General features: G+C 34.7%; 53 protein-coding genes, 1 tRNA gene, 2 pseudogenes and 1 other annotated feature (1 of these 57 running past the window's edge). Of the genes and pseudogenes, 42 read left to right on the top strand and 14 right to left on the bottom strand.

The features are described from left to right. The 5 genes from WAX78_RS04330 to WAX78_RS04310 all read left to right on the top strand — a co-directional run. Positions 1-487, top strand: the final stretch of a protein-coding gene (locus tag WAX78_RS04330) for a hypothetical protein (RefSeq protein ID WP_336481038.1). It extends 1,235 nt beyond the left edge of the window; only the last 487 of its 1,722 coding nucleotides appear in the window; its start codon lies off the left edge, out of view; the stop codon is at positions 485-487. 78 nt (positions 488-565) lie between these two features. Next, positions 566-691, top strand: coding sequence for a hypothetical protein (locus tag WAX78_RS04325; protein WP_336481384.1), 126 nt, complete (start codon positions 566-568; stop codon positions 689-691). 157 nt (positions 692-848) lie between these two features. Beyond that, a complete protein-coding gene (locus WAX78_RS04320) occupies positions 849-1,064 on the top strand; it encodes a hypothetical protein (RefSeq protein ID WP_336481037.1) in 216 nt (71 codons plus the stop codon). Between the two features lie 188 nt (positions 1,065-1,252). Beyond that, entirely contained in the window at positions 1,253-2,719 is a 1,467-nt protein-coding gene (locus tag WAX78_RS04315; RefSeq protein ID WP_336481036.1) for a hypothetical protein, read from the top strand. A 227-nt stretch (positions 2,720-2,946) separates the two neighbouring features. Then, positions 2,947-3,618 (top strand): DUF2971 domain-containing protein, encoded by a 672-nt coding sequence (locus WAX78_RS04310; protein WP_336481035.1) that lies wholly within the window; start codon positions 2,947-2,949, stop codon positions 3,616-3,618. Positions 3,619-3,805: 187 nt separating this feature from the next. Here WAX78_RS04310 and WAX78_RS04305 read toward each other — a convergent pair whose 3' ends face one another. After that, the gene (locus WAX78_RS04305; protein WP_336481034.1) at positions 3,806-4,876 is read right to left on the bottom strand and encodes a GTP pyrophosphokinase; all 1,071 of its coding nucleotides are present in this window, start codon (positions 4,874-4,876) and stop codon (positions 3,806-3,808) included. Between the two features lie 865 nt (positions 4,877-5,741). Here WAX78_RS04305 and gajA point away from each other — a divergent pair. Next, entirely contained in the window at positions 5,742-7,805 is a 2,064-nt protein-coding gene (gene gajA / locus WAX78_RS04300) for a Gabija anti-phage system endonuclease GajA (protein ID WP_336481033.1), read from the top strand. A 2-nt stretch (positions 7,806-7,807) separates the two neighbouring features. Beyond that, positions 7,808-9,871 carry a Gabija anti-phage system protein GajB gene (gajB, locus tag WAX78_RS04295; protein ID WP_336481032.1) on the top strand — a complete coding sequence of 688 codons (2,064 nt, stop codon included), beginning with the start codon at positions 7,808-7,810 and terminating at the stop codon, positions 9,869-9,871. Between the two features lie 386 nt (positions 9,872-10,257). Here the strand turns inward: gajB and WAX78_RS04290 are convergent, their stop codons facing one another. Beyond that, complete coding sequence (locus WAX78_RS04290) at positions 10,258-10,512, bottom strand: hypothetical protein (protein WP_336481030.1); 255 nt, start codon at positions 10,510-10,512, stop codon at positions 10,258-10,260. 804 nt (positions 10,513-11,316) lie between these two features. Between WAX78_RS04290 and WAX78_RS04285 the strand changes: the two genes are divergently transcribed. Together WAX78_RS04285 and WAX78_RS04280 are read left to right on the top strand one after the other, a co-directional pair. Then, a complete protein-coding gene (locus WAX78_RS04285; protein WP_336481029.1) occupies positions 11,317-12,012 on the top strand; it encodes a hypothetical protein in 696 nt (231 codons plus the stop codon). Positions 12,013-12,287: 275 nt separating this feature from the next. Continuing rightward, positions 12,288-12,755, top strand: coding sequence for a hypothetical protein (locus tag WAX78_RS04280; protein WP_336481028.1), 468 nt, complete (start codon positions 12,288-12,290; stop codon positions 12,753-12,755). A gap of 250 nt (positions 12,756-13,005) precedes the next feature. On the opposite strand, the gene WAX78_RS04275 is transcribed toward WAX78_RS04280, so the two are convergent. Continuing rightward, positions 13,006-13,072 (bottom strand) — tRNA-Val (locus WAX78_RS04275). Positions 13,073-13,629: 557 nt separating this feature from the next. On the opposite strand from WAX78_RS04275, the gene WAX78_RS04270 reads away from it, so the two are divergent. Further along, on the top strand, positions 13,630-14,217 hold the full coding sequence (locus tag WAX78_RS04270) for a hypothetical protein (protein WP_336481027.1): 588 nt from the start codon (positions 13,630-13,632) through the stop codon (positions 14,215-14,217). A gap of 33 nt (positions 14,218-14,250) precedes the next feature. Continuing rightward, positions 14,251-14,559, top strand: a complete 309-nt coding sequence (locus tag WAX78_RS04265) for a hypothetical protein (RefSeq protein WP_336481026.1) — start codon at positions 14,251-14,253, stop codon at positions 14,557-14,559. A gap of 386 nt (positions 14,560-14,945) precedes the next feature. On the opposite strand, the gene WAX78_RS04260 is transcribed toward WAX78_RS04265, so the two are convergent. Together WAX78_RS04260 and WAX78_RS04255 are read right to left on the bottom strand one after the other, a co-directional pair. Continuing rightward, entirely contained in the window at positions 14,946-16,007 is a 1,062-nt protein-coding gene (locus WAX78_RS04260; RefSeq protein WP_336481025.1) for a DUF3900 domain-containing protein, read from the bottom strand. 115 nt (positions 16,008-16,122) lie between these two features. Further along, positions 16,123-16,260: pseudogene (locus WAX78_RS04255) on the bottom strand (hypothetical protein); the annotation flags it as partial. A 475-nt stretch (positions 16,261-16,735) separates the two neighbouring features. Here WAX78_RS04255 and WAX78_RS04250 point away from each other — a divergent pair. Beyond that, positions 16,736-17,647: a VanW family protein gene (locus WAX78_RS04250; RefSeq protein WP_336481024.1), complete on the top strand. Its 912-nt coding sequence runs from the start codon at positions 16,736-16,738 to the stop codon at positions 17,645-17,647. 327 nt (positions 17,648-17,974) lie between these two features. Here the strand turns inward: WAX78_RS04250 and WAX78_RS04245 are convergent, their stop codons facing one another. Then, entirely contained in the window at positions 17,975-18,418 is a 444-nt protein-coding gene (locus WAX78_RS04245) for a DinB family protein (protein WP_336481023.1), read from the bottom strand. A gap of 53 nt (positions 18,419-18,471) precedes the next feature. Next, a complete protein-coding gene (locus WAX78_RS04240; protein ID WP_336481022.1) occupies positions 18,472-18,990 on the bottom strand; it encodes a GNAT family N-acetyltransferase in 519 nt (172 codons plus the stop codon). A 113-nt stretch (positions 18,991-19,103) separates the two neighbouring features. On the opposite strand from WAX78_RS04240, the gene WAX78_RS04235 reads away from it, so the two are divergent. Next, complete coding sequence (locus WAX78_RS04235) at positions 19,104-19,409, top strand: hypothetical protein (RefSeq protein WP_336481021.1); 306 nt, start codon at positions 19,104-19,106, stop codon at positions 19,407-19,409. A 192-nt stretch (positions 19,410-19,601) separates the two neighbouring features. Here the strand turns inward: WAX78_RS04235 and WAX78_RS04230 are convergent, their stop codons facing one another. Beyond that, positions 19,602-21,386 carry a sigma 54-interacting transcriptional regulator gene (locus tag WAX78_RS04230; protein WP_336481020.1) on the bottom strand — a complete coding sequence of 595 codons (1,785 nt, stop codon included), beginning with the start codon at positions 21,384-21,386 and terminating at the stop codon, positions 19,602-19,604. 270 nt (positions 21,387-21,656) lie between these two features. Between WAX78_RS04230 and WAX78_RS04225 the strand changes: the two genes are divergently transcribed. The 15 genes and pseudogenes from WAX78_RS04225 to WAX78_RS04155 all read left to right on the top strand — a co-directional run bounded on the left by WAX78_RS04225 (position 21,657) and on the right by WAX78_RS04155 (position 38,066). Then, complete coding sequence (locus tag WAX78_RS04225) at positions 21,657-22,826, top strand: amidohydrolase family protein (protein ID WP_336481019.1); 1,170 nt, start codon at positions 21,657-21,659, stop codon at positions 22,824-22,826. An 18-nt stretch (positions 22,827-22,844) separates the two neighbouring features. Next, positions 22,845-24,209: an APC family permease gene (locus WAX78_RS04220; protein ID WP_336481018.1), complete on the top strand. Its 1,365-nt coding sequence runs from the start codon at positions 22,845-22,847 to the stop codon at positions 24,207-24,209. A gap of 16 nt (positions 24,210-24,225) precedes the next feature. Then, the gene (locus tag WAX78_RS04215) at positions 24,226-25,401 is read left to right on the top strand and encodes a M20 metallopeptidase family protein (protein ID WP_336481017.1); all 1,176 of its coding nucleotides are present in this window, start codon (positions 24,226-24,228) and stop codon (positions 25,399-25,401) included. Continuing rightward, positions 25,395-26,741: a glutamine synthetase family protein gene (locus tag WAX78_RS04210; RefSeq protein ID WP_336481016.1), complete on the top strand. Its 1,347-nt coding sequence runs from the start codon at positions 25,395-25,397 to the stop codon at positions 26,739-26,741. The genes WAX78_RS04215 and WAX78_RS04210 overlap by 7 nt, the downstream gene beginning before the upstream one ends. A 430-nt stretch (positions 26,742-27,171) precedes the next feature. After that, complete coding sequence (locus WAX78_RS04205; RefSeq protein WP_336481361.1) at positions 27,172-27,666, top strand: GNAT family N-acetyltransferase; 495 nt, start codon at positions 27,172-27,174, stop codon at positions 27,664-27,666. 846 nt (positions 27,667-28,512) lie between these two features. Beyond that, the gene (locus WAX78_RS04200) at positions 28,513-28,707 is read left to right on the top strand and encodes an acetyltransferase (RefSeq protein ID WP_413789154.1); all 195 of its coding nucleotides are present in this window, start codon (positions 28,513-28,515) and stop codon (positions 28,705-28,707) included. A gap of 144 nt (positions 28,708-28,851) precedes the next feature. Beyond that, positions 28,852-29,064: pseudogene (locus WAX78_RS04195) on the top strand (hypothetical protein); the annotation flags it as partial. Positions 29,065-29,835: 771 nt separating this feature from the next. After that, on the top strand, positions 29,836-30,408 hold the full coding sequence (locus WAX78_RS04190; protein WP_336481014.1) for a MarR family winged helix-turn-helix transcriptional regulator: 573 nt from the start codon (positions 29,836-29,838) through the stop codon (positions 30,406-30,408). After that, positions 30,401-30,697, top strand: coding sequence for a hypothetical protein (locus tag WAX78_RS04185; protein ID WP_336481013.1), 297 nt, complete (start codon positions 30,401-30,403; stop codon positions 30,695-30,697). Before WAX78_RS04190 ends, WAX78_RS04185 begins: the two co-directional genes overlap by 8 nt. Before the next feature lie 255 nt (positions 30,698-30,952). Next, positions 30,953-32,401: a M36 family metallopeptidase gene (locus WAX78_RS04180; RefSeq protein WP_336481360.1), complete on the top strand. Its 1,449-nt coding sequence runs from the start codon at positions 30,953-30,955 to the stop codon at positions 32,399-32,401. A gap of 516 nt (positions 32,402-32,917) precedes the next feature. Further along, the gene (gene tnpB, locus WAX78_RS04175; protein ID WP_336481012.1) at positions 32,918-34,042 is read left to right on the top strand and encodes an IS200/IS605 family element RNA-guided endonuclease TnpB; all 1,125 of its coding nucleotides are present in this window, start codon (positions 32,918-32,920) and stop codon (positions 34,040-34,042) included. A gap of 226 nt (positions 34,043-34,268) precedes the next feature. Next, positions 34,269-35,465 carry a multidrug effflux MFS transporter gene (locus tag WAX78_RS04170; RefSeq protein ID WP_336481359.1) on the top strand — a complete coding sequence of 399 codons (1,197 nt, stop codon included), beginning with the start codon at positions 34,269-34,271 and terminating at the stop codon, positions 35,463-35,465. A gap of 193 nt (positions 35,466-35,658) precedes the next feature. Further along, entirely contained in the window at positions 35,659-36,360 is a 702-nt protein-coding gene (locus WAX78_RS04165; protein ID WP_336481358.1) for an MgtC/SapB family protein, read from the top strand. Between the two features lie 204 nt (positions 36,361-36,564). Beyond that, positions 36,565-37,824, top strand: a complete 1,260-nt coding sequence (gene ilvA, locus WAX78_RS04160; protein ID WP_336481011.1) for a threonine ammonia-lyase IlvA — start codon at positions 36,565-36,567, stop codon at positions 37,822-37,824. Between the two features lie 14 nt (positions 37,825-37,838). After that, positions 37,839-38,066: a hypothetical protein gene (locus WAX78_RS04155; protein WP_336481010.1), complete on the top strand. Its 228-nt coding sequence runs from the start codon at positions 37,839-37,841 to the stop codon at positions 38,064-38,066. Positions 38,067-38,101: 35 nt separating this feature from the next. On the opposite strand, the gene WAX78_RS04150 is transcribed toward WAX78_RS04155, so the two are convergent. Then, positions 38,102-39,427, bottom strand: coding sequence for an ArsB/NhaD family transporter (locus WAX78_RS04150; protein ID WP_336481009.1), 1,326 nt, complete (start codon positions 39,425-39,427; stop codon positions 38,102-38,104). A gap of 266 nt (positions 39,428-39,693) precedes the next feature. On the opposite strand from WAX78_RS04150, the gene WAX78_RS04145 reads away from it, so the two are divergent. The 8 genes from WAX78_RS04145 (at position 39,694) to WAX78_RS04110 (ending at position 46,503) form a co-directional block, all read left to right on the top strand. Continuing rightward, on the top strand, positions 39,694-40,044 hold the full coding sequence (locus WAX78_RS04145) for a YojF family protein (protein ID WP_154710509.1): 351 nt from the start codon (positions 39,694-39,696) through the stop codon (positions 40,042-40,044). Between the two features lie 12 nt (positions 40,045-40,056). After that, a complete protein-coding gene (bshB2, locus tag WAX78_RS04140; RefSeq protein WP_336481008.1) occupies positions 40,057-40,722 on the top strand; it encodes a bacillithiol biosynthesis deacetylase BshB2 in 666 nt (221 codons plus the stop codon). Positions 40,723-41,261: 539 nt separating this feature from the next. Next, positions 41,262-41,522: a YuzF family protein gene (locus tag WAX78_RS04135; RefSeq protein ID WP_336481007.1), complete on the top strand. Its 261-nt coding sequence runs from the start codon at positions 41,262-41,264 to the stop codon at positions 41,520-41,522. A 77-nt stretch (positions 41,523-41,599) separates the two neighbouring features. Further along, positions 41,600-42,496 (top strand): manganese catalase family protein, encoded by an 897-nt coding sequence (locus WAX78_RS04130; protein WP_336481006.1) that lies wholly within the window; start codon positions 41,600-41,602, stop codon positions 42,494-42,496. 346 nt (positions 42,497-42,842) lie between these two features. After that, positions 42,843-43,394 (top strand): ECF-type riboflavin transporter substrate-binding protein, encoded by a 552-nt coding sequence (locus WAX78_RS04125; protein ID WP_336481005.1) that lies wholly within the window; start codon positions 42,843-42,845, stop codon positions 43,392-43,394. A 10-nt stretch (positions 43,395-43,404) separates the two neighbouring features. Then, positions 43,405-45,099: an energy-coupling factor transporter ATPase gene (locus WAX78_RS04120; protein ID WP_336481004.1), complete on the top strand. Its 1,695-nt coding sequence runs from the start codon at positions 43,405-43,407 to the stop codon at positions 45,097-45,099. Between the two features lie 5 nt (positions 45,100-45,104). Beyond that, positions 45,105-45,923: an energy-coupling factor transporter transmembrane component T family protein gene (locus tag WAX78_RS04115; RefSeq protein ID WP_336481357.1), complete on the top strand. Its 819-nt coding sequence runs from the start codon at positions 45,105-45,107 to the stop codon at positions 45,921-45,923. 145 nt (positions 45,924-46,068) lie between these two features. After that, on the top strand, positions 46,069-46,503 hold the full coding sequence (locus tag WAX78_RS04110) for an NUDIX hydrolase (RefSeq protein WP_336481003.1): 435 nt from the start codon (positions 46,069-46,071) through the stop codon (positions 46,501-46,503). A gap of 183 nt (positions 46,504-46,686) precedes the next feature. Here the strand turns inward: WAX78_RS04110 and WAX78_RS04105 are convergent, their stop codons facing one another. The 3 genes from WAX78_RS04105 to WAX78_RS04095 form a co-directional block, all read right to left on the bottom strand. Then, a complete protein-coding gene (locus WAX78_RS04105) occupies positions 46,687-48,372 on the bottom strand; it encodes a M4 family metallopeptidase (RefSeq protein ID WP_336481002.1) in 1,686 nt (561 codons plus the stop codon). Positions 48,373-48,567: 195 nt separating this feature from the next. Then, positions 48,568-49,182, bottom strand: coding sequence for a Type 1 glutamine amidotransferase-like domain-containing protein (locus WAX78_RS04100; protein ID WP_336481001.1), 615 nt, complete (start codon positions 49,180-49,182; stop codon positions 48,568-48,570). A gap of 36 nt (positions 49,183-49,218) precedes the next feature. After that, entirely contained in the window at positions 49,219-49,983 is a 765-nt protein-coding gene (locus tag WAX78_RS04095) for a hypothetical protein (RefSeq protein ID WP_336481000.1), read from the bottom strand. A 252-nt stretch (positions 49,984-50,235) separates the two neighbouring features. Between WAX78_RS04095 and WAX78_RS04090 the strand changes: the two genes are divergently transcribed. Both WAX78_RS04090 and serS read left to right on the top strand, forming a co-directional pair. Beyond that, positions 50,236-50,745 carry a GNAT family N-acetyltransferase gene (locus WAX78_RS04090; protein ID WP_336480999.1) on the top strand — a complete coding sequence of 170 codons (510 nt, stop codon included), beginning with the start codon at positions 50,236-50,238 and terminating at the stop codon, positions 50,743-50,745. A gap of 175 nt (positions 50,746-50,920) precedes the next feature. Next, positions 50,921-51,151: a binding site (T-box leader), on the top strand. Positions 51,152-51,272: 121 nt separating this feature from the next. Further along, the gene (gene serS, locus WAX78_RS04085; protein WP_336480998.1) at positions 51,273-52,547 is read left to right on the top strand and encodes a serine--tRNA ligase; all 1,275 of its coding nucleotides are present in this window, start codon (positions 51,273-51,275) and stop codon (positions 52,545-52,547) included. A gap of 39 nt (positions 52,548-52,586) precedes the next feature. Here the strand turns inward: serS and WAX78_RS04080 are convergent, their stop codons facing one another. Together WAX78_RS04080 and WAX78_RS04075 are read right to left on the bottom strand one after the other, a co-directional pair. Then, positions 52,587-53,051, bottom strand: coding sequence for a DMT family transporter (locus WAX78_RS04080; RefSeq protein WP_336480997.1), 465 nt, complete (start codon positions 53,049-53,051; stop codon positions 52,587-52,589). Between the two features lie 13 nt (positions 53,052-53,064). Then, on the bottom strand, positions 53,065-53,487 hold the full coding sequence (locus WAX78_RS04075; protein WP_336480996.1) for a DMT family transporter: 423 nt from the start codon (positions 53,485-53,487) through the stop codon (positions 53,065-53,067). A 96-nt stretch (positions 53,488-53,583) separates the two neighbouring features. On the opposite strand from WAX78_RS04075, the gene WAX78_RS04070 reads away from it, so the two are divergent. The 4 genes from WAX78_RS04070 to WAX78_RS04055 all read left to right on the top strand — a co-directional run bounded on the left by WAX78_RS04070 (position 53,584) and on the right by WAX78_RS04055 (position 57,595). Next, a complete protein-coding gene (locus WAX78_RS04070; RefSeq protein WP_336481355.1) occupies positions 53,584-54,300 on the top strand; it encodes a cyclic nucleotide-binding domain-containing protein in 717 nt (238 codons plus the stop codon). Between the two features lie 246 nt (positions 54,301-54,546). Further along, positions 54,547-55,038 carry a CDP-diacylglycerol--serine O-phosphatidyltransferase gene (pssA, locus tag WAX78_RS04065; RefSeq protein ID WP_336480995.1) on the top strand — a complete coding sequence of 164 codons (492 nt, stop codon included), beginning with the start codon at positions 54,547-54,549 and terminating at the stop codon, positions 55,036-55,038. Positions 55,039-55,545: 507 nt separating this feature from the next. Next, complete coding sequence (locus WAX78_RS04060; RefSeq protein WP_336481354.1) at positions 55,546-56,910, top strand: FAD-binding oxidoreductase; 1,365 nt, start codon at positions 55,546-55,548, stop codon at positions 56,908-56,910. A 445-nt stretch (positions 56,911-57,355) separates the two neighbouring features. Beyond that, positions 57,356-57,595: a DUF3977 family protein gene (locus tag WAX78_RS04055; protein ID WP_336480994.1), complete on the top strand. Its 240-nt coding sequence runs from the start codon at positions 57,356-57,358 to the stop codon at positions 57,593-57,595. Positions 57,596-57,671: the final 76 nt, after the last annotated feature.

Below are 57,671 nucleotides of genomic sequence, written 5' to 3'. Positions count from 1 at the left end.
GAAAAGAAAAAATAGTATTGAGGTGAGTCAGCTAATATATACGAGTAATGATAAATATTATGATATTAACAAAAAAGTTTCTGCAAGTCAGTTATTGAATATTGTTGAAAGTCTTCAAAGAATGTATTCCCTGGGATCAAAGATTTATATGAAGTGGTCGGATTATTTAAATGTATATGATGCAATTTTATATCTCATGAAAATATGTCCTCAACTAGACTACTATTATATTTGTTCAAAATTAAGTATAGGGAAGATAGAGAATAAAGAGGAATTATGGAAAGCAATAGAACAGTTAAAACAAAACGAAGTTGAAGAAGTAATAAATAGTGGAAAACTAGATATGCTTTTTAGAGTTTTTTTTGCTTTAGTGAAGGACACATTACATGTAATTACAGACGAGGATATAGCAACAGTTATAAGTTTAGTTAAAGAGCATGTTAATATCTATAATACTGTGAAGTTAGTAGAATCACAGTGGAGTTAGTATAGTCATATGAATACCTCCTCCTTACAATGGATTTCAAGGAGGAAGTGTCCATATGACAAACAAGAAGTTTGAAAAATGGTAGTTGAATTATATCGTTCGGGACAACCTGTAAAACAATTAAGCAGCGAGTATGGCGTATCAGAAGTAACAATTTCAGCTTTCTCCAACCCTACTACGAAAATTTTTAAGGTGTATTTCTAAAATTAAAAACAAAAACCTATATTCCCCTTGCGCTTCATGAAAAAAGTGCTGTTTCTCTCTAGTCCTTATTTAAATAAATTAGGAAAGCTAGTAAAAACGTGTTGATTATTGTTATAACGTGTTATCTAGTTTGTATACTATCGTAAAAGAAGGCGGCATGGTATTTTTTGAAGGAAATAAAACACTTAGACAGCATATCTTTAGAGAAGGTAATCCAAAAGTGATAGGGCTAGCAAAGGAAAAATTTAAACGTGAAAATGAGGGACGTTTATTTTGTGAATTTGATTTTTATGAACAATATGGTTATTTAGTGGATAATTTTATTGAAGAACATCTTTCAGTACCGGTATCAGCGGGAGAAGAGTGGGGGTGAGAAACAAAAATAGAGGATATCGTAATGATATGTTCCAATTGCCAAAGAATGTTGCATAGAAAAAAATTTTGGTTAACAAAAGGGGAGTTAGAAAAATTGGTAATTAGATAATAGCAATAAATATATAGAAATGGTAAATTTTACGATATAATAAATGGATAGATATTTTAAATATTAGGAGGAGGAAAATGACAAGAATTAATGTTTCTCCATATGCTGATGCACTTTGGAAAGGAGTCGGTGGGCACTTCGATTCTTTTTCTGAAATTATTTATGAGTTTATAGATAACATTATCTCGAATTATGATAAAAATAAGTCGATGATTCGAGCTGCTATTATCAATATTGAACCAGTTAATACTACTAACACTATAAGAGTTAAGATAGAAGACTGTGGGAGTGGAATCGAAAATATTGAGGCAGCTTTAAGACTAGGGGATACATCTAATAGACAGACCCCGCTAAATGAACATGGATTTGGATTTAAACATGCCCTTGCATCGGCTAATCCAGAAAACAATAGGTGGATTATATATACGCGTACGGAAGCGGACTTAAGTAATGGACAGTATAAGGTTGTAAAAGCACCTTATGACTTTAGTATTGAGGAAGAGATTGTTAGTATTACGACTAGTCCTTGGCCTGGAAGATTAAATGGTTCGGGAACAATGTTTGAGTTTGAATGTTCACGAGAACTTTTTAATACATTAATTCAGGACCGTAGAGGTAATCCTGGTGTACATAAATGCTTGGAACTCTTAAGTTGGGATTTAGGCTATGTGTACTCTAATATCATAAAAGAAGGTAGAATAGCACTAACTATACTATCTAGTACCGTGAATTATAACTCACCAGTAGCAGCAATAACTCCTGATTGGGTAGGTCTTTATGATCCTAAAGAGGGAAAGATAAAAAAATCATTGGATGGTAATGACGTCGATATCGAGTTTAAATTTGGTGAGATAAAAGCTAATGATATATCATCCAGACATTATCAGAGAAACATGAGTACGTCAGGTTTAGAAGTTAGAATTAATGGAAGACTTCTGGAGAGTAATCTGCTTACTGATGTGTGGGGGGTGGAACAACATAATAAGTATAATCATTTCCTTGCACAAGTAAATATCATTTCAAATAATCCTGATTATTTGCCAAAAACAAGAACTTCTAAAAATGGAATTCGCATAGGAGATAAGAAGTTACTAGATTTATTCAGATGGGTAAAAAGTGTGATGCCGGAACCTCCTGAAAAGCTATCGAAGGAATTTAGTGAAAGAGAACTTGTAAAAAAGCTTAAGGAAGAAAAAGAAAGACATACTAGGGCTGTAGATAAACATATTGACAATGAGTTTGAGGTCTTTAGAATAAGACAAACTCCAGTTAGGGTAGACCTTTATGTTTATGATGGCACGGAAGTAGTTTTGTATGAAGCAAAAAAGGGTTCTGCTGATATGAAGGCTTTTTATCAACTGCTAATGTATTGGGATGGTGCGGTAGATGATGAGATTGAACCTTCTGAAGGGGTTTTATTGGCTGAGAGTTTTGCTGATGGAGTAGTTAACCTAATCGAAGATTTTAATAATAAAACAGATGCTAAAGGTAATCGCTACAAATTTGTTTGTAAAACTTGGACCGAAGAAGGAATTAATTTCTAGACATTAAAAAAGGTGGATTTCCACCTTTTTTAATATTTCTTAAGGTATTAGATGTTATTTTAAGGAAACGAGTACATAGATCTTACAGAGAGTTTATTGTAGAGTGCAGAGGATGTTTTGTATTTGTTGTGGATTTATCACGGAGAATCTTCTCCAAATACAAAAATGGCATGTTGCGAGAGTTATTCCGTTATTCCGGGTGTTAATATTGAGAATGGGGGATCTATATGGCGTACACTCCTACTACATGGAAACAAACTTACAAAGAACGTACAGACTTAACTGGTTTTTTAACACATTTAACTCGTCCACAGCCTGAGAATAATCTCGAGGCAACTGATGTGCTAATAAAAATTTTAAGAGAAGGAACGCTTCAAGGAAGTACAAAAGGGTACATCGTGGGTAATGAGAAGGTAATTTGTTTTCAAGAAGCACCGATTTATTCCATAGCTGAAAATGCAATTAATCATATTGAAGACTATGAAAGGCATGTTCAAAGTACAGTCAATCCTTTCGTGAAATTACGTTACTATCCATGTGGTCTTTCTCTTCCAAAAGAAGTTCTCTATCAACTTGTGGATAGCGTTACTCAGCAGCCTATTCCTAACCTAGGAGTTCGACCAGTTATATATGAAAAAACAGAGATAGCAAAATGTTTTTTACCTGAAAATGAATATTGGCGTATTGTAGACTTTGAATTAACTGGAGGTGCTAATATTACTGATTGGACACATGAAAGGGAGTGGAGAATAAAGACAAACGGTTTGAAATTTTTTTATAATAACACCACAGTATTACTTCGTGACAGTAAACAGTACCAAGAGTTTATGGATAAAATAGAACCAGATATAGTAAAACAATTAGCAGGAATAGTTTGTCTAGATAAGCTTCTATATTAACTAACTCATAATAAACATAAAAAAGCTAACCAAACTGGTTAGCTTTTTACTGGTTTTTCTAAAATTTAGTGCATATTTTTATAAACATTATTTAATTACAAATAAAAAAATGAATTTAAAAAATAGCACTGAGGATGAGTAACTGCGGTTTAATTTGAGATAACAGGTGTTAATTAACCATACACTTTTAAGAGTGTTTGCATAATTTGACGACTTCAGTAGCTATACTATTTCTTTCTTCCTCTGCATCAAGTTCGAATACATTAAGGTAGTTTTCCACTGCTTTTACGGATCCGCTAGTACCTAGAATAGCATATGCTAAATAAAATAAACTGATTCCAGATCTAAGAGTATTCATATTGTTTAGTTCTTGACTCCAAGCTGTTGCTATTTTTAGAATTTGTTTTTTGTGTTGATGAAGTGCCATTTGAACTTCTTCTATCGTATTAAGATTAAGGTATTTTAATCTTTTAACCTCTTTATCAAGATCCTGATAAGTACTTATTTTTGTATTAGTGATATTACACATTTCAAGATCTATTGTATTTATAACGCTTTCCTTATCATCTAACAACTGTTGAATCGTTACTTTATCGATTAATACATCTGCAGGTGTATTTTTTATCTCTTTCTTAACATTTTCATTATATTTTACTAATTCTTCTCTTATCTTAATAAATTCTTGATCGGCTAATTCTAATAAACCAGCTAGCCTTGAAAAATCCCTTTTTACTACGCTAGGTATTGAATTTTTACTTTTATATCCCAAGTCATGTTCTATCTCAGCCCAGGCATGTTGGAGAATAGATCTAATCTGAACTTCAATTTTCAAATCCTTGAACCTCTGGTACTCAGCTAGGGAAATTCTTGTTGTATCTAATTTAATAACATAGTGCAATGATAAATAACCAAATCTATCAGGATCTAGAATGGTTCTTTTGTCTACAGAGTTAACCTCGTCAATCTCAAACTCTTTTTGTATAATTTTAGCTACTTTATCTACGTCATCAGAAAAATATGTAATCACCCTGATCCCAGAAATATCTGTAATATCATTTAAAGTATTGTATTTATTGCCACCTTTTTCAACTTTAGCAGTCAAGCTACTTTCTTCTTTTACTCTTGAATCAATAGAATGACAATTAATTTGATTTTGTTTTAGAATAGTTCTTAGTAACCCTTGTATCTCTTTACAAAACTCTTTATGAAGGTCTTTTTGATTTTTATATTCAGTTAATATCAGATTTTCTGTACTCACTATAATCCCCCTCTAAATCTAATTAATTCTTAATATAAGGATACAATATTATAAAATTGATTCAAATAGCTATCATTTAAAAGTTTGATTTTGTTTGTTTCTTATTGCATTGTTTATTTTGTATTCTCTACACGGTGAAAAACCACCTCCTTTCCAGTTTATAGACTAGAAGAAAGTGGTTCTTCGATTGTATAGCGTGTCTGCCAGCAACCACTATATTTTATTACCGTTTGAATTCTTAACAAATTCAGTAACAGCAAGCGTGTATGATCCCGGGAGAATCAAACTCTGTCAAGATAAGAAACATATATTTTACGTTTCGGGAATGTCGAGCGTAAAGCTAGTTGTATCAAGGGTTTACAGAGTATTCTATGTTTTCTTATGCAAATCCTGTAACGTAGAAAAATGAAATTTCTTGACCGGAATCTTGACCAAATTTCAATAAGTTATGACAAGTCCAAAATTAGTTTTTGATTGATATAAAAAATAATATATTAAGATGGTTATTTGAATTAAATGAAATTTATGTAAAATCTCTTATTTATTTTTTTACTGGTGAAGACTGAAATAGTATTCGCTTATTTTTTTGTTTATTTTACAATTTTTTTGGAGAATTTGTTTAATAGCAGAGAATTTCTAGTATAATTTTGGTAAATAATTCTATGGATTGAGTCGGAATTATGAATTTAATTTACAGATATTTTAGAGTAATATTGGAGCTATTATATTTTTAAGAAAGAATACTTCAAGATTGAGCGAAAGATGGTTTTGAGATAAATTGACTTTTTGTCGGATAGTGAAGCAGTAACGAGTGAGGTAGTGAATAAAATGTTAATAGAATAACAGAAGAATAGGAGAAGACTTTATGTATTTAAAAAGTTTAAAAATCTACAACTTTAGAAAATTCGGAATGGATAACAATAAGATAGAATTTGTTGATGCTAAAAGTTTTCAAGAACAAAGAAGTGAAAAGGAGATAAACATTGCTCCCACAACTACTTTAATTGTAGGAAAGAATAACTGTGGAAAAACAACTATTATTAAAGCGTTAGATAATCTTATTAATAATAAAGACGCTTTTAAAGCAAATGATTTTAATTTTTTATACTTAAAAAAACTACTAGATCAGTATGAACAAGCAATTCTAAAGTTAGATGATGAATCAAAAGAGAGAATTGAAACACCGTATCTTCAATTTAACATAGGTATTGGAATTGAAGATAATAGCAATGATTTAGTTACCAATCTGGTTCGTTTTATGAAATTAGATGATATTAATAATTCTGAATTAGAAATTGGTATAAAAGTAGAACTGGAAAATGAAGAAGTCTTTATTAGAGATGTGAAAAAACTATTAGAGAAAAATCACAATTCAAGTATTCGGTTTAGTGGGTTTTTGGAATTGATAAACAATTCTGTCTTTAAAACGAACTACTATAATGCAGATAATGATAAAATAGATAATTTTAACATAAAAAATTTAATTGAATTGAGACCAATTAAAGCAAATAACATTGAAAGTGAAAAATGTCTTTCAAAAGCTTTTAGTAAAATAATTGAATATCGTTACAAATCCTTATTTGGAGAAGAAGGCAATGACCTTAATTCGAAAATAAGTGATATTAATGAAGAACTTACTAAATTAATTAGTGAAAAACATACACATAGTATAAACGAATCTTTAGGAGAAATTGAATCAAACGAAAAACTTAAAGTACTTTTAAGGGCAGATTTGACCTTTCAAAAGGTGATGAATAATTTAATCAAATATGAATATGTCGAACGTGATATGAACATACCTGAGAATCAATTTGGTTTAGGCTATACAAATTTGATGATGATAATAGCAGATTTAATTGATTATATGGAAAAATACCCAGAAAACTCATTTAACAGTAAAGTTAATGTAATTTCAATTGAAGAGCCTGAAACATTTATGCACCCACAAATGCAGGAGTTATTTATAAAAAATATAAATGAAGCAATTGCTTCTTTATTAAAAAGTAAAAATAAGAACGTAAATAGTCAGTTGGTAATTACAACACACTCGTCACATATACTGAACAGTAAAATACATAGTGGCAATACTTTTAACAATATAAATTACGTTACCATAAAAAATCATCATACTCATGTAGTGAATTTGCATGATGATATAATCATCCCTAAAAGTGAAACCAATACTCATAAAAGAGAGGATGATCTTAAATTTCTAAAAAAGCATGTTAAGTATAAAGTTTCTGAATTGTTCTTTTCAGATGCCATTATTTTTGTTGAAGGTGTGACGGAAGAAACGCTTCTTAAATATTATATTGATAGTAATGATAAGCTCAATAAATACTATATATCAGTTTTCAATATTGATGGAGCTCATGGAATAGTTTATCACGATTTAATTAAAGCCCTAAAAGTACCAGCTTTAATAATTACAGATTTAGATATAAAAAGAGCTGACAAAGAAAAGGAAAGTTTTAAACAAATCTCTGGCTTAAAAGACAGGTTAACAACTAATGAAACAATTAAAAAGTATAATGGTGGTTCTGATAGGCTAGAGGAACTACAACATGAGAAGTTTGAAATCGAGAATGTGTATATTGCATATCAGGGTAAAATTAAAGGATATTATGCAACAAGCTTTGAAGAGGCATTTATCTTAACCAATTACGAAAATGAACTTTTAAATAGTGTACTAGAAAAAATGAAACCTAAGATTTATGAAGACATTACAGGTGAAAATAAAAATTTAAATAATATTAAGGAAAATTCGTATAAGTTTCAAAGAAAGTTATCAAATAATAAAAGCGATTTTGCTAATGAGCTACTCTACAAGTTTATAATTGAAACTGAAGAGACAAGAATTCCTTCCCTGCCACAATATATTGATAGTGGACTTTCATGGTTAACCAAAAAATTAGAAGGGGAGAAATAAGAATGAGTTTATCTAAAATACTTCTATCTAATAGAGAAGAAGAGCAAAAGTCATTAAATGCAATTTTTAATTCTATTGATAAAAGTGAAAGTATCATTTTTAATGCTGGTGCTGGTGCTGGAAAAACATATGCTCTTATTGAAAGTTTGAAATATGTAATAAGAAATTATGAGAAGAACTTAAAAAAACATAATCAACAAATTATTTGTATCACATATACGAATGTTGCAACTAAAGAAGTAAAAGAGAGACTAGGAAACACAGATTTAGTATTAGTGTCTACAATACATGAAAGAATTTGGGAACTTATTAAAGAGTATCAAAAAGAATTAGTTGAGATACATAAAGAAAAATTGGAAGATGAAATTTCAAATTTAAAACAAAAATTAAAAATAGGTAAAGAATACGAGAAATACCAAGAATTAGAAGATGGTTTAAAGGGGAAGTTTGAAAAAATAATGATTGAGAATAAAGAATTATTCTTTCAAAATTATAGTGTTACAGCAGCAGAGTTAAAAAAAGTATTTAAAACAATCTTAAATGATTACTCTGATATACTAAAAAATGTTAGCCATTTTAGAAAACTAGTAAATACTATTTACAAATTAGATAGGTATAGCAAATGCCATGAAAATATAATCTCAAATAAAAAAGGGTATAAATCTGTAGAGTACAATTCGATTTATAATAGCGATCAGCTTCATAAAATGCGAATAAGCCACGATACTTTGTTAGATTATGGTTTGAAAATAATTGAGAAATATGACCTGTTAAAGCAGATAATCATTGATAAATATCCTTTTGTTTTTATTGATGAGTATCAGGATACCGATGAAAAAGTTGTGTTAATAATGAGTTATTTAGAGCAATATGCAAAAAAAATTGGTCATAACATTTTTATAGGTTATTTTGGTGATACTGCTCAAAATATTTATGATGGTGGAGTAGGAAGTAAAATAACAAAAATTCACTCAGGTTTAAACCCAATAAATAAAGTGTTTAATAGAAGATCTACAAAAGAAGTCATTGAGGTTATAAATAAAATTAGAAATGATAACATCCAGCAAATATCAATTTATGATGATTGTGAAGGTGGTAGTGTAAAGTTTTATAAAGGGACTTCAGATAATGTTAAGGACTTGCTAGATAAGTATATACATGAATGGAAAATAACTACGAAAAATCAACTACATTGTCTAGTTTTAACTAATAAGATTGTTGCAGAATATAGTGGTTTTAAAAACATATATGAAGCTTTTAAAGAAACAGATAAATATAAAGGTATTAATTATAATCAACTTAATACGGAGCTTTTTAGTAATGATTTGTCTAAGCTTGGTGAAATCCCTAAGTTATTATTTAATATAGTTAGGTTACAAAATAATCTTTTAAATAAAACGACTTCAGTTATTGATATTTCGCCTAAAGAAAGTTTATTTGATGATATGAGTATAGAAGGTTTGAAAAAGTTAATTAAATCATTAAAAGAACACAAAGGGAAAACATTAGGAGAATATATAGAATCAATATCAACTGTCTATTCTCAAGTTAATGATGAGAATTATAAAAAAATAATAGATTGGACTTTTGGTTTTGAAAATATCACATTCGAACTATTTAAAAATTATCTTATAGGAAAGTTATTCAACAATATATCAGATGATGATATTGATCATGCAAACGTAACTATACAAAAAATACTAGAAGTTGATATTGCTGAGTATGACTTGTGGTATAAATTTATTATAGATAAACAGGAAGAGAAGGTCATTTATCATACCTATCATGGTACAAAGGGTCGCGAATTTGACAATGTTATTATTATTATGGAAAATGCCTTTGGAAGAAATCGAGATTATTTTAATTTCTTTTTTGAAAATTCCTTGCATTCAGATGTATTGGAAGGTGAGGGGGAGCGAAATTTGGAAAAAATAAAGAATTTGTTATATGTTTCTTGCTCTAGAGCTATTAAGAATTTAAGAGTTATATATATTGATGATGTTACCAATTTTGAAATTGGAATTAAGGAAATATTTGGGGAGGTATATCTTTTTGGTAATAATTGAATGAAGATATTTTTCATGAATAAAAAAAGTTGTGTTGATGGGAATCGTCATAAAAAACACTCTTAATCTTTTTACAAAGAAACATCTCACTCGTTAGGTTTAATTATTAAATTTATGTATTATTTTATTATTCAAAATCTTATTTTTGCTATTGGTTAGCCGCTCATAATATTTAATTATGAGCGGTTTTATAACATCTGAGCAAAAGTTTTAAAAATGAAAATCGAGGACTAGGTTTATTATTTAAGAGGATGCCTACATGTAATTTTAGGTGCAGAAAAAATAATTACAGTATTATAAGTAATAGAAATATTTCAGTTTGTTAAGCTTCTCTAAGAAAAATTTGTTCTTTGATATAGAATATAATTGGATTATCTAGTTCATCATTAGTTATTTTGTACAAGTAGACACTCTAGATCAGGTGCATAAGCATAATCATGAAAAGGATGACGAGTTGGTTCTTGAATTTTATAATTAGAGGTTAATGATTTAGTTATCATTTCATTCCCTCTAAATACTGTTTTGTTTTGGTGTTCATTTACTTGATAAACAATTTTTTCGATTAGACCTGTTTTTTTATCAAACTCAATTTGTATTACTTTGTATATTTGACCAAATATTTTTATTTTCGGTTGTTTCATTATGTCCACTCCTCTCAAAATTAGCACATAAAATTCCTATTTCGTCAAACTATTCATTTAGCTATTCCAAAATATTCCCTGCCTCATAGGCTCTACAAGAAGTTTTATATTTGTAGGCTTCTATATCTCAATTTCAATTTTTGTTTGCATATTTTTTGAACTATTTCAGTTTTAATAAGTTAGTCAAAATTTTTAGAGATTATACTGATTAATTAACTCCCAAACACTACACCAATCAAAGAAGCGTTTTTAAATTCCTCCTTCTTTTCCTTTCTGTACAAATTGAATCTAATACAACACTATTAAGGGATTTTTTAAAACATTCCAATTTCAATCTAGAAGAGATAACATTGTAAATTTATTTACACTGCATATTTATGATATTTGGTGTGTTGTAGGTTGTTTTAAAATAAGAAGCAGGGACCATTGTTTTTTGCTTCTATTTAGGATGAATAGATGTGAATATTATTTTCATTATGGAAAACTTAAGGACAATCAAATGTAATATCCTCTTGATTGCTCTTCATAATAGAGTTAGAACAACCACTAACATTAGGAACATATATACAGCCAAATAAAATTCTCTACAAAGAGTATTTGTTAGAGCGATTTTTAGAAGATAAAATGACGAAGGTAAAGAAACAAACTTTAAATACATACAAATGGAAGTAGATTATTGGTAATATAAGGGAATTTGCAATTAAACAATTTTCATTTGTAAATCTCAACTAAGGTGGTTTAAATTAAAATTATAATATAGTTAGATGTATGGATTTTTTATAGAAAGGAGACTGGAAAAAGAGTATGGTTCCTGAACTTGATCCTAAGATAATATATGACTTCAGAAGAAAGGTCCATGAACAGAACGAGTTTGTAAGACTTTATTTTGTTGATTATAAAGCCAAAAATAATATAGAAGGAAAGGATATTTGGAGTAAGATTTGCTCCTGTTTGGACTGGTTAACTGTTTCAGTGGAAGGAATAGAGAAACCTGAAAAGAATTCAAACATGAATCTTGTCTCCCTTAAATTTACTCATTTCTTAGTTACTATTGATATGGTAGTCGAAGCGGTTAATCATTTATGGCTAGCTATAGGACAGGCTACTAATGTCAAACAACCATATATTGACGACCAAAGTATTTTTAACGCAAGAGAATTCAATAGAAATAATACAGACGAGAAGTATTTTAAGGAGATACGCTCTTGGTTTGGTGTTCATGCTGTAAATGGTAATGAGGTTGAACTTAAAGGATTTAGTAAGGGAGTTCGTTTTTTTAGTAGTTGGTCATCTAATAGGTTTAACGAGGAAGAATTTTATATTAGACTTTACTCCAACAATGGAAGAGCTGAAGAAAAATACGGTGGCACCAAAAAGGTTAAAGTTGATGATCTTATGAAATTCGTGGTGCTGCGATATAACACCTTAACAAAGCTTATGGACGAGATTGATTGTCTTTATTTCAAAGAAAAAAAGAGACTGCAAAATACCCCAATATAACATGACCCTGATGACACTGAGCTTAACCAATTGCAACAACTATATCAACAAGCTAAGGAAAGAAAATTAACCGAAGAAAACTATAAATATGCCATACAAGACTACCTATCTTTCTTATCATGTAATCTGAACGAATATAAGGAAACGAATTAGCAACGCTTATATTTGAAACTATTTTAAATAGTGAATGTATTGTTAAAAGAAGTTTAGGAAAATCTCTTATAATTGAATCAAATTTAGAGACAATTGATCAGTTTGAAACAGAATTACAAGAAATGATTAATAAGAAAAAACAGTTTAAGTATGAGCAGTTAGATTACTTTGTTTATACCATTCAAAGAACAGAAAACTCTCTTGAGTTACATCAAGAAATCGCTCAATTTCTAGGTGTGAATAAATGGGAGCTGAATAAAATCTATGCAACGCAAAAAGGTGACTATGTTCGTTCAAAGTCAGAAGTAATTATTGCGAACATGCTGTTTGCTTCGGGTATTGAATATGACTATGAAAAAGAGCTTATTATATCAAATGGCAAAAAAATATATCCTGATTTTACGTTATATAAAAATGATGAAATTTATTACTTAGAACATGTAGGAATGCTACATAATCAGCAATATGCAGAAAGATGGTTAACAAAAAAGAATTTATATGATCACCAATATCCATCACAGTTATTGGTGACATATGAAACACCTAATTTGTCGAATGATATTGAGACTATAACTAATAAATTTAAGTAATGATTTTTTAAATTTTAAACAAGATAAATAATACTCGAAAGTGATAAAGGGGAAAAAAGAAAAAATTGATTTTTTAAGATCCCCTGCTTTTTTGGTATAAAGCATAGGTGGTCAGCCTCTCTGTTATCGTTGACCAAAAAGAGTTATTGACCAAATCTTGACCAGCAAGCAAAAAAATCCAGTTATTAACAATAAGTATTGGTTTGTTACATAACAAAAACCCTTGCGCTGCAAGGGTTTTCTCTTATGATCCCGACTGGATTCGAACCAGCGACCTCCACCCTGTCAAGGTGGCGCTCTCCCTGCTGAGCTACGGGGCAAACGTTGATTTAAAGGCATTTTCATGGATTTATGTAAGTGAAATTCTATTAAAAAAGCAGTGGTTATTGTAAGTTCTGTGACCATTTGTGACCACAAATTTATGTTCTTAACTGGCTGTATAATGGTAAAGGGAATGGGGTGACTCATTCCTTTTTTGTGTAGAGGGGCGATAGTTTTCACAATCAGAGGGGGACTTGCAGAGAGAATAAGCATAGGTTGGTTCAGACACATGGTATGGAAATGTTGAGTGTCCGAGAAGAAATATGAGAGCGTGAAGCCGAAATAGAAATAGAACCTTATGAATTAGGATTCTTGAAAGAGGAAGTTATGAACAATGGTACGAATTAGAATCTTACATTTTGTAAGTTATGGATTAAAAATATGATATATTAATATAGGAAATTTAAGGGGAATCGCGATAAAAGCTTTGAAATCTATGAAATTGAAAAAGAGATGAGCGCTTATGAGTTAGATTTCTTGAAGGAAGAGGTGATGCCATCATAATTTAATTGGGAAAGCAATCCAGAGTAAAGATTGAGGAAGTGAATACGTAATGAGTTTAGTATTAGCCTTTTTAATAGCTTGCTTGCTCGTTTGGATTCTGAAAGGGAACGCCAAGGAGGATGCGAAAGAAGCAAGAAATGAATTGGGACGAAAAATATTGTTGTGGGCATTGTTTTGGGTTGTCGCTATCTTGATACTTATATCAGTGGTGGCTGTACATGATTCTAATGTGCAACAAGTTCAAGAAGATAACTCATCATATTATACTCATAACAACACTCGTGATGATACTTCTGACGACAATGCTAATGACCCTTATGACAACAAGTATGATTGTGAAAAAGATATGAGCGGAGTTTGGGTAGACAATCACTGTATCCGTGAACCAATGCCCAAGGTACAGGATAAAGGAGGGTTTATAGCACTAGAGGCAGGGGAATATGTCGTAGGAGAAGATTTCCCTGCAGGAGACTACCAATTGATTACTGCAGGTCGAGAAGGTAATTTCTTCGCATCCAACCCTAGTGGGGAAACTACTGCAGATATGTTTTTAGAGAGCCATGTATTTAACGACTGGTCTTGCTCTAATGGGGATAAAATCAAGACTCAAGTAGCTGTAAGACTAGTAAGGTACTAGCAGTCGCCAAATCGAGTAATAGGAGGAAGAGTAATGACTAGAAAAATAGGCATATACGTGACTACAGACAAAAACAACCCAAACATAACTAAAAGTATTAGCATTAATTTAGCGCCTAGCAGACGGAGAAGAGGAAGAGTATCGAGAAAAAGAAGCACGATGAGCGATACAGGGGAGACTATATTAGGATTCCTGTCATTGCTCTTCATATGGATTCCTCTACTATTGCTTCTAATATGGACATTCCCTAAATTCTTTGCAATGGTAGGGATTGCTCTTGCTACATGGATTGCATACAAGATTGGTTTAAAAATCTATTCAAGAAGATGGGATGGTAGATAAATGAATGACCAAATGAAAAAGACTATCGTAGCAAAATATTGGGCTAAGGATAGGATGATGAGAACCATACTAAGTAGAGCCTGTAGTATGTGTGTAATACTCCAAATCAAAGTAGGATAAGAGGTAAACGAAAAGTTAAAGTTTGAAATTGAGATGCTATATAATACAAAAGTTTGCTTATGCTATGGTAATTGGAAGACGTATGTATTTCCCTTGTAAATAAAAAAGACTACGAATAATAAATTTATCCATAGTCTTTTATTATTTTTATATTATTGCAAAATAGTATGAGTATCTGAATATCAATGATTAATTGAATGGAAACCTTATAGTACAAACAATAGGGTCGTATTATTTAATTCTTTTTGGTCACAAATGTACTCAAATCACAACTTCCTCGCAATCCGCTCTACAACCTTCTCCAGCTCATCGGGCTTCAAAAACTCAATAGGGGAGAACCCTTTTTCAAACGTAAGCGTATCTGCCTCAATCATCAATACATATTTATCATTAACTTTCGCGATATGAATCTGGTCTCCAAAATCCGCAAGCAATGCCTTCACAGAAATATGGTCTGCTTTTAGCTTTAATTCTATCTCAGGAGTATGCTCCACAATTTGCGCCGTAGCTTCCATTACTTCTTCCGTTGTGAAATGTTCCATAATTTCACGCTTTGGACTCGCTGCCCATACTTCCATTGCTTGGTCAAATTGTTCCCGTTCTTCTGTACCTTCTTCAAATACATCTTCAATTTGGTCGTATACCATATCCATTACTTGTGTTTTCATAATTTCTGGCATGGAACGTTCGTACTCTACGAATTTTAAGAAGTCTTCGAAGTAGCGGGCGTGTGATGCTTGGTGGATTTTTAGTTCGCCAACTTCTACGATGCCTTCTTCTGGCATGTATGGGTATTGAATCGACTTCATGTTTTTCGTTGTGATTGCCATTTCGACGTTTCGGATTAGTGTTGCTTCATCAGAGATAGAAGCGACTTTTGGCTCGAAGTCACATTTCATCACAAAGACGAACGGATCGTCGAAGTATTTGCGAAGCTTTGCTTGAGCAACGAGAAATACACCGCCCCGTACAGCGCTTGTATCAATATATGTATAAACGAGCGGTTCGTTTACATCCTTGAATGTTTCTTTCGTTTCTGCAAAGCGGATGCGGTTAAATAGGTTGTAGTTCGGATTTGAATCTAGTTCATGTCCAACTTCAACGATAAAGCGGCCGATTTTTGTTGGTACTTGTTCGCTTTTGGGATGACGGTCTACTTTTCGTTTTGAGATTTTTAATAATTCACCGTCTAGAAAGTCTTTTAGCGGACTGTCTTCGTATTCTTCTGTATCTAACGTTTGAAAATGTTTATAGCGTTTATCTGCCTGTTCACCTTGTCCGTCTACTTGTACGACGTAAAAGGAGAGAAAATTGATTTCAAAATCCATGATTATCACCTTGTTTCGTTTCGTTAACTCTTTTCAGTATAGAGATGGAGAAAACATTCGTCAATTTAAGAAGGAGAGGAGAGGTCCTTTCTTTCTTAGTTTTTTGTTTTACATGTTAAAATTCATTTTCGTATGCTGTAAATGGAAGGTTTAATTTGTTTTCAACAACGCGTAGACATTGAATTAGTCTATGTAAGCGGCGTGATTGACGTTCTATAACTTGTTGAAGTTGGTTTACTTCTCTAGCGCATTTACACGGCCGCCACTACCTGGAAATAAGGTGGAGGGCTTACTTCTGGGAATAGCGGGATAAATTGGTTGAACCTATCATACTGTATATACGGGAGAGGATGGCCGACATGGTGGAAACCCATTATGACAGGGTACCTTTTCCTTCCGTATGGCTATTATAACGTTTTTCCTTAAAATGAGTCGTTATTCATTAGAAATATACGTACTATTAATATAGTAAAATATTGATGGATAAAAATTGTCTCCAATGCGCCCGTTGGTATATAATGGATAGAAAAGGTGGGTAAAATTTTTAATAAAGTTAAAGATTTTTTTAGTAAATATATGTAGACATTTAAGAAAGAAAAGAGTAATTTAAAGTATGACAGAAATGTAACGATAATGTAATAAAAGTAATATTGGGGAATAATGTGATCATACATAGACTTGTTTGAATTGGAAATAGAAAAAGATAGAGAATAAAAGGAGAGAGTAGATTGTTACATAAGGTTCGAGGATTGATTTTAGGGGCACTATGTATAGGTGTAGTTAGCGGATGTAGTCCGAAGGCTAGCGAGGTTACATTAGTGAGTGGTGCAAGTGGAAATGTTGCACAAGCTAAAGAAGAAGTAAATAAAAGTATAAGTTTAGTAGATGGAAGAAGTGGAAAAGAAGTAAAAAAAATCGATTTAGCAAGTTTAGGCTATTTTGAAGATGAGAAGAAATTTAAAAAGGAAGTTACTAAGGTTGTTAGCGAAATTGGGAAGAACATCGATACAAAGATGGTTCCTTCTCGTATGACAAGTGATGGTAAATGGATAGAAGGAAACCCCTCTTATGAATTAATGGAAAAAGAGTTAATAGATCAATTGACGAATGTAGGGTTGTGGGATTCTTCTTATCAGCTGCCGATTGTGGAGAAAAAGCCTGTAGCAAAACCAGAAGATGGAAGTGGCAGCGGAGCAGTTTTAGGAAGATATGAAACGAATTTAGGAGGGTCTACTGGAGGTAGAATAGAAAATATTCGTTTGTCTGCAAGTACTGTCAATGGAGTTATATTAGGAAAGGGAGATAGATTTTCCTTCAACGCGTTAGTAGGTGATACAACACCTGATAAAGGGTACCAATTAGGAAAAGAGATTGTAGATGGTAAATTAGTAGATGGATATGGCGGTGGTGTATGCCAAACTTCTTCTACGCTGTTTAATGCTGCAGATCAAGCAGGATTAACAATGGTAGAGAGATCAACACATTCCAAACAGGTAGGCTATGTACCTAAAGGCAGAGATGCAACGATTGCATATCCTTATTTAGATTTAGTATTTGAAAATCAAAATGATACCCCAGTTAAGCTTGTGATGTATATAGAAGGTCAGAAATTGGTCGCAGAGATACGTGCTGTAAGATAAAGTGAAACTTCCATTAGTGGGGGGCTTATTGCCCGCGAATAGCGGATTGTAATGAATAACAAAAAAGGTGCTTCTTATGTAAGCACCTTTTTTATTATGTAATTTATTGATGTTTTGTATAGTTTAGATCCCAAATTACACCGAAGCAATCTTTTACTTTTGCGAACTTTGCCCCCCAGAAAGTATCTAGTAGTTCCATAAGTACAGACCCTTTTTCGATTAGTGCACTGTAAATCTTTTAAATTTCATCTTCGTTATCTAATTCAAGAGCAAGAGAAACAAGATTTCAGTACTAAGCTGAAATCTTGTTTGTTCGTACATATCGTATTATTCGCCAAATATTTGTTTGAAATGATGGTTCATATGGTCAATATAATCAGTAACTAGCCATTCCAATGTTACTATGTTTTGATCTTCTGTTTTACACGGAAGCTGCCATTGTTTTTCTGTAACATTGGTTAGAAGTTTTAAGATTCGTTTGTTTAATGAAATCCATAAATGTAGTATTTCTTCGGTTGAAAATGTATGCTGATAATTATGTACTTGCATCCATAAATCTTGATTATAGCCATGTATTGTAATAGGTTCTTTAGAAATGAGAATATCAACAAAACGTTTATGATTCACACTCGCAGAATCACATAGGTGACTTAATATTTCCTTTTTAGACCATTTAGATGGATTGGGTTTGTAATCCGCATTAGAAAGAGAGTCAAACTTAGAGGGGACAGTATAAACAATACTCTCTAATTCAGACGCTAATGTAGGCATGGGAGTTCCTCCTGTTTAAAGATTTTCATATGAATATATCGTTACTTCATATGTTATAGTTCAATCCAATATCTTTTTATAACATTCCCATCTTCTTCAATGTAGTTTGAATCAGGTATGCCGCCATTTTTAATAATGGTTTTTTCAGAACCGACATTATTCTCATCACAGACAACAAGAGCTTTTTGAATGCCTAACCCTTTCGTTTTTTCTAATGCTAAAGCTAACAGAGTAGTAGCGTATCCTTTTTGTCTTTCAGAAGGGCGAATACCATAACCAATATGTCCGCCACAATTCAATAATTTTTCTGTTAATTGGTGGCGTATATTCACAGCACCAACAATTTTTTTATTTTCTGTAACCAGCCAATAAGTAGAATCGGGTACCCAGCCTTCAGGGATATTTTTACCTTTCTCTGAATCTAGTAGAAACTGAATCATTCCATGAAAGTCTGAAGGGTCTTTACTAATGACCCATGGTACCATATCCTCGCTGCTATCTTTCCATTCTTGATAGAAATCTAAGTATTCGTTTTGTAATGTAAGTGTAGGTTTAACTAATGAAACATTCATTTTTATACCCCTTTATAAAGAATATTTATAATATTAACATAAATGTAGTGCTATTTATATTATGAATTTTTAAGGATGGTAGTTTTCTTTTTGTTTTTTTGATATATAGATGATTGTTTTTTGCGGCAATAAATAGTGAGGGAATTATAGAATATATCAAAAACGGAGAAGCGAAAGAGGTATATGATCAATTTTTGCAGTATATCATTACTAGGTTAGTCAATATTGCACATATATTGAATTCAGAACTCATTATTAGAGGCAGAATTACTGAATTAGGTGAGACGTTTTTAAAACAAATTCAAGGGCGATATCAACAAACATATACTAAGGAAAAACTTACGGAGTTACATAACGATACTGGGGGGATGGAGCTTGTTAATTGGCAGTGGAGTCATGGAAGAAAGAAATCAAGATAATAATTGAAAAAGCTTTTTATAGAAAGCAGAATACTCCTTTCACAAAAACAGCCATCTTCATTAAAAAACGATGATGGCTGTTTTTGTTTGTTAAATTTTATTCCTCACTAACGGGTAGTAAGATTCTGATTGGTTTAACTGACCATCAGTGGGGGATGGGATCAAGAAAATCCTATTGATGGAAGTTTCACTTTATCGAAATGATCCTTTGAGATAGGTAATTTTGTATTTTTTGATTTTGTAATTTAAATTTTGCCTTGGAATTCCTAATTGTTCACTTGCTTTGGTAATATTTCCTTGGGATTCATGTATTGCTTGTTCAATCATGACTCGTTCAAGATGCTCAATTTGTTCCGGCAGGCTTTTGAAAAGAATTGAATGCTCTTGAACGGATGATTGATTGACTTGTTGAATCATTTTGTTTTTAAAAGTAGGAGAAAGATGTTCAAATGAAATGGCGCTCTCATCGTAAATCAAGTTTAAAGCTCCCTCCAGCGAATGCTCCAATTGTCTAACATTACCTGGCCATTGATAGTTCATGAAAAATTGATAAACATCTTCATCGACCTCTGTGACGTTAACGCCTAAGGAAGTAGAATGTTTGTTGATGAAATACTCTATTAAAGTAGGTATATCTTCTTTTCTATTTCGTAAGGGAGGAATTACAATATTTACTACCGCTAACCGATAATAAAGATCTTCTCGCAGTTTCCCATTGGCTATAGCCTCAAGAGGATCTTCATTAATTGTAGTAATAACTCGTACATCGATATCTAAAACCTTAGATGAACCTAAGCGTTGAAGTTTTCTTTCTTGTAAAACACGAAGTAACTTTGCTTGAAGGTTCGTTCCCATAGAATTAATCTCATCAAGCAATAGCGTTCCTCCGTGGGCTTCTTCAAATAGTCCTGCTCTATCTGTTGCTCCGGTAAAGCTCCCTACACTTGTTCCAAATAACAATCCTTCAAGCAATGACTCAGGTAATGCTGCGCAATTTTGGGCTATAAAGGGCTTGTTTTTCCGCGGGCTTTCATTATGAATGCTTTGAGCAAATAATTCTTTTCCCGTACCAGTTTCACCGAAGATCAAGACGTTTGAATTAGACCGTGCAGCCCTTCTTGCTTGTTCAACCGTCTGTCTCAATTGTTTGCTAGAAAATATAATGTTATCAAATTGGAATCTTGTATTGTTTTTTCGAGCTAACATAGAATCGGAAGGAGCAGAACTTCCTTTTGTTTGTTTTTGTAATTGAAAAATTGTTTCAGTTAATTGTTTTTGCTTTGTAATATCAGTTGCAATTTCTAAAGCTCCCACTTTTTTATTCCCTAGAAATAAAGGAACGGTTTTTGAAAGAGTTGTGACCGATTTTCCATTGGTAGTAAAATGATTTTCTCGATGGCTGAGTGTTTTCCCTGTGTTCAGAGCCGTAAGAAGGGTGCTAGAATTTTCTTCCATTGGCCATATATCTAATATTCTTTTATTTCGTACTGATGCAGGTTCAACAGTATCGATTTCTCCCATTTTTCGATTGTAAAATATAATTTTTCCTTGTTGATTGATTGCCGTGATTCCTTCTTCAAGTTGATCTAATATTACTTCGTATAAATGCCTTGTTTCATTCATTTGTTGAAGTTGATATTGTAATTGTTGAATCTGGGTATTGTCTTTGAGGTTAAGAAGGTAGTAGACAGTTTCAGAATCGATTTGGATAACTGAAGTATTTACAATTAACTGCCGGGTACCAAGAGAAAGTGTGATACCTGTTTTATCTTTTTTGAATTGAAAACTTTTTTTCAATTCCTCTGAAGGGAACATTTCATGGATAGAAGTTCCGATTATGTTACTTGGACTTGATGAAAATAAACGTGCGGCAGATCGGTTTAAAGAATGGATTTCTCCTTGCTTACCAGTGAGAATCATACAATCAAAACTGGAATTCCAAACCTTATGTAAGGGAAGAAAGGAAAAATCAGTCATTGCGTTCACCACCTTTATAAATATTCAATAGAATAGAGAAAATATAAATAATCTGAATGTTTATAATTATACCAAAAATTGATAATCTGATTCTTAAAAATTTTTTTGTTGGTGGTCATAGAAAAATATTTTTCGATGAATATTTTTCATTTGGAGAATATTTTTCGTATTTTTATTTTAAAAATTCTGATAAATATTGATATAATTAGTATTTTTTATTTGGCATGAATGTTGCATAGAGAATAATTAAAAAATTAGAGGAGGTTATTTATGAATAAAGTATCTTTACAACATATTCATGCTATTGATGTACATGCGCATCCTTTTGTCGCTAATCAAGAACCTTATACAGTAGAGGAGTTCGTTAGGAAACTATCTTTATCTGTTATACCTACCCGTGCGACAAACAACTATATGCAAAATAAGAATCAACCTTTTCCGGGAATTAATATGTGGGTTCAGATTTTGATTCAACGACTTGCAAAATATTTTTCATGTGAGCCTAACCTGGTGGAAGTAGTAAATAACAGAAATAAATATGCTGGTGATTTTAGGAGATATACAAGGAATTTGTTTCAGGACGCTAAGATTACTGGAGTTGTAACTGATTTTGGATATCCAATGCCAATGTTAAATAAAGATGAGTTTGCAGATTTGTGTGGGTCAAAAATATGGGAAATTCATAGAATTGAACCTGTTATGGTTCATTTACGCAAAGAATGTGATCGTTTTGAGGAATTTAGTGAAAGGTACCGTATAGATTTAAGACAAGCTTTGCAGAAATCTGATGTTATCGGTTTAAAATCAATTATTGCTTATAGAAGTGGGCTGGAAATCTCAGAGATGAATGAACAGATGGCTCGGGATCAATACGAAGAATTTCAAACGAACGACCGAGCAGAAGTGAAAGCTTTTCGTGACTATTGCCTTCATATTGCGATGGAAGAATGTACAGCCGCAGATAAGGTTATGCATATCCATACTGGTATTGGAGATGGAGAAGTTGTTTTGCCGAAAGCGAGTCCGAGTTTTTTAATAAACATGCTTAGGGATAAAAAATACATCGATACTAAGGTTCACCTTGTTCATGGGGGATATCCTTGGGTTGAGGAAGCGGCTTTTATTGTAAGTATTCTCCCAAATGTTTATATGGATATTTCGTTGCAAAATCCTTTCGCAGGTCATGGAGTTGAACGAATCCTTTCGCAAGTGTTTGAATTTGCTCCTTTCGATAAGGTCATGTATGGGTCAGATGCTTTTACTGTGCCTGAAATGAATTGGTTTGGAGTGCATTTATTTAAGGAATGTTTTGAGAAAGTTTTAAATAATTGGGTTGATTCTGATTATATGAATGTAGAGACAGCCCAATGGATTGGCGAAATGGTTTTGTTTAGAAATTTTGAAAGGGTTTATAAAAAGAATCTGCAATTGAATATTTGATAGAAGGAGGAGCTAGAGATGTCAATCGAACAATTCGGTTATAAACAGGAATTGAAAAGGACATTAACGTTTTGGGATCTTGTATTTTATGGGCTGATTTTTTTGGTTCCTATTGCTCCATTTGGTGTGTTTGGCTATATCTCTGACACTTCGAAGGGTATGGTTGCCCTAACTTATATCATTGGTATGATTGGAATGATTTTTACGGCCCTGAGCTACGCTAAAATGTCCCAAGCTTTTCCGATGGCAGGTTCCGTTTACACTTATGCACAAAGAGGGATTAATGAGTATGTTGGTTTTCTTGCCGGCTGGGGAATCTTGCTAGATTACATTCTTGTACCTGCTTTAACTTATGTTGTCAGCGCAGTTTCATTAGCGGGAATGGTTCCAGAAGTGCCGGTTTGGTTTTGGTTGGTTCTCTTTATTTCCTTTAATACCTTCATTAATATTCGCGGGGTAGAATTTACCGCAAAAGCAAATAAAATTATTTTGGTTTTACAATTTATGGTTTTATCTATTTTTCTTATATTCGGGCTGATCGCTTTATATAAAGGAGTAGGCGGTACTAGCTTAACAATCAAACCTATATATGATTCCAGCAAGTTTAATCTACACATGGTTATGGGAGCAGTTTCAATAGCGGTGCTATCCTTTTTAGGTTTTGATGCTATTTCCACACTTTCCGAAGAGGTAAAAGGAGGCAACAAAATTGTAGGTAGAGCTACAGTTCTTACTTTGTTGATTGCAGGCGTATTGTTTATATCTCAAACCTGGGTCGCAAGTGATCTTATCCGCGGATTAAAAATTGAAAATTTAGATACAGCTTTCTATCAAGCAGCTGAATTGGCTGGGGGGAGCTGGCTGAAAAATTTGACACTCATTGCGACAGTGTTTTCTTGGGGAATTGCCAGCGCACTTGCATCTCAGGCAGCCATCTCCCGACTTCTTTATTCCATGGGGCGTGACCGTAAACTACCTTCTGTATTCGCAAAAGTTCATCCGAAATTTCAAACACCATATATTAGTACTTTTCTAGTAGCTATTGTTTCTTTTTCTGTAGGAATGGCGTTTGAAAATAACATTGGGATGTTAACGAATATTGTTAATTTTGGAGCGTTGATTGGTTTTCTTATATTGCATATTTCAGTAATTAATCATTATATCATTCGCCAAAAATCAAAAAAATTTATTCAACACCTTGTATTTCCTCTTTTTGGATTAATTATTATCGGCTATGTAGTGTATGGAATGGATCGGCTTGCGATTGAAATTGGATCTGTTTGGCTTATCATAGGGGCCGTATATATGTTTGTGCTTCAAAAAGTGAAAGTAGGGAAGATAGAGATTAAAAAAGGGGGTTCTGAACACATTGAAAACCATTGAAAAACAAGACATAGAATTGAGTGAGGAAATGAAGGAACAGTTGACTCGTATTCGAAGACATATTCACCAGTATCCGGAACTTTCTTTTCAGGAATACGCTACGTGCGAGTATATCATTTCATGCTTGCAAGAATGGAAGATTCCGTACAAAAAAGTTGGAGAAACGGGGATTGTCGTTGATATTATCGGAGAAATGGGAGAGGGATTGCACATTGGGGTGCGGGCAGACATCGATGCGTTGCCGATTGAAGAACAAACGGGCCTTTCCTTTTCTTCTCAAAATCATGGAGTCATGCATGCTTGCGGGCATGATGGCCACACTGCTATTTTATTAGGAACAGTCTATCAGTTATTTCAATTCAAACATAGATTTAGTGGACGGGTCCGTTGTATTTTTCAACCAGGTGAAGAAGCAGATGGCGCAGCAGAAGAAATGATACAAAAAGGAGTGTTAGAAAATCCTTTGATCGATGAAATGATTGCTCTTCATTTATGGCCCCATTTACCATTCGGAACGGTTGGTATCAAGCGCGGTGCCATTACAGCTTCTTGTGATAATTTCATGATTGAGATAGTGGGAAAAGGAGGGCATAGCGCACGTCCGCATCAAGGTATTGATGCTATTGCCATTAGCGCTAATGTTCTTCAGGCTCTTTCTCTTCTTGTTACGAAAAGCCATAATCCTATCGAGCCTGTAGTGATCCATGTCGGGAAAATTCAAGGCGGGACGGCAAGTAATGTAGTTGCGGATCGGGTAGTCCTAGAAGGAACAACAAGAACCATAACTATGGAAACGAGACAGAAGATAAAATCACAAATTATTCAACTGGTTGAAGGTATAGTGAATTCGTATGGAGCCAAAGCCAATGTTACATATACATATAGCCATCCGCCGGTGATAAATGACGAAGCATTAACTCATAGCATTGAAGAAGGAATAAAGGAATTATTAGGTGCGAATGAAGTTTATGTATTGAAAGATCCCTCAATGGGAGCAGATGACTTTGGCGCATTTGCTGTAAAGGTTCCGAGTACCTATTTCCGATTAGGTATTAGACAAACCGATCAGCCTTGTTATGATTTACATCATCCTGAGTTTCAATTTGATGATCAGATTATTGCAGTCGGCGTTAAGATCTTTACTTATAGTGTACTAAGAAGATTACTAAAAGGGGGGCAATCAACATGTTAACAAAAGAAAACGTTTTAAAAATCGTCGAACAAGAAAATATTGAATTTATTCGAGTGGAATTTTTAGACTATGCTGGCATGACGAGAGGAAGAACAATCCGTGCTTCTCAACTTAACAGCGCAATGGAAAAAGGAATTAACTTTAGTACAGCAATTATGAGTTTCGATTGTTTTGATGAATATATTCCCAACCCTACGTATGGAGCAAACGATGGAGATTTCTTTGCGGTACCTGATCCAAGTACCTTCGCTATCCTTCCTTATCGGAAGAATACAGCAAGAATGCTTTGTGATTTAGTTGATGAAAACGGAGAACCATGGGAGGGATGTCCAAGAAGCGCATTGAAACGCCTGCTTTCGGAAGCAGAAACACTCTTAGGCGGAAACATGTATATGGCATTTGAACAGGAAGCCTATTTACTTAAAGAAATAGATGGAAAACTAGAGCCAGCAGATAAAAGCCATTGTTTTTCTACAGATGGCATAGACATTCAAGAAGATTTTGTTCAAGATTTTGTTTATTCCTTGGAAAAGATGGGTGTTCAAACAGAACAAATTTCCAGCGAGTATGGCCCTGGGCAATTAGAGATAAATTTGAAATACGCTTCTGCTTTGAAAGCGGCGGATGATCAAGTAACATTTATGCATTTATTTAAACAAATTGCTAGGGATAAGGGGATGGTAGGGACATTAATGCCTAAACCGTTCCAACACTTACCGGGCAATGGATTGCATGTTCATATTAGTATATTTGATAAAATTGGTGAGAACATTTTCCAAGATACCACGGATTCAAGAGGGTTGGATATGTCTGAAAAAGCGTATCATTTTATAGGTGGACTTTTGAAACATGGAGCCTCTCTAATTGCAATTGGAGCCCCGAGTATTAATTCCTATAAACGGATGCAGTCAGGATCTTGGGCACCAGCCCACATCTGTTATGGAGCCAGAAATCGTTCGGTATTAGTAAGAATCCCTGACAAAGCAAGAGCAAGAAGATTTGAATTTCGGGGTGCTGATGGAACGTGCAATCCATATTTGCTTGCAGCTTGTTTAGTAGCTTCGGGTCTCCATGGGATTCAAAACAGAATGGATCCAGGTGAACCGATGGATGTGGATATCAGTAAGTTAGATGATATTGAATTACAAGAAAGAGGAATTTCTTGGGGGCCGAGAAACTTAAATCAAGCAGTAGGTCATTTAGCAGAAGACACAATCCTGGCTGAAACTATTGGAAGGCCAATCTGGGAGGAATTTATTAAAATAAAAAGATCAGAATGGGATAAATATAGTAGACAAGTAAGTGATTGGGAATTAAGACTATTCTCTTCCAGGTTCTAAATAAAAAGATGCGGTTGAGAAGGAAATCTGTAAATACTTGAATCATTATAAAAAGTTCTTCTTATATTGATTCTCACAATCTCAAAAGTGCGGGCGTATCCTCAAAAAATAGTAAATATACTATGAGATAAGGTTTCTACCTTATCTTTTTTTATTTTAAATATAAAAATTACATCCGATTAATTAATTCCGTATATGGTAATTCTTTGTTGTTGTTTTCATGCTAAATAGATTAAAAATACCATTTATGTGTTCAAGAGCGGATTAGTTACAAAAAGAGGGATAATAAGGTATTTTGTCGAATGAGTTTTCGTAAAATAATGAATTAAAAAAAGATGGTGTAGTTGGCTGGGTGGCTAAAAATATTTTTGGTTAAAACAAATAAGTTACGTTATATATGAAAAGGGGGAATGATGAATTGGTTCATCAGATGGAAATAGAAGAAGTGAAAAGAATTGACGAAGATATTGAGGGGCTTTCAGAGCTTTTGAGAGTAGTAGTAGATGATGGGGCATCAATAGGTTTTTTACCGCCAATGAAACAAGAAGAGGCGATAAAGTACTGGGAAACCGTGTTAAGTCCTGAAATTATACTATTTATTGCAAGGATAAACAATGAAGTAGCAGGCAGCGTACAATTGCATTTAAGTACGAAGCAAAATGGGAGTCACCGAGCTGAAATTGGAAAATTAATGACGCATCCTAAATTCAGACGCGATGGAATTGGGCGTGCCCTTATGCAAAAAGCAGAAGAAAGAGCAAATCAAGAAAATAAATCTTTGTTAGTATTAGACACAAGAGAAGGAGATCCTTCTAATAAACTATATGCATCATTAGGATTTGTTGAAGCAGGAAAGATTCCATGCTATGCTGAATCGGCAAACGGAGAATTACATACAACGGTTTTTTATTATAAATGTATTTAGTAACTTTTAAAAATATCGTGATGCTATTTCAAATGCACACTTTTTTCTAAAAATCACGTTAATATATAATGTAAAACCACCGTTTTTATCAAAATTTATTTCAAATCTACATAAAGTCACAGCTATTTGGGAGTCCAATACATAAAAATATGGTTATCAAGTCGGAGAAAGGCGCTCGAGGGTGTGTCTTTCTTTTTTGTAGACCAATAACATAATAATGCATTATAAAAATGATATAACTAGAAAACAGTTAGATTCCCTATATCTAGCTGTTTTCTATGAAATACATATACGTATTCTGTAATGGAGGAAAGTCTAGTGAAAGAAAAGTCATTAGTAAAATACATTTTGTATTTTTTTTCTTATATTCTTATTTATCCATGCTTATATATCCCGTTTGGAATCATTCTTATAATGATTGCTGGCTCAAATCCTCCGGAATCTATAGGCAATTTATTGGATACTATTTATTGGATAGTAATTACAATTATCGGATCTTGGATTTTAAACGTCATTTTTAAACGAAAAGCACAATTAAAAAAGAATACTGCATATTCTTGGCTTATATTTACCCTACATTTAATTCTTATTCCCTTGTCTCCGTATTTATTTTGGCTATTAACTAGGTAAAGCACTCAAAAAAGTACTTTTTCTTTTTAATAAAAAGGCCCCGTTATAAACCGGAGCAAGAAAAAATGAATAGTGAAGTTGCAACTCTTTAGAAAACAATTCTAGTACATCAGAAATCGATAAACTGTTTTGTAAAGAGATTAACAAAAATTATCTATCTAATTTTTGTTAAAATATGTATGAAAATGGAATTCTAATAAAAAATTGGAGTGAAAAATGTTGGAAGAAAAAGTATGTCCTAAATGTAATGCTAATCAAATTGAGAAAGGGATTGTAAGGGCAGGTAACGGTGTGGTTCATATGTTTTCCTATAACAATCCAAGAAGTCAATCGTCACCAATATCTTCATATTTCTGTTTAAATTGTGGATATGTTTTAGGTTTATATGTTGAAAAACCTCATAACTTTTAAAGCAGACTATTAAGCTAATTGATGCACTAGTTGAAGTAGGAACGCAAACCGTTCAAATCTTTATATAAAACAACCATCCAATTTAACATGGAAAGAGCTTGTTGTTGATTTGGAAAAAAGTTTGATACTTTATTTACACAGAAAGGAACATTAGGTATGAAAAAGTCAAGAAACGCTAAAGATTTAATAGATAGTTTAATACCAATGGGAATGATTTTTGGTTGTGCTATCGGTGTAATTTTTGGCATGTTTTTCAAACCAAGCTTTCTAGTATTTACAGTTAGTTTAGGAACTGGAATAGGCTATTTATTTGGAGTTATTGCGTTTGGAATTTATAGTAAGAAAGGGAAATCATAGTTTGAGAATATGAATACCGGTGTAATTATTGCGGGGATAGGGTCTGTTATCATTATTGGCAGAAAAATTTCTGAGCCGGAAAAAGGGAAGTAAGGAGCTTAAAAAAACAATAACTTATGAGTGATTGTGGAGAATCAATAGTAGAAAATGATCAAACTTTTTTATAAAAATTGAACAATACTTTATAAAGAAAAACCCCATTTTGATCAATCTTTTTTCAAAATGGGTTCTTTTAATTTAACGTAAAATTCGGGTTTGCGAGGTGTTTTTAAAGCTACACTTGTTTGGATCGAACTTTCTTCAAACCAAGCTCTTTTCTTTAGTTGATTTATCAATATTAATAGTATTATTTCAATCAAATTTTATTTCAAAGCTACATTAAGACTTAAAAAATACTAATTTCCTGTAAGTGTTTTAAAAGATAAAAAACAACTGTTTACGGTATAAAAATAGTGCTATTTATGAGGGATTTTTTACTTCCCCTTAGGATAGCACTACATTCGTTAAGCTTTTGGTGTAATCTTTAACAAAACTCTTTAAATGTAGTGTAGTGCTCTAAGAAAAAAGAAAAATCTTTAAACAAAAAAATCCCTACTTTCGAAAATAGTGGGGATTTTTTGCACTTTTACAGACTTAGGGAAATGAATAAAAAAGCATTGTTAATTCTAGACAAGTTAGTACAAGTAGAAATAGTCACCATGTTGACATGTTTTGTGGGATATAGTATTTTATATTTGTAAACATGGTGACTAATATGAGGGGGAGTTAAATATGGATATTAACTTTTTAATGAAAGAACTACATTTTATGCAGCAAAGTTACGCGACTTTGTTTTCGGTTGTCAATAAGGTTCAAACGCGGGGGGACGAATATATGGAGATATTAACTGCCCGACAACATATGGCTCTGATTGCTATTGCACATTTGCCAATCGAAAGAACTACACTTATTAATATCGCTAAAAAGCTCGGTACAACAAAACAGACCACTAACAAGTTGATTACAAGCCTTGTAAAAAAAGGTTATGTTAAAACTGTGCCGAGTAAAATAGATAAACGCTCTATCAATATTGAGATTACTCCTGAAGGAAAAAAAGCTTTAATTGTTTGTTCGGAAAAGTCCACCTATTTTTTAGCGGATATGTTTCACGATTTCACGACTGACGAAATTGAAACATTTTGGAGATTATTACAAAAGCTCTATCGATTCGACGGCGAAGAACAAGACGGTTTTGAAGAAAATGCAAATTTCGAAGTTGATGAGCAGAAACAGTTGAACTCCTATCAGGAAAAAGTCTTGGCTGAGTTTTCAAAACGCCGATATGGGGGTGCGGATTGTGAATGAATCTTATATTAGTAATACGCTTCATCAGAAAGCAAAAGATATTAAGAATAAGATTAAAGAAAAAGTCTATTATGTTAAGAATACAGTCCAGCAATCTATTTCTCAGGTCAACCATAAATTTCACCGCAATAAGAAACGAAACTGGATTGGCAATTGTGTATCAATTGCCATTGCGCTACTCATCATAGCCGCTTCTTGGTTAACCGCAACAAATTGGCTATTTTGGATAGGTGTAGTAAGCATTTTAAGTAATGCCTTATTGCTCATTATTAGCCTTATCAAAAAATAATCTAAGAAAGGAATACATACTATAAATACTATCATTTCAACTTATCATGAATAATAGATTTTGAAATATTTCCTGTATTATATAAAATTATTGAGAAAATCTTACTTTCATTAGGTTTATAGAAATTAGAAAGGTAAAATATTATCTCCTATAGAATTATTCGTACGTTCGAAATAATTTTAAAATTGGAGAGTGATAGTTTTGTTGAAAAAAGTTGTCGCGGTTGCAACGGCAATTCCGTTGGTTTTTGGTATTATGTCCACTGCTTCTGCAGTAGAGGAAACACAAGCAAAGGTACAGGCAGTTTCGTCTCAAGTACAGGCAACCGAATATTTAAAAGCGAACGCTGCTCAGTATTCTTTAAAGGCAGATTTATCAGATTTGCAATATGTTTCTACGACAGATACACAGGTGGCATCTTATGTTAGATTTCAACAAACAGTAAATGGATCTCCTGTGTTTTCTAGACAAGTAACAGTCACACTCAACAAAGGAGGACAAGGTGTACTGGCAGTTTCAGATTACCTTCCTGTGCAGAGTGTTAAGCAAATTAAGCAAAAGCTGAGTGAAAAGGAAGCAGAAGGTAAATCTACTCAGTATATTGAAGCTGATGATACAAATGTATGGGCTCCGACTACACGTGAGTTTGGGTATATAATCGAAGAGGGTGTGGCAACTCCGGTGTACCGGATTGTTATCCACTCTCATAAGCCGTTCGGTGCGTGGGAAACATTTATTGATGCGGAAAACGGAAAGCTGCTTAAGAAAAAAGACTTAAACCGAAAAGTAGATGGACAAGGAAAAGTGTTTCTGCCAAATCCTGTAGTGACGAGTGGTAGTTTGGCTGGATTAGCTGATAATAATGATGCAGACTCGGCTGCTTTGAATAATCAACTCAAAACAGTTACTTTAAAAGGCCTCAATGGATCGGGATATTTAATTGGTGATTATGTAACAATTGCGTCGAAAGTAAAAACGTATTCCGCCTCTCTTCAATATAATTACACACGTTCAAATGATAGATTTGAAGATGTTATGGCATATTATCACATTGATACTTTGCAGCGATATATACAACAACTGGGCTTTAATAATATTAACAACCGTTCTATTAAAGCAAATGTAAATACATCTACAGCTGATAACTCTTTTTATTCTCCTACGACTAAGGCACTGACATTCGGTTCCGGCGGAGTTGATGATGCGGAAGATGCAGGGGTTATTGCTCATGAATACGGTCATTCCATTCAAGATAATCAAGTTGCTGGATTTGGGAATTCTTCGGAAGGTGGAGCCATGGGAGAAGGTTTTGGAGATTTCTTGGGAGCTACTTATGAAGATGCTGTATCAGATACAGGTTATGGAAAAGCGTGTATCGGAGAATGGGATTCGACTTCTTATTCAAATACGAACCCAACTTGTCTTCGCAGATTGGACAATAATAAAGTGTATCCGAAAGATATTGTAAATGAAGTTCATGCGGACGGCGAAATTTGGTCGCAAGGTGAGTATGACATGGCGCAAGCTTTTGGACGCGATATTGCGACAAAAATCATTTTGCAATCGCATTGGTCCCTTACTCCTAATGCTACATTCCGTGACGGCGCGAGAGCAATTAAACAAGCGGATGCTCTTCTTTACGGAGGACAGCACGGCGCGGAAATTGATCGTATTTGGACGGCGCGAGGCATCAGTACGAATTAGGGATTGTCAGGAGTGTTTTGTCTAAGTCGGTAATATTGTTTTCAGTGAAGCAGAATATTTGTATTTAGCAAAGAGCACATTGTAAGAGAAGATAAGACACCAATGTATACTTGTCATAGTGATACGTATGAGCAGCCGCTGACAAATATAAAGGGAATTTAACTGAAATTCTAGAAGATAAAAGGATATCGACATTTGTTGATATCCTTTTTTATCGTTTTAGCCAAGAAGACTCCCACCTCAAGGAACGTGAAGGGCATAGCCTAGTGAGTAGGTGGGAGTCTTCTTGGCTTCAGATAGGGCGTGGCATAAGCCGCGTTAACTATCTGACTTTTCGAGTGCTACTTGTAATAAATGAAAAATAGTTTGGGTACGAGTACCGAAACCCTTTTCTTCTTTGTATTTGTCTACTCGTTCCAATAATCCTTTTGAAAATCGGAGCACAACAGATACCTTTTCTATTGAAATTACCTCTCCAAAAAAATGGTATAATTAGTATATTAAAAGGGGGATCACATGATAATAAATAAGGCGTATAAATTCCGAATATACCCAAACAAAGAACAAGAAATCTTAATTGCTAAGACGATTGGTTGCTCTCGCTTCGTATTCAATCGTTTTTTGGCACGTTGGAATGATACATACAAAGAAACAGGCAAAGGATTGACATACAACTCTTGTTCAGCGGAACTAACACAATTAAAAAAGGAATTCGTATGGCTAAAAGAAGTAGATAGCATTTCCTTACAATCTACCCTTAAGAGCCTTGCTGATGCATTCACTCGTTTTTTCAAAAAACAAAATGATGCACCTCGCTTTAAGTCTAAAAAGAATAAGGTTCAATCCTATACAACAAAACACACAAACGGAAATATTGCGATTGTAGGCAACAAAATAAAATTACCGAAACTTGGCTTTGTTCGTTTTGCAAAATCAAGAGAAGTAGAGGGGCGTATTTTAAACGCTACAGTTAGACGCAATCCAAGTGGGAAGTACTTTGTTTCGATTCTTGGTGAAACAGAAGTGCAACCATTAGAAAAAACAGATTCTGCTGTTGGTGTTGATGTTGGATTAAAAGACTTTGCTATTTTGAGTACAGGAGAAGTAATCTCTAATCCAAAATGGTTTCGTAAGCTTGAAGAAAAATTAGCGAACGCACAGCGTATCCTTTCCAAGCGTGTGAATGGTTCTTCGAATTGGAATAAGCAACGTATCAAAGTTGCTCGTATTCACGAACGAATTACCAACGCAAGAGCAGACTACTTGCAAAAAATCTCTACTGAAATTGTCAAAAACCACGACATTATTGGTATGGAAGATTTGCAAGTATCGAATATGCTAAAAAATCACAAGTTAGCAAAAGCAATTAGTGAAGTATCTTGGTCACAATTCAGAACAATGTTGGAATACAAAGCGAAGTGGTATGGAAAAGAAGTAGTTACTGTATCTAAAACATTTGCTAGTTCTCAACTGTGTTCATGTTGTGGCTATCAAAACAAAGACGTTAAAAATCTGAACCTTCGTGAGTGGGATTGCCCTTCTTGTGGTGTACATCACGATAGAGATATTAACGCAGGACAAAATCTTAAAAACGAAGCCATAAGACTTCTAACCGTAGGAACTACGGGACTAGCCTACTAAGATAACCAAAGGATACTTTGGTGTTCGTAGGAATCTCCCACTTCAAACAACCCGTAAGGGTGTTAAGTGGGGGTAGTTCAATTTGTTGAATTGGAAAAATATCGGATAAATGTATTGACAAAAAACAAATGTGTAACTAATATAGTTACGTCTTGTTTGTTATTCTATATTCTTATTTAGTAGAGTAAATAAAAAGGAGGTTATATGATTGCAAACAGAATTACAAATGAAAGTACAAGTCGCAAAAGATAAACGAATCATTTTAGCGATCATTCTTGGAAGTCTATCTGCGATTGGTCCACTTTCTATTGATATGTATCTTCCAGCTTTTCCAGCTTTAACAGACGATTTGCACGCAACAAGCGCACTTACGCAGTTAAGTTTAACGGCATGTTTGTTAGGAATTGCGTTAGGCCAATTGTGGGTTGGTGCATGGAGTGATCGTCAAGGGAGGAAAAAACCGATTGTAATTGGTCTTGTTATTTATGCAGCTGCTTCTTTCTTATGTGCGCTGACACCTTCTGTATGGTTGCTCATTGTATTACGCTTTATTCAAGGTGCAGCCGGTTCAGCAGGAATTGTACTTTCTCGTGCTATTGTTAGGGATTTGTACACAGGATCTGAGCTCACGAAATTCTTTTCTGCTTTAATGCTAGTAAACGGAGCTGCTCCAATTTTCGCGCCTATTATGGGCGGACAAATTTTAAACTTTGCTTCTTGGCACTGGGTGTTTATTGTATTAGGTGTATTAAGTGGACTTATGTTATTAAGTGTTATTTTTATTTTGCCAGAAACGTTACATGAAGAGAAAAGAACAGCAGGCGGATGGGGGGAGAGTTTATCTCATTATAAACGATTATTACAAGATCGTGTATTTATGGGATATGCACTTTCTCAAGGGTTTATCACAGCAGCAATGTTTGCCTATATTTCAGGATCACCATTTGTTATTCAAAATATTTTTGGTGCTTCGCCGCAATTATATAGTTTATTTTTTGCGATTAACGGTTTTGGTATTATTATTGCATCTCAAGTTACAGGGCGTTTGGCAGGGAAAATGAAAGAACGTACTTTATTGGTAGCTGGGCTTCTTTTTGCATTGCTAGGAGGCATCACTCTTCTTCTTATTATTTTGCTGGCACCTTCTTTAATAGGAGTGTTAATCTGCTTCTTTATTATTGTTTCTAGCGTAGGGATTGTTGGGACAACTGGATTTACGTTAGCGATGCAGAATCAGCAGAAAGCAGCAGGAAGTGCCGCAGCTTTATTAGGACTTTTACCTTTTATATCCGGCGCTGTAGTAGCACCTTTAGTTGGTATTCAAGGAGAACAGACAGCTGTACCGATGGGAATTACAATTGTTTGTTGTCATATCGGTGCGATGCTTAGCTTTATTCTTTTAACAAAACGAACAAATAATTAAAAATTTCATTTCGATATGATTATGCATCGTAATGTTTACGTTATAAAGCAGCACAGTTTCTGTGTTGCTTTTGTTTTAATGCTAAGAGATAGATAAATAGCAGTTAATTCCCTTCTCATGAGAACTAAGGTAAAATATAAGAAGGAGGATTTTATACAGAATCCTCCTTTATACATAGATAGAGGTGAAAAAGATGATGCTGCAAGAGATGGCACTTCGCATATTTGTAGCTATATTGGCAGGAGCACTGATTGGAACAGAACGCCAGTGGCTTCATCGTATGGCAGGGCTAAGAACGAATGCTTTAGTTTCATTAGGAGCATGCTTGTTTGTTTTATTGTCAGTTATTGTGACAGGGGAATCTAGTCCAACACGGATTGCAGCTCAAGTTGTTAGTGGAATTGGTTTTTTAGGCGGGGGCGTCATTATTCGAGATGGCTTTAGTATTCGTGGTTTGAATACTGCTGCAACATTATGGTGTTCTGCAGCTGTTGGGACTCTTGTCGGAGCAGGTTTTCTAAAAGTAGCTATACTAGGAGCGTTTGGAGTTTTATTAGCTAATATTTTCCTTCGTCCAGTTGCGTTATTTATGAATAAAAAATCAACTGATCAAATGCCAGAGAAAATGAATTATGTGTTATCTGCAACGTGCTCTAATAAAGACGAAGTGCATATTAGGTTGTTGCTAATGCAAATGCTAAATACAGAAGCAATAGAATTAAGGGAACTACATAGTGAAGAGATTGAAGAAGGTAAAAAAATCATGATTCGAGCAGTTTTACATTGTGATGCTAAGAAAACAGCTGTAATTGAAAAAGTGGTGAATGGTCTTAGTTTAGAAGCGGGTGTTACAGCTGCTGGATGGAAATCTATTTCTGGGCAAGAGGTTGATTAATGGCTTTTTTTATAAAATGAAAAAAATAAATTTGGTACATGTCAAAGGTCAAATATTTAAAATGGAAACGCCATCATGAAAGGATGAATCAACATAGGCACTGTGTTGATTCATTTTTTATTTAAACTTCATTTGAAATATTTAGATTATTCTGTATAATGTAAAACAAAACTTTTTAAATTATACAGTGAGGCGGTCAAAGATATGAAGAATGTAAAAGAAATGATCAAAATTGAAGATATTCTCGTAGCGTATAATACGTTAAAAGATGTGATTCGAAATACATCTTTAGAGCGAGATCCTATTTTATCAGAAAAATATCAATGTAACGTATATTTAAAACGAGAGGACTTACAAGTTGTTCGTTCTTTTAAAATACGAGGTGCCTATAACTGTATTAGCAATTTACCGATGGAAGAGTTGAAAAAAGGCGTTGTATGCGCTAGTGCTGGTAATCATGCGCAAGGCGTAGCTTATACGTGTCATAAATTACAAATTCCAGCAAAAATTTTTATGCCAAATACAACACCAAGTCAAAAAGTATCACAAGTGCGCTTTTTTGGAGGAGATTACGTAGAGGTGATGCTGCAAGGGGATACGTTTGATAGCTCTTATGGAGAAGCAGTGAAATATTGTGACGAGCAAGGATTAACATTTATTCATCCGTTTGATGATCCCAATGTGATTGCAGGACAAGGGACGATTGGTGTAGAAATTCTACATGATGCGGATTGTACGATTGATTACATGTTTATGGGAATTGGCGGAGGAGGCTTAGCAGCTGGAGTTGGAACATACATAAAAGGGATTAGTCCTTTAACGAAAATTGTTGGGGTTGAACCAGAAGGTGCTGCCTCTATGAAAGAGGCTTTTGCACAAGGAGAGGTTGTTACGCTGCCGCATATTGATTCGTTTGTAGATGGAACAGCAGTTAAACAAGTTGGTCATCTTACATATGAGATTTGTAAACGTGTATTAGATGATATTGTTGCTGTACCAGAAGGGAAAGTATGTACGACATTGCTTGAACTTTATAATAAAAATGCGATTGTTGCAGAGCCGTCTGGTGCCCTGCCGATTGCCGCGCTTGATTTATATAAAGATGAAATTCGTGGAAAGACAGTTGTTTGTATTGTGAGCGGTGGTAATAACGATATTGGTCGGATGCAGGAAACGAAAGAGAGATCGTTAATTTATGAAGGACTAAAGCACTATTTTATTATTAATTTTCCGCAGCGTCCCCGTGCCTTGCGTGAGTTTTTAGATAACATTCTCGGGCCTAATGATGATATCACTCGTTTTGAGTATACGAAGAAGAACAATAAAGATAATGGTCCGGCTCTAGTTGGAATCGAACTACAACAAAAAGAAGATTATGAGCCTCTTATTAGACGAATGGAGGAACAGGAAGTACGTTATATGGAAATCAATCACAATCCAACATTATTCAATTTATTGATTTAAAAGGGGTATTGAAAATGAATTTAGAAAAAAAGAAGTCAGCTGAAGAAGAAATAGGAGAATTGAAAGAACTTGTGAAAGAATTGCATGGCTCCATCCATCAACTGCAAGCAGAAGTGCAGCAACTGCGGCATGAAAGACCAGTTGTACAAATGAAAAAGGGGATTGAATGGACACCAACAATGATTGGTCAAGTTGGAGGTATAATTATAGGGGCTCTTGCAGTTATAGGTATCTTTTGGTGAAAAAGAAAGGTTTGCAGCTTATGCTGCAAACCTTTCTACATTAAATAGCGTAAATAAATATATGCGTGTGATAAAAGCAGTGCAACAATGGTTAATGGCAACCCAATTTTTAAGAATTCCATGTAAGAGAAGCCGTATCCTTCACGCTTTGCAATTCCTGCTACAACGACATTGGCAGAGGCACCGATTAGCGTACCGTTTCCTCCTAAGCAAGCTCCAAGAGATAATGCCCACCATAGTACCTCGATTTGCGGAGAATCCGCTGAAAGTCCAAGTCCGCTTGCTAAGTTTTGAATAAGCGGAATCATTGTTGCTACAAACGGAATGTTATCAATTGTGGCAGAAGCAGCACCAGATACCCATAAAATTAAGATGGATGCATAGCCAATATCTCCGTTTGTTACATCCAATACTTTCTTTGCAAGTGAGGAAATAAGTCCAATATCAACAAGTGCACCGACTAGAACGAATAAACCTGCAAAGAAGAAAATTGTTACCCATTCAATATGAGCAAATACATTTTCTATCTCGTGTTCTTTTACACCGATTAGCATTAAAAGGACAGCACCAGTCATCGCAATTACAGCAGCATCAACATGAATAATAGAATGAAGAATAAATCCAAGTATTGTTAATCCTAAAATTGATAAGGACTTAATGAGTAAGCTGCGATCACGAATGTAGTCTTTTTCATTTAAAGACATCAGTTTCTGAATTTGTTCGTCTGTTGTTTTTAATTTGTTGCGATACATAACATATAAAATAAGTAATGTAACGACAGCAATAATAGCAACAATCGGTGCTAAATTCAGTAAAAATGCATTAAAATCAAGATGCTTATTTGCAGATCCAATCATAATGTTTGGAGGATCTCCAATAAGTGTCGCTGTTCCGCCGATGTTAGAGAATAATACTTCTGAAATTAAATATGGAACAGGAGCTACCTTTAAAATACGTGTAATCGATAATGTAACTGGTACGACTAATAAAACGGTTGTTACATTATCTAAAAAGGCAGAACCAACTGCGGTTAAAAGGGATAGGAGCAGTAAAATTCGAATTGGTTTTCCGCCGGCTGCTTTTGCAGCTTTAATGGCCACATATTCAAAGACACCAGATTGACTTGTAATATGTACGAGAATCATCATCCCAATTAATAGAGTAATGGTTTCCCATTGAATATGTGTAGTAAAGGCAGTATGTAAATCTACAATTCCCATAATAACCATAATTGCAGCCCCAAGCAAAGCAATGACAGCACGGTTAATTTTTTCTGAGATAATAAAGCCGTATGTTACTAAAAATACAGCAATGGCAAAGTAATATTGCCAGTTTGCAACTTCATGTGCTGCATGTTCCAATGTGTTCACCTTCTTTATTAAGTATCTATACATGTTGGTGTATAAAATTGTCGAAATATATCCCTCTGCATAAATTTTATTGTAGCAAATTTGCATACAGAAAGAAATGGAAATACAGTATAGATCAAATATATATAATTTCACATACTGTATTAAATATAAAAAATAAAAAGCAAAAAAATAGGCAAAGTAATCATTGTCCTCTATTATAAGAGATAGCAATTTACATTGTTTTTTCGTAAACTGATTAAAAGAGGTGAAATCCGATGGAAATAATTACAGATACTTCTGTCGTGCAAAACGAAATTGAACGTTTCCTAAATAACGATGTATATCTTCATTTAGAAACGACGAACGGCGCATATGCTTCACATATAAATGAAAAAGCGATGACAGTTGGGGCATTTGTGCGTAATGCAGTAATTCGTTTTGAGCGCGGTAAAATCACGGGAACGAATCCATACCGTATTGGTTTGAAAATGGAGCATGGCTGGGTATATGCAGAAGGTGTGACGCATTGGGAAAAAGATGAAAAAAATCGTCTTTTATTAGCAGGTCATGATGAAAAAGGGCGTCTAGCAGTTGCGCTGCAATTAAGTTTAACGCCATTTGCATAAGGAGTGGAGATTATGGAAAGACACGTACTTGTAGTATTTCCGCATCCAGATGATGAATCATTTGCAGCGGGAGGAACAATTCGTCAATATCGAAATAATGGAGTACCTGTTACGTATGCTTGCGGAACACTTGGACAAATGGGACGTAATATGGGGAAAAATGTATTTGCAAATCGTGAAACGATTCCAAGCATTCGAAAGCAGGAATTAGAAGAAGCTTGCCAGGCAATGGGCATCGAAGACTTACGTTTACTTGGCTTCCATGATAAAACATTAGAATTTGAAGATGTTGACTTTGTAGCGGATAAAATTGAAGAAGTGATTCGTGATGTGAATCCTTCCTTAATCATTACATTCTACCCAGAGCACGGTGTACATCCAGATCATAATGCATTTGGACGCGCGGCTGTTCGTGCGGTAGAACGTATGCCAAAAGAAGAACGTCCAGTTATTCATGCAGTGGCGATTACGAAAAATCGAGAAGAAGTATTAGGTAAGCCAGATGTAATTAACGATATAAGCGACGTATTAGAGCAAAAATTAGCGGCGCTTCGTGCACATCGTTCACAAACAGAAGCGATGTTAGAAGAAATGGAAGCAAAGCTAAAAAAACAAGACCCAGCGACACTAAAATGGTTACAAGGTGAACAATTTTGGACGTATAAATGGGAATCATAAGCTAGAAGAAGTAAGTTTTTCAGCTTATGATAAAAAACGAGATGCCGTGATTATGGCATCTCGTTTTTTTATCCTGCTATTCGCGGGCAGTAAGATTCCCATCCCAAGATTCAGAGAGAAGCGTTGTCCAGTTCCAGTGGCTAGAATGTTCGGTGGCTTCGCTTCTTCCTACGAGGTAAAAAACACCTCTACGTCAGAAGCTCCATCCCCCTCACATTCTAGACGAGCCACTTCCGCATTTCTTTGTTTTCCAGCTCTAGCGGCTAGAATTTCCGGTTGTTTCGCCCCCCTCGGACGAGGCAAAAAGCGCCTCTCTGCATTGGGCGCGAGCGTCCTGCGATTCTGGGCGAGCCGCTTCCGCTTTTCTACAGAAGATAGATGAGGATAACTGCTGGCATGCGCCCGATTGGTGAGAACTTTCCATCAGTGGGGGATGAAGAAAAACCCCACTGATGGAAGTTTCAAGTGATTAGATAGGCACATCTATCTAATCACTTTCATACAATACAAGCGAATTGTAGAAAGAGGAGGTAATAATTATGGATGATTATTCATACGAAGATGTGCATGGAGATTTTCGAAATGGTTATGAGTTGAGCGGAGAAGTGGTTTCTAGTGTTGATCCGTATGTTGTGCAAACGTTACAAATGATTGTTGGAAAAAATGTTGTTGTGGATACAATGCGTGGTAGCGTGCATGGCATATTAAAAGCTGTTAAACCAGATCATATTGTAATTGAAGAAAAGGATACGCCTTTCTTTATTCGCATGCAGCAAATTGTTTGGGTAATGCCGGAATGATAATACACATGAAACAACCTTTATCTTTCATACATCAGTAATGATGGCAACGATGAAGATAAGGGGGCTTCACACTGATGATTAAACGAATTGACAAGTTGATTATCCCACTCCCCGACCCGAAGTATGCTGATGCAAACGCAGCGGCTGCGATACAAGAATTGTTAGGCGGTCGTTTTGGTGAGATGTCGACATTAAATAATTATATGTTTCAATCGTTTAACTTTCGCGGAAAGAAAAAGTTAAAACCATTTTATGATTTAATTGCGAATATAACAGCGGAAGAATTTGCACATGTTGAATTGCTTTCAAATGCAATTAATCTTTGCTTAACTGGAACAACGCATACGGGAGACCCTGATATTGGACCGATGAAAGCTGCGAAAGATAAACATAATATGCAGCACTTCATTTCAACCGCACAAACTAGCCTTGTCGGTGATTCAATGGGAAAAGCATGGACCGGAGATTATGTATTTAATAGCGGAAATTTAATATTAGACCTATTGCATAACTTTTTCTTAGAATGCGGAGCACGTACAAACAAAATGCGTGTTTATGAAATGACAGATCATCCAACAGCAAAAGAAGCAATTGGATATTTACTTGTCCGCGGCGGCGTTCATGTTTTGGCATACGCTAAAGCGTTAGAAGTGGCAACAGGTGTTGATATGACAAAAATGTTACCAATTCCAAACTTGTCTAATAAAGTATTCGATGTGGCAAAACGCTTTGAGGATCAAGGTGCCCACTTAAAACTGTACCGTTTTAGTGATAATGATTACACGGACTTAAATAAAATCTGGAAAGGAAAGCACCCAGGAGATGGGCAGCCGCTTCAAGTTGTCGATGGTCCCCCTCAAGGTGCGCCAATGCCAGACTTAGATGAATTACCAGAAGAATTTGCTCCAGGGATATCGCAGGAAGATTTCTTTGAAATTGCGAGAAGGTTACAGAGGTCAGCTGGGTTATAGGGGGGGAGGATTTGGAAAGGGATAAAAATACTCGTTACTAGTAGAGGGGAAATTAATATGCTTTATTTTGAATGAAAAAGCTGATGCGAATTGGTTTTTTCATTTTTTTGTATTTGTTGATTTTTACCGAATTAAAAATATCTATGAAAGTCATTTGAGAAGTGAAAATTATGAGTGTATCGGAAGACGGTGTATACCGGAAATTGAGATTCATCACATTTTAAGATTAAACATGTAACAAACTATAGACATACATGCTCATGCTGCATCATATAAATTTGATAGCGTCTATACAAATCATAGAAGTTATTTCAAAGTAAGTTTATATAACGAGAGGGGACAATAAATGAATAAAACGCTTTCTACAAAACTAGTTGTTGCAATTGGAATCGGTTCAGCAATATACGGTGTATTAGGATTATGGGGATTTTCCATTGCGCCGAATACTTTTATTAAACCAGCGCTTGCTTTATTAACGATTTTCGGTGCTATTTTTGGACCAATTGCAGCTTTATTAATTGGACTAATTGGTCATACAATCACAGATGCCATTGCTGGCTGGGGCATTTGGTGGGGCTGGGTGTTAAGCTCAGGAATTATAGGTTTATTTATGGGATTTGTCCAAAAGCGCGCTACATTTAGTGTGAAAAATGGGACGTACAGTAAAGGAGATATTATCTACCTTTCTAGTACAGGTGTAATTGGTATTCTTTTAGGGATCATATTTGCGGGTGCATTTGACATTTTTATTATGGGTGAACCGTTCGATAAAATTGCTATTCAAGTAGGCGGTGCGATTATCGCAGATGTTCTCGTATTTTTCATCCTCGGCTTACCAATTGTGTTAGGACTTGTGAAAGCGAATAAAAAGAATACACAATTAAAGATTGAGAAGTAGGGATATACATATGAAACCGATTATTTCTTTTGAAGAATTCACATTTCAATATAAAAGCGTAGCTGAACCAACGATACAGGACATTACGTTTCAGATTTATCCTGGCGAAAAAGTGTTAATCGCTGGTCGAAGCGGATCAGGAAAATCTACATTAGCTCATTGTATGAATGGGCTCATTCCTTTTTCTTATGAAGGGACAAGTACAGGAGAGCTTTCAGTGTGTGGTATAGACCCTAGGCATACGAGTATATTCGAGTTAAGTCAACGTGTTGGAACGATTCTGCAAGACCAAGATTCCCAATTTATCGGATTAACAGTTGAAGAAGACGTTGCGTTTGCAATGGAAAATGATTGTACGGAGCAAGAGGAAATAAAACAAATTGTGAAACGTTCACTTAAAGAAGTAGACATGATCAAGTTCCATTCACATAGCCCTCACGATTTATCAGGGGGACAAAAACAATCCGTTTCTCTAGCAGGCATACTAGCTACAAATGCTGAGATCTTGCTATTCGATGAACCTTTAGCGAATTTAGATTCTGTAAGCAGTCAAAAAGCAATCCAACTTATGAAGAAGATTCATAGACAAACGAATAAAACGATCATTATTATTGAGCATCGCATTGAAGAAATGCTCGATCTCGATTTAGATAAAATTATTCTTTTGGAAAATGGCCGTATCATCGCAATCGAAGCACCGAGTAATCTATTACATACAAATGTTTTACAAAAAGCGGGGCTGAGGGAGCCTGTATATATAGAAGCATTAAAAACATTGAAATATCCATTCTCGAATGAAGAGATTTATCCAATAGAAAATATTAATTCTCATACATTACATGAAACGTTATCAAAATGGATGTTACAAAACTCAATACATACAGCAATATCTAAAAAAGAATGTATATGTAAAATAGAAAATGTAACGTTTACATATCCAAATAGAAATTTTTCATTGAAGGATGTATCTATGTCTATATACAAAGGAGAAGTACTCGCTCTTTTAGGAAATAACGGTGCTGGAAAATCAACATTTGCTCATATCATGACGGGAATGAAAAAAAACCATCAAGGTAAGATTTTTATAGAAGGAACTAATATTACAACATGGTCAATCCGAAAGCGGGGAGAGGTCATCGCTTATGTGATGCAAAATCCTAATCACATGATTACACAAGCAACTGTTTGGGAAGAAGCTGCATTTGCCGTAAAACTGAAGAATGCTTCAGAAGAAATGCAGAAAAAAGTAAAAAATGCATTACAAATTTGTGGTTTATATCCATTTCGAAATTGGCCGGTACAAGCATTAAGTTATGGACAAAAAAAGCGTTTAACGATAGCCTCGATTCTTGTTGCAAATCCCAAACTTATTATTTTAGACGAACCAACTGCAGGACAAGATTATTTTCATTACAAAGAGTTTATGATGTTTATACGAAAGTTAGCAAAACGTGGAATGGCTTTTTTATTCATTACACATGACATGAATTTAGCGCTAGAATACGCAAATCGAGCGATTGTACTGCATAACGGAGAAATCATTGCTGATGATGCAGTAACTACCGTGTTGGCAAACGAGCGTATTTTAAAGCAGGCAAACCTCCGTGAGAGCTCACTTACTAGCTTAGCGAAACATGGGAATATGCCAATTCCGCAGCTATTTGTTCAATCTTATATGGAAGCGAGGAGGAGGGATCATTCATGAGTAAGATGGGAACAATATATATAGAAGGCAAATCGTGTTTCCATCGTATGGATGGTGCTGTAAAACTAATTTTATTTATTATATGGATGATTCTCACATTCTTATTTTTTGATTTTCGTATTTTATTATGCTTATTTCTAATCGGCTGCATATTGCTAGGCATCGCAAAAATTCCAATGCGCAGCATATTGATTATTTTTAGTGTTATTTTCACATTTAGTATTCTGAATTCCGTCATGATTTTACTCATTACTCCAACACATGGATCGGAGCTAACCGGTACATATACTTCATTTCTCCATATTGGCTATGCGACTATTACACTGGAAACTCTTTTTTATGCAATAACACTATCATTAAAATATTTTACCTTATTGCCGTTTACACTTATTTTTATTTACACAACACATCCGAGTCAATTTGCAAGCAGCTTAAACAAAATTGGACTGCCTTATAAAATTGCCTATGCGATTAATATTGCACTGCGCTACATTCCGAATATACAAACGGAATACGAACTCATTAAACATGCACAGGAAGCAAGGGGAATTCCATTTCATAAAGGAGAAGCATCCCTTTTTCAACGCATTAATAATCGAATGACGATTTTTTGGCCGCTTGTAATACATTCATTGGATCGAATTGATACTGTTTCGAATGCTATGGATTTACGCGGTTTTGGAAAAAAGGAGAAGCGAACTTGGTACTATAGGACGGAAATGCAGCCTCTTGATTATATGGCACTTCTTATTGGGATATGCATTTTGATTATTGCTATCTATTTGAAACTCACAATTTTTAATTCGTTTTGGTATCCTTTATGAACATTAAATGAATATTTGATGGCTTGCTCTTTTTAAGTTTCCTTTTTTAAAGAATTAATCGAGTCTATTAATGCATTCTTTACTTTGCTTTTAGTATAATTGATATAGCTATCAGTAGGGGGAATTTCAAAAGGGGGAGTTGTTTTTGAAAAGAGTTAACGTTGTTTCTGCCTTCATTCAGGATGACAATGATAATATGTTAATAGTTAAAAACATAAAGGGTGATTCTTTTTATTGGAGTCTTCCAGGCGGGGCAGTTGAAGGGGAAGAGACTTTAGAACAGGCTGTAATCCGTGAAGTAAAAGAGGAAACAGGATTTAATATTGTTGTTACTGGATTGAGTTCCGTTAGAGAAGTGTTCTTCGAAGAACGAGGTCATCATGCTTTAATTATTACTTTTCATGCAAAAATCATTGATGGAGAAATAAACATCAATGACCCTGATAATGATATTGTTGAAGTAAGATGGGCAAATAGTGAAACAGTAAAGGAATTAATGCCATCTTTATATGAGAGACTAAAAATACATTCTGATTCTAATAAAACATTAGCTTTTTATGCATTTGAAGGTACCCAATAAAATCGAGAAAAAGTTAGCATACATAGGGACTTTGTTATAAACATAAGAGAATCGTTACTTTGATTGGTTTGGCTGTGATGACTTGATTATATCAGAAAAATACGATTTATATACAAAGAAAGAGGCTGACAAAAAGTTTCACTTTTGGAACAGCCTCTTTCACTATATAAAAGGGAGTGGAACCTATTTTACACCAACTGCATCATAAGACTGCTTCACCGCCGTCACTTCTGCAGAGTTTGCGCCATATAAATCAGCTGCTGCTTGTATTAAGGCAGCGCGTGCTTGACTAAAAGTTGCAGATTGAGTTAAGTATAGTGTATTTGCACGATAGTAAATTGCGCCTACTTTATCTTTACCAATACCATTCACCGTTACACCATAGTGTGTACCGCCATTTGCTAATAAGTAAGCAGCTTTATTGATAATACTACTATTTGTATGAACGCCGCCATTATCACTTGTTCCTGTATAACGTTTAGAATAATGATCTGGGTCACCGTATTTTGTTGGATCGCTCATAGAACGAAGCGCATCTCCAGCTTTACCAGGCGTATAAATATCCTCTCCAACTTCCCAATCTGGGTTACGGTTATCATAGTATTCTATTAATGTTCCAAAAATATCAGAGATTGCTTCATTTAACGCACCAGACTCATTTTGATAAATAAGGTTTGAACTATATTCTGTAACGGCATGTGTTAACTCATGACCGACAACATCGATTCCTCCAGAAAATGCAATAAATGTAGTTCCATCTCCATCACCATACACCATTTGTGATCCATTCCAGAAGGCATTGTTATAATTTTTTCCATAGTGAACCGTAGATTTTAATGGTGCACCAGCATCGTTATAAGAATTGCGGTTAAACGTTTTTTTATAATAATCATATGTTACACCAGCATAGTAGTGCGCATCTACTGCCGCTGCATCACGAGTAGCATTAAAGAGGTTATCTGTATCTGCCCATAACGTTCCTGGAAGAGCCGTACGATTTTTTCCATCGTATGTGTAAATCGCCGCACCGCGTGTATTATCTTGTAAATAATAGCTAGATCCAGATAATGTTGTATTAATAGACTTTGTATCACCTAATACCCCTTTACCTGTGCCGATTTTATTTGTTCCCGTTACAGGCTTAGCGGTAGCCCCAGCTGCAGGTTCAACTGGTGCCTTACTTTCATTTGCTGTAGTATGGATTGTATTATATTTATTTAAAACTTTACCGCTATCAGCTTCAATGAAATAATAATAGTTTCCTGGCTCTGGATCTAAGAAATTTAATTTCACAACATATGCATATGTTGTTTCCGCACCATTTTGATATACATGTAAGTTCGCAGATGGCTCTACTTCATACTTTGGAGTGAATCCTAGGTCTTGTTGTGCGATTGCAATCGCTTTTTTTTCTTCAATTTTATTTTTGTTTTTCAACTTCTCTTTCTTATCTAAATCAGGCATAACTGTGCCTGATACAACCTTTAATACACCATCTTTTCCAACGTGAGCTACTTGAGTAGATCCCCATACTGGTACACCTTCATACATTTGCTGTAAACGGACAACTGTTGCTTCTCCAACAGGATCTTTTATAACCTTTTGTACTTTAAAAGATTCTTCTGCACTTTTCTCGCCTAGTTTATAATCTTTTTTAGAAGCATTTAAATAATCAAATACAACAGATTCTGCCTTCTTTCCTGATGCACTTGTTAGATTACCTGATACAAACTCTGGGGATTGTACTGTCTCGTTGTATTTCTTTGTGGAAAGTACGTTCTTTGAATCCGCAAATGCAGAGCTTGTCCCTCCAAACGTTGTCACTGCCATTCCAGCTGCTAACACAAACGCTAGACCTTTTTTCTTCATTATTTTTTTCCCCCTAACCAAAATTTTGAAAAAAGAGAACAAATTAATAGTAGCATTAAGCTTTTGGTAATAAAATACTGAAAATTTAAATAATTTATTTCTCAAGTTTTCTAGAATTTTGATGAACAATAAAAAAAAGAAAAGCTGACTCGAAAAGTCGTTTTTCAACAACATTTGATTCAGCTTCTTTACTGTTTATGTATCTATTAAGATGGGCTGGTTATCTGAAACTCTTACAACAGTACATTTATTCAAAGTTTCAAAAGTTTTTAACCTATCTTCAATTGTCTTTCCAGTAGAATCAGGAAATAAATCTTCTCTATCGTAATGAGGAAAAATATATGTATCTGTTAATCCTAATGCAGTCAAATCTTGTATATTTACTGTATTCATTTGAGGTGTGAAATAATTTACAACATCAATGCTTGGACCAAGAATAATTGCTCCAGCACTTACTCCAACTATGATAATATTTTTGTTTGCTAAATCTTTTAATACTAAGTCAGAACCACTCTTTTTCATATGGTATAACAAATAAAACGGATTTCCTCCGTTAATATAAATGACATCGTATTGTCTAAGAGTTTCTGGTTCATCATATTCGATATCAGTAAAATCAATTGTATGGAATCCCATTTGTATAAAGTCTTCTTTTGCTTTTTTGGCATATTGATTATTTTCTTTGAGCGGAGAGGCAGTGGTTATGATTGAAACTTTTAAATCGCTAGGTTCTTCATCAGTTAATTGTAAAAATTGCTTTTTAATTTGTTCTGTAAAGAAACCATTTGAAGTTAATAATAATTTACTCATTGTAAATCCTCTCATCTTTCCAAGCTATTTTTTACCTCATAATGTTTTTGAAACCGAAAGTGATGGGAAACCTGCACGACTCCACAACCATAAGGGTGTATGAACGTCGATGGGAGCGAGCCCACTGCCAGTTAGTGCTTTTTCCCATGCTTTTGCTACAGTTTGACGATCTTCATTTGTCCCGTTTAAAACTTCTGAAGAACATAATCCTAATTTTACGCTAGCTTTTAAGATGTGTGTATCTGGAGCTACTGTGATAAGTTCACGAGACTTCCATTCTATTGCTGCATAAGTCTCCAGGACATATAGCCAGTAATTGAAGATTTTTGGACCAGAGAGATAGGGGAATTCTGATTTTCGTGTTTTTTGTATGATGTTTTTTAAGGGAAAAATATCGAATTGAACAGATTCAATTAATCCTAAGACATCACCTTTAGGAGACGACTGAACGATTCCTCTAGAGACGCGTTTCCAAATTTCTGGGTGGCGATTAGGTTGTAAAGCAACTCGGTAATGAAGTAACACATGACGTAAATCTTCTAAGTCTTTATTGGATACAGCGTGCGGATTAAAAATCCATCGAGAATTATCATCAAGATAAGCCTGTGCAATTGATTGCCATAACGTATATGAATTCCTTTGATAATTTAACGACATTCCCAAAGTTAACACGTTTGGTAATTCGTCTTCTGGAACAATGCCAATGAGGGCATCTTCAGGCATTACTTCACCTCCAAGAAGTCCTTCGGCATGCATTTGTATGAGTAAATTCACATTTTGTAAAAAAGATTTATGTATCATTATTTTCCTCCGTCCAAGGGGGTAAAACTAGTTTTCTCTTTGTTTTTCGGGTTAATTGAACATTAGAATACTATATAGTGTGTTAAATGGGAATATTCGACAGTACTTATAATGTTCCTTCATTGAATAGAAAAATCTTGTCGAATTTGACAAGAGAATGGAAGGAATGAGTAAGGATTAAGTAGGAATCTTTGGATGCTGTGTAGAATATTCCAAAATGATCTTACCCTTTTAGTTGAAGGAGATGTTGAAATGGAAGTGAATATTCGTCCCGTTCACATACAGGATGCTAGTGCAATTCATCGGATTTGTATACAAGATGAGGTTTTACCATATATGGTTTTTATGCCAAGTATGCGGGTAGATGCTATGGAAAATAGAATTCGTAACTTAGGGCCTAATCAATTTGAATTTGTTGCGGAGCTCGATGGTAATGTCGTTGGATTTGTAGGTTTAACACAAGGACAAGGCCGAAGATCACATTCGGGAGATATATTTATCGGTGTGGATAGTGAATATCATAAAAAAGGAATTGGGAAAGCATTACTTACAAAAATTCTCGATCTTACAGACAATTGGCTAATGCTTGAAAGAGTGGAACTGGGCGTTCTTGCAACAAATCCTGGCGCACAAGCGCTGTATGAAAAGTTTGGGTTTATGGAAGAGGGAATAAAGAAGGGGAATTTAAAAGCAAACGGTAAATTTATTGATGAAATTATGATGAGTCGTCTTCGTCCAAATGGTCTACTCATACAAGCTTGATTATTGTAATAAAAAATAATTTCAATGGTTTCAAATCATTTTCATGAACATATGATATGAATTGTTAACGAATGGTAAAAGATTTTCTAATGGTAATCAGAGAGATTTTTTGTGAAATTATTTCTTGATAATTATACAGAATTATTATAAAGTATTGATAATTAAATTATATTGTCTGAAAGTGTTGAAAGGAATTAGTAACAGGTGTTTTTCTTTTAGAGAGTCGGTGGTTGGTGTAAACCGATAGAAAAAGCTTGTGAATCCGTCCTTGAGCGAAATGTGGAACGCTTCAAATGTGAAGTTAGTAATCGTTTCCGGCTAAAAGTCGTTAATGTTTTAAGTGGAAAGTGTATATTTTCTATGCTTTCAACTAGGGTGGCAACGCGGGTTAACTCTCGTCCCTTTTATAGGGACGGGAGTTTTTTGTATTTTATGTAGTAAAAATCTCTTTTGTCAAAATTCAGCAGGACGAAGAGCGATGGCCACTGATTAAAGGAAGCTTATTTTATTAAAGGAGAGATAAAAACATGTTAGATGTAAAAGTATTACGTGCCAATTTTGAAGAAGTAAAGAAGAAATTAATTACTCGCGGCGGAGAGTTTCTTGAATTAGATAAGTTTGAGAAATTAGATCAAAAGCGTCGTGAACTGTTAGTAGAAGTGGAAGAGTTAAAAAGTAAACGTAATGAAGTGTCTGAGCTTATTTCTAAGTTAAAGCGTGAAAAACAAGATGCAAATGAACTTATTATTGAAATGCGTGAAGTAGGCGATAAGATTAAAACATTAGATGATGAGTTACGTAATGTCGAAGAAGCATTGAATTCTATATTATTGGCATTACCAAATATTCCGAATGGATCAGTACCAGTGGGAGCATCAGAGGATGATAATGTTGAAATGCGTAAGTGGGGAGAAATAAAAGAATTTTTATTTGAAGCAAAACCACATTGGGAAGTTGCTGATAAATTAGGACTACTAGATTTTGAGCGAGCAGCAAAAGTAACAGGTAGTCGCTTTGTATATTACAACGGATTAGGTGCTCGCTTAGAACGAGCGGTAGCTAACTTTATGTTAGATTTACATGTTGAAGAACATGGATATACGGAAGTGATTCCTCCGTTTATTGTAAATAGCGATAGTTTATTAGGTACAGGACAATTTCCGAAGTTTAAGGAAGATGTATTCACATTAGAAGACACAGATTACTCTTTAATTCCAACAGCGGAAGTACCATTAGCGAACTACTATCGTGATGAAATTTTAAACGGTGAAGAATTACCAATTAACTTTACTGCTCATACTCCATGTTTCCGTTCTGAGGCTGGTAGTGCAGGACGTGATACGAGAGGATTGATCCGCCAACATCAATTCAGCAAAGTTGAAATGGTCAAATATACAAAGCCAGAAGAATCATACGATGAGTTAGAAAAATTAACAGCAAATGCGGAAAAAGTATTACAATTGCTGCAATTACCTTATCGAGTAATTACATTATGTACAGCTGATATGGCATTCCCAGCTGCAAAAACATATGACATTGAAGTATGGTTACCAAGCTACGGGACATATCGTGAAATTTCTTCTTGCTCAAACTGTGAAGATTTCCAAGCTCGTCGTGCAGGTATTCGTTTCCGCCGCACACAAGGTGCAAAACCAGAGTTTGTGCATACGTTAAATGGTTCTGGATTAGCAGTAGGGCGCACAGTAGCAGCTATTTTGGAGAATTACCAACAAGAAGATGGATCAGTTGTGATTCCGGAAGTATTACGTTCATACATGGGTGGAAAAGAAGTTATCAAATAAGAAGGAGTAAGTTTCGGATGAAAATAACAGAAACAAGCCTCAATAGGCTTGTTTCTTATTTTGAACAGGTATATCTGTTCGATCCATGATTAAATTATATGTGAGTCCCATTAATACTAATAGACCTCCAACGATTTTACCAATCGATAGTTCATGTGAATTGAAAAAATCAATGATAATTCCCATGGCTAATTGACCAATAAAAATGAGTAATGTCAAATAGAAGGAAGATATTTTAGGGATAATATAGTTTGATAATCCAATTACTACAACACCTACTAAACCACCTAAATAAGCGAGAAACGGTATGGATTGCAATGTTGTGTAGGACATGTTAAAAGATTCATTACTAAAAATTAAAAATAATAAAGAAAAAGCGAGACCAGTGATATAGTTGAAAAAAGTACCTTGGAAAATTCCGATTTTGGTTGCTAAGTTTGCGTTAATCACCCTTGCGATTACAATGGAACATCCAGCTAAAATGGCAATACATATATATAACATCATTTCTCCTCCATTAAAAAATATTCATGACAACAATTCCAGAAGCAATAAGTAGTAAGCCGACCATTTTCTTTTTTTCAAACTTCGCAATTTTCATTCCTAATAACCCGAAATGATCGATGACAATAGAAGTAATGGATTGACCGAGTAAGCCTAAAGCAATCGTTAAGGATACACCGAGTGCTGAAAAGCTAATATTGGTAAATAGTACGGTGAATACCCCGATAGCTCCTGCGCTATATAAGTAGAGCGGGATTCCTTTATGAATTTTAATTTTAAATTTACCTACTAGTAAAATAATAATAACCGCAATTAATCCAACAGTATGAATAAGAACACTGGCATTATAGTTTCCTATAACTTCTGCTAAGATGCCGTTTAGTGGAATCATAAGTGCGATGAATGCACCAATAAGTGCAGAAAGTAATTTATACATAGCATTTCCCCCTTGCATTTTTAAGGTTAATTTATCATGATTGAATTAGTGGGTATTATGACATATGTCATAGTGAAGAGGGGATTTGGAGAATTTATGAAAAAAATATATGATTCGAAGAAGTTAGACGAGTATATTCAAAAGAATAATATTGAAGATTTTTTTAGTCATGACATAAAATCTGTGATGGAATTGTTGTTATTTAAAAAGAATAAATACATATGTAGAGAAAATGAAACGCTTCATTACCTTTACTTCTTCGTAGAAGGAACAGCAAAAGTATATACGACTTTAAGTAACGGTAAATCTTTATTATTAACTTTTTATAATGGGTTTGAAGTAATGGGAGATGTAGAATTAGTTCGTTCTCAAAAAACCTTTTCAAATGTTCAAGTGATAGAGGACTCATATTGTATTGGAATTCCTTTGGAAAAAATTAAAACAAGATTACTTCATGATGCAACTTTTTTAAGTTTTATTTGTGATTCTTTAGCCCGTAAACTTGCTGGACTTGCTCAAAATAGCTCCATTAATTTACTTTATCCACTTGAGAGCCGATTAGCGAGTTACATTCTTGCAACAGGTGAAAGGGTTAAGAATGAAGAAAAAACATTGATATTTCAGGGGAATTTAACGGAAATATCGGAGTTGTTAGGAACAAGTTATCGGCATTTACTACGAACATTAAATATTCTTTGTGATAAAGGTGCGTTAGAAAAGAAGGGGAGTTATTTTGAATTGAAAGATGAGCTTTTACTTCAAGAGTTGGCGGCGGATGTGTATAAACATAAACATAAACATACGATGATATAAGTACAACGAGCTTATAGCTCCATCTCATTTATAGGTGGTATTAGCGATGCTGGTACTAGCCCTTATAAGAGGAATACAACAATTAGAATAATGAAAAGCCGATTTTCCTTAACGTACAGGAAATCGGCTTTTTTCTTGTCGAAATTTGCTTAGCGTACAGTGGTCATGTAATTTTAGGAATAACGGAAGAATATATAGAAAATGCTATATAAATGGGAAGTTTGATCAACTTAGGGGGGGACAACCTTGTTCAATCGGATAGTAAAAGCTGTACCTAATTTATTTACACTCGGAAATTTATTGTGCGGTGTTTTTTCAATTACCTTGAATATGAGTGGCTTTTGGGAAGTAGCCTCCATTTTTATTTTCTTTTCGGCTGTTTTAGATCTTCTTGATGGAAGGATTGCGAGAAAATTAAAAGTGAATAGTGAGTTTGGTGTAGAATTGGATTCCTTAGCTGATATTGTTAGTTTTGGAGTTGCTCCTGCACTTCTATTTCATTCGATAGCAGCACCATCTATTTTAACTTCTTTGGCATTTATCCTTTTCCCAACGATGGGTGCTTTAAGATTAGCTAAATTTAGTGTGAAACCAACTATTGGATATTTTAAGGGATTACCTATTCCAGCTGCTGGATTACCATTGGCTGGTATGGGGTTTTTTTCATATAGCAATGCATGGATTACCTTAATCCTCGCTCTTTTAATGGTAAGTCCAATTAGGTTTAAAAAACTTTAATTTTGGTTTTGCCCCATTGCCATCAAGACTTTATGGAATATCGTTTATCATATCTGGCGATTCATCCCCAACCTCAAGCGCGAAGCGGTAGGTGGGGGATGAATCGCTTTTTTTGTTTTTTTAAGTATATAAATAGAAGCGTATGTTCTTTTTGTATACAAAACAAGAAAGGAGTGTGTCCAATGAAAAAAGCATATTTTTCAATTCGTATCTATAGTTATTTACTCAATTCCTCTTCCTCTAAGTACCTTGAGAATGTAATCTTCCAGATACATCGCTTCCAAAGCAGAGTAAACTCGATTTTACTCCCCATAAAACTACTCCGTTTTAGCTACATACTTTATTCCAGATTATAATACATTGATTAAAGGTGTACTTTACGACATAAAGATTAAGCGTATCCTGCATGAATGATTTGACATTAACTTGACAACCTTATTACAATTTTTTGTTCTTTTAAGAAATTTGAGCACCAGAAAATTCTTAAATGATAAGGACGTGATAGGGATGAGCGGAGAAAAGAAATCGAATCGATTGAAAAGAGAACCCGAACTGACTGGACGTATCGTTATACCAGGTGACTCGGAATATAATGCGGCCAGAAAGGAATTCAACACCTTTTTCAATAAGTTTCCTCTGGTTATCGTTTTTGCCCAAAATACTCAGGACGTGGCCAATGCTGTACGTTGGGCACGTTATCGAGATGTACCAATCCGTATACGCTCAGGCCGCCACAGTTATGAGGGTTTGTCGGTCGTTGACGCCGGTATAGTGATTGACGTTAGTGAGATGAACCGGGTAGAGATTGACCGCAAGCTCGATACTGTTACTGTGCAGACTGGATTACGGGATTTTGCTTTATATGAGACTCTCGGAGCCAAGGGGCTAATGGTACCGGGGGGACTCTGTGCTACCACAGGTATTGCAGGTCTCACTTTGGGCGGCGGTCAGAGCATCGTAGCACGGTCGCTCGGTCTAACTTGTGATAATCTGCTTGAGCTGGAGATGGTAAACGCCAACGGCCGAGTGCTCCGCGCTAATGCCGATCACAACTCTGATCTGTTCTGGGCTTCGCGCGGTGGTGGTGGCGGAAATTTTGGTATCTGCACCTCCTTTCGCTTTCGCACACATCGAATTGATAAGGTCGCCTACGCCAACATCAGCTGGGATCTACGATACTTAGAGCCGGTGCTGCGAACCTGGCAAGACTACACACTTTCTGACGCTGACGAAAGACTCACTCCTCTTCTCACGATAGCTTCAGGCTTACAGTCGATTCTACTCATGCAAGGGGTGTTTCTCGGTTCGGTTAAAAGGCTTCGCAAATTGCTGCAACCATTGCTTCAAGCTGGCTCACCGCAAGAGGTGTTCATCGAAGAGATCCCTTGGCTTGAAGCGGTAGAACGAATAGCGGTCACCCAGCCGGTATCTCCTGAACCATTCAAGAGCGTTGGTCCCTTCATCGAACGCTTGCTACCAGATGAAGCGATCGACATAATTCGGCGCTTTATTAGCGATCCTCCCACTTCTTCGGCAGTCGTCTTTTTCCACGGCCTGGGTGGAGCTGTAGCCAAGGTGCCGAGCAAGAACACAGCATACTTCTATCGCAAGGCTCTATCGAATATGTCAATATATTCCACTTGGGATACGCCTGATGGGGCTGCTGCAGGCATCCGATGGGTAGAAGACTTCCGTAAGGCGATGCTTCCATTTACTCGAGGAGTGTATGTCAATACACCGGACCTCTCAATTGAGAAATGGCCCGAAGCTTACTATGGCAACAACTTCAAACGGTTGACTCAAGTGAAGGCCAAATACGATCCGGAAAATATTTTTAAATTCCCTCAGAGCATTCCGCCAGCTAATAAATAGAGTAACCATTAAGGTATAGAGCGCTAGAGAAGAGCTCCTCCTAATTTTAAAAACACTCGTGCTGAATGAAGGAGAGGGTGAGGTCAATCTTTTTTTACTATTTAAAAGCAAGATTATTAAGTATTGTCTTTAAAGTTAAACTCTTCAATGATAGATTGCTACATAATTTTTATCTCCTTTAAAAGTTGAATTTTATTTAAAAAGGCTTATTGTTCTTTATGCATTGTCACAAAATGAGCGTTATGATAATGCATTTAATAGTTTTGATGAAGGTTAGTGTCCTAAATGGAACTGTTATTGTTTGTTAATGAGCACTAAAAGAAGGATTCTATATTTTATTTATAGAACGTAGTATGGCTAAGATAGAATGTAAGAAATGTAAGTTAACATAATATAATTATGTTAACGCGTAAACTAGTAAACATGTTAACGGGGAGAATGACAATTGAAGTATATTGAGTTTGGAATCGGGAATAAGTGGCTTGTTAGGACAGAAATAGAATATGAGGATGGAACTGAGATAGAGCAGCCTGGTATTGTGAAGCCAATTCATTTTGAATCGGTGTATATGAGGTGCTGGATAGGAAAAACTTGTTTTATTGTAGACGCAAAAGAAGGTTTTAAGAAAATGAAAAAGAATCGTAACGAATTCAAGGTTATTATTGGGATTGTAAGTAGGAGATAAGTAGAGAATAAGAGGAATCAAAAGTTACGGTATGTAACATGTTGATTCCTCTTATTTTAGTTTGCTAATTGCGGGC

It is taken from the genome of Bacillus yunxiaonensis (assembly GCF_037104695.1).
GTDB lineage: Bacteria > Bacillota > Bacilli > Bacillales > Bacillaceae_G > Bacillus_A > Bacillus_A yunxiaonensis.
The sequence above is the reverse complement of the archived record's forward strand: the minus strand, read 5'-3'. Positions and strand labels throughout refer to the sequence as shown.

What these genes read in the sequence shown, in the direction of transcription:
- WAX78_RS04325 (WP_336481384.1), top strand. Translation starts at nt 566, where the DNA reads ATGGTAGTTGAATTATATCGTTCGGGACAACCTGTAAAACAATTAAGC.
- WAX78_RS04320 (WP_336481037.1), top strand. Translation starts at nt 849, where the DNA reads ATGGTATTTTTTGAAGGAAATAAAACACTTAGACAGCATATCTTTAGA.
- WAX78_RS04315 (WP_336481036.1), top strand. Translation starts at nt 1,253, where the DNA reads ATGACAAGAATTAATGTTTCTCCATATGCTGATGCACTTTGGAAAGGA.
- WAX78_RS04310 (WP_336481035.1), top strand. Translation starts at nt 2,947, where the DNA reads ATGGCGTACACTCCTACTACATGGAAACAAACTTACAAAGAACGTACA.
- gajA (WP_336481033.1), top strand. Translation starts at nt 5,742, where the DNA reads ATGTATTTAAAAAGTTTAAAAATCTACAACTTTAGAAAATTCGGAATG.
- gajB (WP_336481032.1), top strand. Translation starts at nt 7,808, where the DNA reads ATGAGTTTATCTAAAATACTTCTATCTAATAGAGAAGAAGAGCAAAAG.
- WAX78_RS04290 (WP_336481030.1), bottom strand. Translation starts at nt 10,512, where the DNA reads ATGAAACAACCGAAAATAAAAATATTTGGTCAAATATACAAAGTAATA.
- WAX78_RS04285 (WP_336481029.1), top strand. Translation starts at nt 11,317, where the DNA reads ATGGTTCCTGAACTTGATCCTAAGATAATATATGACTTCAGAAGAAAG.
- WAX78_RS04280 (WP_336481028.1), top strand. Translation starts at nt 12,288, where the DNA reads ATGATTAATAAGAAAAAACAGTTTAAGTATGAGCAGTTAGATTACTTT.
- WAX78_RS04270 (WP_336481027.1), top strand. Translation starts at nt 13,630, where the DNA reads ATGAGTTTAGTATTAGCCTTTTTAATAGCTTGCTTGCTCGTTTGGATT.
- WAX78_RS04265 (WP_336481026.1), top strand. Translation starts at nt 14,251, where the DNA reads ATGACTAGAAAAATAGGCATATACGTGACTACAGACAAAAACAACCCA.
- WAX78_RS04260 (WP_336481025.1), bottom strand. Translation starts at nt 16,007, where the DNA reads ATGGATTTTGAAATCAATTTTCTCTCCTTTTACGTCGTACAAGTAGAC.
- WAX78_RS04245 (WP_336481023.1), bottom strand. Translation starts at nt 18,418, where the DNA reads ATGCCTACATTAGCGTCTGAATTAGAGAGTATTGTTTATACTGTCCCC.
- WAX78_RS04240 (WP_336481022.1), bottom strand. Translation starts at nt 18,990, where the DNA reads ATGAATGTTTCATTAGTTAAACCTACACTTACATTACAAAACGAATAC.
- WAX78_RS04230 (WP_336481020.1), bottom strand. Translation starts at nt 21,386, where the DNA reads ATGACTGATTTTTCCTTTCTTCCCTTACATAAGGTTTGGAATTCCAGT.
- WAX78_RS04225 (WP_336481019.1), top strand. Translation starts at nt 21,657, where the DNA reads ATGAATAAAGTATCTTTACAACATATTCATGCTATTGATGTACATGCG.
- WAX78_RS04220 (WP_336481018.1), top strand. Translation starts at nt 22,845, where the DNA reads ATGTCAATCGAACAATTCGGTTATAAACAGGAATTGAAAAGGACATTA.
- WAX78_RS04210 (WP_336481016.1), top strand. Translation starts at nt 25,395, where the DNA reads ATGTTAACAAAAGAAAACGTTTTAAAAATCGTCGAACAAGAAAATATT.
- WAX78_RS04205 (WP_336481361.1), top strand. Translation starts at nt 27,172, where the DNA reads ATGGAAATAGAAGAAGTGAAAAGAATTGACGAAGATATTGAGGGGCTT.
- WAX78_RS04200 (WP_413789154.1), top strand. Translation starts at nt 28,513, where the DNA reads ATGTTGGAAGAAAAAGTATGTCCTAAATGTAATGCTAATCAAATTGAG.
- WAX78_RS04190 (WP_336481014.1), top strand. Translation starts at nt 29,836, where the DNA reads ATGGATATTAACTTTTTAATGAAAGAACTACATTTTATGCAGCAAAGT.
- WAX78_RS04180 (WP_336481360.1), top strand. Translation starts at nt 30,953, where the DNA reads ATGTCCACTGCTTCTGCAGTAGAGGAAACACAAGCAAAGGTACAGGCA.
- tnpB (WP_336481012.1), top strand. Translation starts at nt 32,918, where the DNA reads ATGATAATAAATAAGGCGTATAAATTCCGAATATACCCAAACAAAGAA.
- WAX78_RS04170 (WP_336481359.1), top strand. Translation starts at nt 34,269, where the DNA reads ATGAAAGTACAAGTCGCAAAAGATAAACGAATCATTTTAGCGATCATT.
- WAX78_RS04165 (WP_336481358.1), top strand. Translation starts at nt 35,659, where the DNA reads ATGATGCTGCAAGAGATGGCACTTCGCATATTTGTAGCTATATTGGCA.
- ilvA (WP_336481011.1), top strand. Translation starts at nt 36,565, where the DNA reads ATGAAGAATGTAAAAGAAATGATCAAAATTGAAGATATTCTCGTAGCG.
- WAX78_RS04155 (WP_336481010.1), top strand. Translation starts at nt 37,839, where the DNA reads ATGAATTTAGAAAAAAAGAAGTCAGCTGAAGAAGAAATAGGAGAATTG.
- WAX78_RS04145 (WP_154710509.1), top strand. Translation starts at nt 39,694, where the DNA reads ATGGAAATAATTACAGATACTTCTGTCGTGCAAAACGAAATTGAACGT.
- bshB2 (WP_336481008.1), top strand. Translation starts at nt 40,057, where the DNA reads ATGGAAAGACACGTACTTGTAGTATTTCCGCATCCAGATGATGAATCA.
- WAX78_RS04135 (WP_336481007.1), top strand. Translation starts at nt 41,262, where the DNA reads ATGGATGATTATTCATACGAAGATGTGCATGGAGATTTTCGAAATGGT.
- WAX78_RS04130 (WP_336481006.1), top strand. Translation starts at nt 41,600, where the DNA reads ATGATTAAACGAATTGACAAGTTGATTATCCCACTCCCCGACCCGAAG.
- WAX78_RS04125 (WP_336481005.1), top strand. Translation starts at nt 42,843, where the DNA reads ATGAATAAAACGCTTTCTACAAAACTAGTTGTTGCAATTGGAATCGGT.
- WAX78_RS04120 (WP_336481004.1), top strand. Translation starts at nt 43,405, where the DNA reads ATGAAACCGATTATTTCTTTTGAAGAATTCACATTTCAATATAAAAGC.
- WAX78_RS04115 (WP_336481357.1), top strand. Translation starts at nt 45,105, where the DNA reads ATGGGAACAATATATATAGAAGGCAAATCGTGTTTCCATCGTATGGAT.
- WAX78_RS04105 (WP_336481002.1), bottom strand. Translation starts at nt 48,372, where the DNA reads ATGAAGAAAAAAGGTCTAGCGTTTGTGTTAGCAGCTGGAATGGCAGTG.
- WAX78_RS04100 (WP_336481001.1), bottom strand. Translation starts at nt 49,182, where the DNA reads ATGAGTAAATTATTATTAACTTCAAATGGTTTCTTTACAGAACAAATT.
- WAX78_RS04095 (WP_336481000.1), bottom strand. Translation starts at nt 49,983, where the DNA reads ATGATACATAAATCTTTTTTACAAAATGTGAATTTACTCATACAAATG.
- WAX78_RS04090 (WP_336480999.1), top strand. Translation starts at nt 50,236, where the DNA reads ATGGAAGTGAATATTCGTCCCGTTCACATACAGGATGCTAGTGCAATT.
- serS (WP_336480998.1), top strand. Translation starts at nt 51,273, where the DNA reads ATGTTAGATGTAAAAGTATTACGTGCCAATTTTGAAGAAGTAAAGAAG.
- WAX78_RS04080 (WP_336480997.1), bottom strand. Translation starts at nt 53,051, where the DNA reads ATGTTATATATATGTATTGCCATTTTAGCTGGATGTTCCATTGTAATC.
- WAX78_RS04075 (WP_336480996.1), bottom strand. Translation starts at nt 53,487, where the DNA reads ATGTATAAATTACTTTCTGCACTTATTGGTGCATTCATCGCACTTATG.
- WAX78_RS04070 (WP_336481355.1), top strand. Translation starts at nt 53,584, where the DNA reads ATGAAAAAAATATATGATTCGAAGAAGTTAGACGAGTATATTCAAAAG.
- WAX78_RS04060 (WP_336481354.1), top strand. Translation starts at nt 55,546, where the DNA reads ATGAGCGGAGAAAAGAAATCGAATCGATTGAAAAGAGAACCCGAACTG.